Origin of the sequence: Sodalis sp. RH21, assembly GCF_047324175.1 — a bacterium.
Taxonomy (GTDB): domain Bacteria; phylum Pseudomonadota; class Gammaproteobacteria; order Enterobacterales; family Enterobacteriaceae; genus Acerihabitans.
Window position 1 is genome coordinate 173,015 of the sequence record NZ_CP178732.1, and the last position, 57,020, is coordinate 230,034.

General features: G+C 57.2%; 53 protein-coding genes and 1 pseudogene (1 of these 54 cut by a window edge). 32 read left to right on the forward strand and 22 right to left on the reverse strand.

Annotated elements, in window-relative coordinates; all coding sequences use genetic code 11:
* The 3 genes in view from ACL2XP_RS00760 to mdcH are tightly spaced (at most 15 nt apart) and all read left to right on the forward strand, a layout consistent with a single transcriptional unit that may run on beyond the window.
* On the forward strand, positions 1-421 hold the final stretch of the coding sequence (locus tag ACL2XP_RS00760; protein WP_413736714.1) for an AEC family transporter. The gene continues 539 nt to the left of window position 1, outside the view; the window shows 421 of its 960 coding nt (coding positions 540-960); its start codon lies off the left edge, out of view; the stop codon is at positions 419-421.
* A gap of 15 nt (positions 422-436) precedes the next feature.
* Positions 437-1,123 (forward strand): malonate decarboxylase holo-ACP synthase, encoded by a 687-nt coding sequence (locus ACL2XP_RS00765; protein ID WP_413736715.1) that lies wholly within the window; start codon positions 437-439, stop codon positions 1,121-1,123.
* A complete protein-coding gene (gene mdcH / locus ACL2XP_RS00770) occupies positions 1,120-2,049 on the forward strand; it encodes a malonate decarboxylase subunit epsilon (RefSeq protein WP_413736716.1) in 930 nt (309 codons plus the stop codon). Before ACL2XP_RS00765 ends, mdcH begins: the two co-directional genes overlap by 4 nt.
* Here the strand turns inward: mdcH and ACL2XP_RS00775 are convergent.
* The 6 genes from ACL2XP_RS00775 to ACL2XP_RS00800 all read right to left on the reverse strand — a co-directional run bounded on the left by ACL2XP_RS00775 (position 2,015) and on the right by ACL2XP_RS00800 (position 10,771).
* Positions 2,015-2,995, reverse strand: a complete 981-nt coding sequence (locus ACL2XP_RS00775; RefSeq protein WP_413736717.1) for a LysR family transcriptional regulator — start codon at positions 2,993-2,995, stop codon at positions 2,015-2,017. The two genes, mdcH and ACL2XP_RS00775, sit on opposite strands and share 35 nt — an antisense overlap.
* 99 nt (positions 2,996-3,094) lie before the next feature.
* Positions 3,095-4,780 carry an alpha-amylase family glycosyl hydrolase gene (locus ACL2XP_RS00780; protein WP_413739039.1) on the reverse strand — a complete coding sequence of 562 codons (1,686 nt, stop codon included), beginning with the start codon at positions 4,778-4,780 and terminating at the stop codon, positions 3,095-3,097.
* 246 nt (positions 4,781-5,026) lie between these two features.
* A complete protein-coding gene (locus ACL2XP_RS00785) occupies positions 5,027-5,275 on the reverse strand; it encodes a FeoC-like transcriptional regulator (protein ID WP_413736718.1) in 249 nt (82 codons plus the stop codon).
* Positions 5,276-5,286: 11 nt separating this feature from the next.
* Positions 5,287-7,590 carry a Fe(2+) transporter permease subunit FeoB gene (gene feoB, locus ACL2XP_RS00790; protein WP_413736719.1) on the reverse strand — a complete coding sequence of 768 codons (2,304 nt, stop codon included), beginning with the start codon at positions 7,588-7,590 and terminating at the stop codon, positions 5,287-5,289.
* 88 nt (positions 7,591-7,678) lie between these two features.
* Complete coding sequence (gene feoA, locus ACL2XP_RS00795; protein ID WP_413736720.1) at positions 7,679-7,903, reverse strand: ferrous iron transporter A; 225 nt, start codon at positions 7,901-7,903, stop codon at positions 7,679-7,681.
* A 543-nt stretch (positions 7,904-8,446) separates the two neighbouring features.
* Positions 8,447-10,771, reverse strand: a complete 2,325-nt coding sequence (locus tag ACL2XP_RS00800; RefSeq protein ID WP_413739040.1) for a Tex family protein — start codon at positions 10,769-10,771, stop codon at positions 8,447-8,449.
* 237 nt (positions 10,772-11,008) lie between these two features.
* Here ACL2XP_RS00800 and greB point away from each other — a divergent pair, with 237 nt between their 5' ends.
* The 3 genes from greB to envZ all read left to right on the forward strand — a co-directional run bounded on the left by greB (position 11,009) and on the right by envZ (position 13,867).
* Positions 11,009-11,494 carry a transcription elongation factor GreB gene (gene greB / locus ACL2XP_RS00805; RefSeq protein WP_413736721.1) on the forward strand — a complete coding sequence of 162 codons (486 nt, stop codon included), beginning with the start codon at positions 11,009-11,011 and terminating at the stop codon, positions 11,492-11,494.
* A 289-nt stretch (positions 11,495-11,783) separates the two neighbouring features.
* Positions 11,784-12,503 carry a two-component system response regulator OmpR gene (gene ompR / locus ACL2XP_RS00810; protein WP_003853014.1) on the forward strand — a complete coding sequence of 240 codons (720 nt, stop codon included), beginning with the start codon at positions 11,784-11,786 and terminating at the stop codon, positions 12,501-12,503.
* Positions 12,500-13,867 carry a two-component system sensor histidine kinase EnvZ gene (gene envZ, locus ACL2XP_RS00815; RefSeq protein WP_413736722.1) on the forward strand — a complete coding sequence of 456 codons (1,368 nt, stop codon included), beginning with the start codon at positions 12,500-12,502 and terminating at the stop codon, positions 13,865-13,867. The genes ompR and envZ overlap by 4 nt, the downstream gene beginning before the upstream one ends.
* A gap of 120 nt (positions 13,868-13,987) precedes the next feature.
* Here envZ and pckA read toward each other — a convergent pair whose 3' ends face one another.
* The 5 genes from pckA to ACL2XP_RS00840 form a co-directional block, all read right to left on the reverse strand.
* On the reverse strand, positions 13,988-15,607 hold the full coding sequence (pckA, locus tag ACL2XP_RS00820; protein ID WP_413736723.1) for a phosphoenolpyruvate carboxykinase (ATP): 1,620 nt from the start codon (positions 15,605-15,607) through the stop codon (positions 13,988-13,990).
* 190 nt (positions 15,608-15,797) lie between these two features.
* The gene (hslO, locus tag ACL2XP_RS00825; protein WP_413736724.1) at positions 15,798-16,676 is read right to left on the reverse strand and encodes an Hsp33 family molecular chaperone HslO; all 879 of its coding nucleotides are present in this window, start codon (positions 16,674-16,676) and stop codon (positions 15,798-15,800) included.
* Positions 16,677-16,708: 32 nt separating this feature from the next.
* The gene (hslR, locus tag ACL2XP_RS00830) at positions 16,709-17,125 is read right to left on the reverse strand and encodes a ribosome-associated heat shock protein Hsp15 (RefSeq protein ID WP_413736725.1); all 417 of its coding nucleotides are present in this window, start codon (positions 17,123-17,125) and stop codon (positions 16,709-16,711) included.
* Positions 17,126-17,137: 12 nt separating this feature from the next.
* Positions 17,138-17,827: a GMP/IMP nucleotidase gene (gene yrfG, locus ACL2XP_RS00835; RefSeq protein WP_413736726.1), complete on the reverse strand. Its 690-nt coding sequence runs from the start codon at positions 17,825-17,827 to the stop codon at positions 17,138-17,140.
* Between the two features lie 27 nt (positions 17,828-17,854).
* Complete coding sequence (locus ACL2XP_RS00840) at positions 17,855-19,990, reverse strand: IgaA/UmoB family intracellular growth attenuator (RefSeq protein ID WP_413736727.1); 2,136 nt, start codon at positions 19,988-19,990, stop codon at positions 17,855-17,857.
* 458 nt (positions 19,991-20,448) lie between these two features.
* Between ACL2XP_RS00840 and nudE the strand changes: the two genes are divergently transcribed.
* Positions 20,449-21,000 carry an ADP compounds hydrolase NudE gene (gene nudE, locus ACL2XP_RS00845; protein WP_413736728.1) on the forward strand — a complete coding sequence of 184 codons (552 nt, stop codon included), beginning with the start codon at positions 20,449-20,451 and terminating at the stop codon, positions 20,998-21,000.
* Positions 21,001-21,050: 50 nt separating this feature from the next.
* Here nudE and mrcA read toward each other — a convergent pair whose 3' ends face one another.
* Entirely contained in the window at positions 21,051-23,609 is a 2,559-nt protein-coding gene (mrcA, locus tag ACL2XP_RS00850) for a peptidoglycan glycosyltransferase/peptidoglycan DD-transpeptidase MrcA (protein WP_413736729.1), read from the reverse strand.
* Positions 23,610-23,728: 119 nt separating this feature from the next.
* On the opposite strand from mrcA, the gene ACL2XP_RS00855 reads away from it, so the two are divergent.
* The 12 genes and pseudogenes from ACL2XP_RS00855 to ACL2XP_RS00910 all read left to right on the forward strand — a co-directional run bounded on the left by ACL2XP_RS00855 (position 23,729) and on the right by ACL2XP_RS00910 (position 35,419).
* Positions 23,729-24,574, forward strand: a complete 846-nt coding sequence (locus ACL2XP_RS00855) for a pilus assembly protein HofM (RefSeq protein ID WP_413736730.1) — start codon at positions 23,729-23,731, stop codon at positions 24,572-24,574.
* Positions 24,574-25,140: a PilN domain-containing protein gene (locus ACL2XP_RS00860; RefSeq protein WP_413736731.1), complete on the forward strand. Its 567-nt coding sequence runs from the start codon at positions 24,574-24,576 to the stop codon at positions 25,138-25,140. The genes ACL2XP_RS00855 and ACL2XP_RS00860 overlap by 1 nt, the downstream gene beginning before the upstream one ends.
* Complete coding sequence (locus ACL2XP_RS00865; protein ID WP_413736732.1) at positions 25,133-25,672, forward strand: hypothetical protein; 540 nt, start codon at positions 25,133-25,135, stop codon at positions 25,670-25,672. Before ACL2XP_RS00860 ends, ACL2XP_RS00865 begins: the two co-directional genes overlap by 8 nt.
* Positions 25,673-26,005: 333 nt before the next feature.
* Positions 26,006-27,250 (forward strand): DNA uptake porin HofQ, encoded by a 1,245-nt coding sequence (gene hofQ, locus ACL2XP_RS00870; protein WP_413736733.1) that lies wholly within the window; start codon positions 26,006-26,008, stop codon positions 27,248-27,250.
* A 335-nt stretch (positions 27,251-27,585) separates the two neighbouring features.
* Complete coding sequence (gene aroK, locus ACL2XP_RS00875; RefSeq protein ID WP_131866394.1) at positions 27,586-28,107, forward strand: shikimate kinase AroK; 522 nt, start codon at positions 27,586-27,588, stop codon at positions 28,105-28,107.
* 42 nt (positions 28,108-28,149) lie between these two features.
* The gene (gene aroB, locus ACL2XP_RS00880) at positions 28,150-29,235 is read left to right on the forward strand and encodes a 3-dehydroquinate synthase (RefSeq protein ID WP_413736734.1); all 1,086 of its coding nucleotides are present in this window, start codon (positions 28,150-28,152) and stop codon (positions 29,233-29,235) included.
* A gap of 117 nt (positions 29,236-29,352) precedes the next feature.
* Positions 29,353-30,507, forward strand: a complete 1,155-nt coding sequence (locus tag ACL2XP_RS00885; protein ID WP_413736735.1) for an SPOR domain-containing protein — start codon at positions 29,353-29,355, stop codon at positions 30,505-30,507.
* An 82-nt stretch (positions 30,508-30,589) separates the two neighbouring features.
* Positions 30,590-31,453, forward strand: a complete 864-nt coding sequence (dam, locus tag ACL2XP_RS00890) for an adenine-specific DNA-methyltransferase (protein WP_413736736.1) — start codon at positions 30,590-30,592, stop codon at positions 31,451-31,453.
* 22 nt (positions 31,454-31,475) lie between these two features.
* Positions 31,476-32,135, forward strand: a pseudogene (gene rpe / locus ACL2XP_RS00895) (ribulose-phosphate 3-epimerase); the annotation flags it as partial.
* A gap of 82 nt (positions 32,136-32,217) precedes the next feature.
* Complete coding sequence (locus tag ACL2XP_RS00900) at positions 32,218-32,916, forward strand: phosphoglycolate phosphatase (RefSeq protein WP_413739041.1); 699 nt, start codon at positions 32,218-32,220, stop codon at positions 32,914-32,916.
* 1 nt (position 32,917) lies between these two features.
* Positions 32,918-33,922 (forward strand): tryptophan--tRNA ligase, encoded by a 1,005-nt coding sequence (trpS, locus tag ACL2XP_RS00905; RefSeq protein WP_413736737.1) that lies wholly within the window; start codon positions 32,918-32,920, stop codon positions 33,920-33,922.
* 228 nt (positions 33,923-34,150) lie between these two features.
* Positions 34,151-35,419: a cytosine deaminase gene (locus ACL2XP_RS00910; protein ID WP_413739042.1), complete on the forward strand. Its 1,269-nt coding sequence runs from the start codon at positions 34,151-34,153 to the stop codon at positions 35,417-35,419.
* Here the strand turns inward: ACL2XP_RS00910 and ACL2XP_RS00915 are convergent.
* Positions 35,416-36,840: a PLP-dependent aminotransferase family protein gene (locus ACL2XP_RS00915; RefSeq protein ID WP_413736738.1), complete on the reverse strand. Its 1,425-nt coding sequence runs from the start codon at positions 36,838-36,840 to the stop codon at positions 35,416-35,418. The two genes, ACL2XP_RS00910 and ACL2XP_RS00915, sit on opposite strands and share 4 nt — an antisense overlap.
* A 176-nt stretch (positions 36,841-37,016) precedes the next feature.
* On the opposite strand from ACL2XP_RS00915, the gene ACL2XP_RS00920 reads away from it, so the two are divergent.
* Together ACL2XP_RS00920 and ACL2XP_RS00925 are read left to right on the forward strand one after the other, a co-directional pair.
* Complete coding sequence (locus tag ACL2XP_RS00920) at positions 37,017-37,265, forward strand: DUF1127 domain-containing protein (RefSeq protein ID WP_413736739.1); 249 nt, start codon at positions 37,017-37,019, stop codon at positions 37,263-37,265.
* A 241-nt stretch (positions 37,266-37,506) separates the two neighbouring features.
* On the forward strand, positions 37,507-38,004 hold the full coding sequence (locus ACL2XP_RS00925; RefSeq protein WP_413736740.1) for a LysE family translocator: 498 nt from the start codon (positions 37,507-37,509) through the stop codon (positions 38,002-38,004).
* Here ACL2XP_RS00925 and tsgA read toward each other — a convergent pair.
* Positions 37,955-39,193, reverse strand: coding sequence for an MFS transporter TsgA (gene tsgA, locus ACL2XP_RS00930; protein WP_413736741.1), 1,239 nt, complete (start codon positions 39,191-39,193; stop codon positions 37,955-37,957). The genes ACL2XP_RS00925 and tsgA overlap by 50 nt on opposite strands.
* Before the next feature lie 312 nt (positions 39,194-39,505).
* Here tsgA and ppiA point away from each other — a divergent pair, with 312 nt between their 5' ends.
* From ppiA to ACL2XP_RS00945, 3 genes are all read left to right on the forward strand, one after another.
* A complete protein-coding gene (gene ppiA / locus ACL2XP_RS00935) occupies positions 39,506-40,078 on the forward strand; it encodes a peptidylprolyl isomerase A (RefSeq protein ID WP_413736742.1) in 573 nt (190 codons plus the stop codon).
* A gap of 195 nt (positions 40,079-40,273) precedes the next feature.
* Positions 40,274-40,441: a YhfG family protein gene (locus ACL2XP_RS00940; protein WP_413736743.1), complete on the forward strand. Its 168-nt coding sequence runs from the start codon at positions 40,274-40,276 to the stop codon at positions 40,439-40,441.
* Complete coding sequence (locus tag ACL2XP_RS00945) at positions 40,431-41,033, forward strand: putative adenosine monophosphate-protein transferase Fic (protein ID WP_413736744.1); 603 nt, start codon at positions 40,431-40,433, stop codon at positions 41,031-41,033. The genes ACL2XP_RS00940 and ACL2XP_RS00945 overlap by 11 nt, the downstream gene beginning before the upstream one ends.
* Positions 41,034-41,052: 19 nt before the next feature.
* On the opposite strand, the gene ACL2XP_RS00950 is transcribed toward ACL2XP_RS00945, so the two are convergent.
* Positions 41,053-41,433 carry a DUF427 domain-containing protein gene (locus ACL2XP_RS00950; protein WP_413736745.1) on the reverse strand — a complete coding sequence of 127 codons (381 nt, stop codon included), beginning with the start codon at positions 41,431-41,433 and terminating at the stop codon, positions 41,053-41,055.
* Between the two features lie 114 nt (positions 41,434-41,547).
* Positions 41,548-43,329: an ABCB family ABC transporter ATP-binding protein/permease gene (locus ACL2XP_RS00955; protein WP_413736746.1), complete on the reverse strand. Its 1,782-nt coding sequence runs from the start codon at positions 43,327-43,329 to the stop codon at positions 41,548-41,550.
* A 256-nt stretch (positions 43,330-43,585) separates the two neighbouring features.
* On the opposite strand from ACL2XP_RS00955, the gene ACL2XP_RS00960 reads away from it, so the two are divergent.
* Together ACL2XP_RS00960 and argD are read left to right on the forward strand one after the other, a co-directional pair.
* Positions 43,586-44,191 (forward strand): aminodeoxychorismate synthase component II, encoded by a 606-nt coding sequence (locus ACL2XP_RS00960; RefSeq protein WP_413736747.1) that lies wholly within the window; start codon positions 43,586-43,588, stop codon positions 44,189-44,191.
* Between the two features lie 145 nt (positions 44,192-44,336).
* Positions 44,337-45,563 carry a bifunctional acetylornithine/succinyldiaminopimelate transaminase gene (gene argD, locus ACL2XP_RS00965; protein WP_413736748.1) on the forward strand — a complete coding sequence of 409 codons (1,227 nt, stop codon included), beginning with the start codon at positions 44,337-44,339 and terminating at the stop codon, positions 45,561-45,563.
* 14 nt (positions 45,564-45,577) lie between these two features.
* On the opposite strand, the gene ACL2XP_RS00970 is transcribed toward argD, so the two are convergent.
* Positions 45,578-47,659: a YccS/YhfK family putative transporter gene (locus ACL2XP_RS00970; protein WP_413739043.1), complete on the reverse strand. Its 2,082-nt coding sequence runs from the start codon at positions 47,657-47,659 to the stop codon at positions 45,578-45,580.
* 72 nt (positions 47,660-47,731) lie between these two features.
* Positions 47,732-48,364: a cAMP-activated global transcriptional regulator CRP gene (gene crp / locus ACL2XP_RS00975; RefSeq protein WP_034895576.1), complete on the reverse strand. Its 633-nt coding sequence runs from the start codon at positions 48,362-48,364 to the stop codon at positions 47,732-47,734.
* A 314-nt stretch (positions 48,365-48,678) separates the two neighbouring features.
* Between crp and ACL2XP_RS00980 the strand changes: the two genes are divergently transcribed.
* Positions 48,679-49,101 (forward strand): OsmC family protein, encoded by a 423-nt coding sequence (locus ACL2XP_RS00980; protein ID WP_413736749.1) that lies wholly within the window; start codon positions 48,679-48,681, stop codon positions 49,099-49,101.
* Between the two features lie 50 nt (positions 49,102-49,151).
* Here ACL2XP_RS00980 and ACL2XP_RS00985 read toward each other — a convergent pair whose 3' ends face one another.
* Positions 49,152-50,021 (reverse strand): phosphoribulokinase, encoded by an 870-nt coding sequence (locus ACL2XP_RS00985; protein ID WP_413736750.1) that lies wholly within the window; start codon positions 50,019-50,021, stop codon positions 49,152-49,154.
* Positions 50,022-50,123: 102 nt separating this feature from the next.
* Positions 50,124-50,369, reverse strand: coding sequence for a YheU family protein (locus ACL2XP_RS00990; RefSeq protein ID WP_413736751.1), 246 nt, complete (start codon positions 50,367-50,369; stop codon positions 50,124-50,126).
* A gap of 160 nt (positions 50,370-50,529) precedes the next feature.
* Between ACL2XP_RS00990 and ACL2XP_RS00995 the strand changes: the two genes are divergently transcribed.
* The gene (locus ACL2XP_RS00995; RefSeq protein WP_413739044.1) at positions 50,530-51,108 is read left to right on the forward strand and encodes a LysE family translocator; all 579 of its coding nucleotides are present in this window, start codon (positions 50,530-50,532) and stop codon (positions 51,106-51,108) included.
* Positions 51,109-51,151: 43 nt separating this feature from the next.
* On the opposite strand, the gene ACL2XP_RS01000 is transcribed toward ACL2XP_RS00995, so the two are convergent.
* Entirely contained in the window at positions 51,152-53,071 is a 1,920-nt protein-coding gene (locus ACL2XP_RS01000; RefSeq protein WP_413736752.1) for an ABC transporter ATP-binding protein, read from the reverse strand.
* A 133-nt stretch (positions 53,072-53,204) separates the two neighbouring features.
* Between ACL2XP_RS01000 and kefG the strand changes: the two genes are divergently transcribed.
* The 4 genes from kefG (at position 53,205) to slyD (ending at position 56,468) form a co-directional block, all read left to right on the forward strand.
* Complete coding sequence (gene kefG / locus ACL2XP_RS01005; RefSeq protein WP_413739045.1) at positions 53,205-53,768, forward strand: glutathione-regulated potassium-efflux system ancillary protein KefG; 564 nt, start codon at positions 53,205-53,207, stop codon at positions 53,766-53,768.
* Complete coding sequence (gene kefB, locus ACL2XP_RS01010; protein ID WP_413736753.1) at positions 53,758-55,599, forward strand: glutathione-regulated potassium-efflux system protein KefB; 1,842 nt, start codon at positions 53,758-53,760, stop codon at positions 55,597-55,599. Before kefG ends, kefB begins: the two co-directional genes overlap by 11 nt.
* Positions 55,583-55,786, forward strand: coding sequence for a YheV family putative zinc ribbon protein (locus tag ACL2XP_RS01015; RefSeq protein WP_413736754.1), 204 nt, complete (start codon positions 55,583-55,585; stop codon positions 55,784-55,786). The genes kefB and ACL2XP_RS01015 overlap by 17 nt, the downstream gene beginning before the upstream one ends.
* Positions 55,787-55,880: 94 nt before the next feature.
* Entirely contained in the window at positions 55,881-56,468 is a 588-nt protein-coding gene (gene slyD, locus ACL2XP_RS01020) for a peptidylprolyl isomerase (RefSeq protein WP_413736755.1), read from the forward strand.
* A gap of 66 nt (positions 56,469-56,534) precedes the next feature.
* Here the strand turns inward: slyD and ACL2XP_RS01025 are convergent, their stop codons facing one another.
* Entirely contained in the window at positions 56,535-56,753 is a 219-nt protein-coding gene (locus ACL2XP_RS01025) for a protein SlyX (RefSeq protein WP_413736756.1), read from the reverse strand.
* Between the last annotated feature and the right edge of the window lie 267 nt (positions 56,754-57,020).

The window sequence follows — 57,020 nt, forward strand, 5'->3', positions numbered from 1 at the left end:
TATCGTCTGGGGACCGCTGCTCGGCGTGCTGCTATCGGCCATCGGCCTGAAAATGCCGGAAATCGTGCTGGCCTCAATTAAGCCCCTGGGCTTGTCCGCCACCGCCTCGGCGCTATTTCTGACCGGCGTGATCCTTTCAGCCCGTAAATTGAAAATCAACGCGCCCGTGCTGGTTTCCTGCATAACCAAGAATCTGATCCAGCCCTTTATCACCTGGGGATTACTGGTGGCGTTCGGCATTACCGGTCCGCTGGCCGTGACCGCGGTGCTGATGGTGGCCCTGTCGGCGGGTTTCTTCGGTATCGTGTTCGGTAATCGTTTTGGCGTACAGTCGCCCGACGCCGAGGCTACGCTGTTGATCAGTTCAATCCTGTGTATCCTGACCTTACCGCTGTTTATCTCTTTGACCGCCGGTTTGTAGCCGGCAGGAGCGATCATGGTATCCATCCGAGCGCATGATTTGCTGTGGATCGGCCACCCCGGCCAGCTGCGCTGGCAGCAGCCCGCGCCATCGTGGGTTGATGCCCACTGGTGCGCCGGATTGCCGCTGGTAGCGCGCCGGGATGTCGGCCGGCCGGATTTGCTGCCGGTGGGTATCCGGGGCGGGGAGCGCTCGCAGCGCGCGGCGGCCTGGGTAGCGCCCACGGCGGTGATTTATCGGGTCAGTCCCGAGGCGCTGGTCGCCGGTCTTGTTGCCGGCGGCCCGCGGGCTGAATGGCAGCAAATACCGGGCCGGCCGGTGGCCGATTTACCTCCCGAGGCGCGGGAGTTGCCGGTGATGCGGGCATTGCTCGCTTTGGCCGCCACGCGGTGGCCCTGGCGCTGGGGAGTCACCGGCAGCTGCGGTTATATGCTGGCCACCGGTTTAACCGTCAGCACGGCGGACAGCGATCTTGACCTGCTGATCCGTTGCCCGGACCCGCGGGCCAGGGAAGATTTCGCCCCGTTGCTGGCGGCCATCGCCGCTTTGCCGTGCCGGGTGGATATTCAACTCGATACCCCGATGGGAGGCATGGCGCTGCTGGAATGGCTGCGCGGCGCCAGCGTAATGATAAAAACCGACCGCGGCCCCGTGATAACCCGCGATCCCTGGGATGTTTCCACGGACCAGAGAAGCTTATGAAAATTCTGCTGACATTTCCCGGCCAGGGACCGCAGGTTCCCGGCATGCTCCACGATCTCCCGGATACCGATGATGCCCGCGACCTGTTAAGCCGGGCCACGTCGGTCCTGGCCGAACCGGTTTTGCAACTGGACAGCCCCGACGCGCTGCGCTCCACCCGCGCCGTGCAGCTATGCCTGTTTATCACCGGCGTGGCCTATGCGCGGCAGGTATTGCACACCGGCATCGGGGTTGATTTTACCAGCGGGCTATCCATCGGCGCGTTTGCGGCGGCGGTGAGCGCCGGCGCGCTATCCTATGAGGACGGCCTGCGGCTGGTGGCGCTCAGGGGGGAATTGATGGAACAGGCTTATCCGCGGGGATATGGCCTGTCGGCGATCGCGGGGCTGCCGCAATCGCAAATAGAACGCATCATTGCGCAGGTACACGGCGCGGACCTGCCGGTGTATCTTGCCAATCTCAACGCCGACGATCAGTTCGTCATCGCCGGCAGCGAAGCGGCCATGAGCCGGGTCTGCGAGCTGGCCCGCGGACAAGGCGCCAGCCGCACCCGGCGTCTGGCGGTAAGCGTACCGTCCCACTGCGAACTGCTGAACGAGCCGGCGCATAAATTAGCGGACGCCATGGCGGGGGCGGTGTTGCAACGGCCCGGCATCGCGTATCTAAGCGGCAGCACCGGGCGCGTATTATGGCAGCCGCAACGCATCGCCGAGGATCTGGCGCTGAATATGGCGCGGCCGGTGCATTGGCGGGATGCCATGGTCAGCGCCTATCAGCGCGATGTGCGCCTGGCGATCGAAATGCCGCCGGGGGCGGTGTTGACCGGCCTGACCAAACGGGTAATGGAACAGGGCGAGGCGCTGGCCCTCAGCCAGAACCCACTGTCGTTAATCAAGACGCTGGCCGGACGGTTGACGGGACGGTAACGGCTTTTTCGGCGGCCGGAGCGTCGCCGGCATCACGGCGGCTGAGCGCATACATCCTGCCTTCGGCCACCAGCGCCAGCATCTCGGGATCGCGCTCGCGGTTGCGGGCGAAGACCAGCGCAATGGTCTGGCGCATCTGGTAAGGCGCCGCCAGCGTCAGCAGGCGTACCGAATGCTCGTAAATCCGCTTCATCCGCCCGGGCAGCAGGGTATGGCCGACCCCTGCCTGCACCAGATTAATCATGGAAAAAATATCGTTAACCCGGGTGACGATCTGCGGTTCGAATCCCGCCACGTGAAACGCTTCCTGAAAGCCGTGATAGGTAGCGAAACCTTCGGTCAAAGAGACAAATTTTTCGTGCCGGAAATCGCGCAGATCCGCCGGCCCGGCCATAACGGCGGATGACGATGACGGCGACGCCAGGTAGATATCATCCTTGAATAGCGGCAGGGTTTCGAAGCGGGCCGGGTCTATTTGTGTGTCGCTGATCGAAATCAGGATGGCATCCAGCTGCTGATCTTCAAGCTTGACCAGCAGATCCTGATTTGATCCCATCAGCAACTCCAGCTCCAGGGCGGGCCGCCGCAATTTTAACCCCATGATCAACTGCGGAATAGTATCTAGCGTCAGGGAATACATGGTGCCTAATTTCAGCCGGCCCTGGCCGATGCCGCCGCATTTGCGGGTTTCTTCGATGCCGCGGCGCATCAAATCCGAGACTTCACGCGCATATTCCGCCAGGGTTTCCGCGGCGGGCAGGGGGGTAAGGTTTCGCCCCTGGTGGACAAACAAAGGACAGCGCACGCCTTCTTCCAGCGTATGCAGCGCGCGATGAACGCTTACCGTGCTTAAACCCAGCTGTTCGGCGGTGCGGCTGATATTACGTTTATCCATGAACGCCAGAAAGATTTGCAGCTTGCGAAAGGTGATATCGTTATCAATCATACGGCAGCGTCCATCCCGACGGATTCATTTTAGACCGGCGCCCGGCAAGCCTGAGCGGCATTTCCCGCAGCTACGGCGGCGGGAAATGCGCAGGCGCGATCACTGGGCGTATTCGAGCCAAAAGAATTGATAAGGTTCGAGGCTCAGGGGCGCGCCTCCCGTAAAGTCCCGATAACTTATCACATCATGGTAATGCCCGTCAGGCAGGGGGCAGGTAATGGTCTTGGCGCTTAAATTAAACAGGCACAGCAGGTCCTGCCTTTTGCCCCGGCGATGAAAGGCGAACAGCGCATTATCCCACGCCATGACCTCCATCGGGGCATCCGGATGAAACGCCGGTTGTTGCCGGCGCCGTTGAATCAGATCGCTTAGGTGATGGAATACCCGCGCACGCAGGGACGTCTCGTCCTGCAACGCCGACTCGATGGCTTTCAACGGATATTTTTCACGATTGACCGCCCGGTTATGGCCGGCGGCTTTAACCCCTTCATAATCATTGCGCGAGCCGAGAATGCTTTGAATATAAACGGCGGGCACGCCGGGGAATGCCAGTAAAATGGCATGCGCCAGCAAAAATCGTTGTAACCGCGTGTCGTCGGAATCCTGGCGGCGGTTCAGGGCATCCATAAACGTCACATTGATTTCATAAGGGCTGGTGGTCCCGTCGGTATTTTGTTTATACGACACCAGCGCGCCTTCCGCTTCCAGATCCCTCACCAGGCTATTGATTTCAATCTCCGGCAGGATACCCCGCAGCGGGTTCATGCCGATGCCGTCATGGGAGGCCAGGAAATTGAAAAACGTGACGGTGCCGCCGCCGGTATCCAGCGAGGCCGCCCATTGGCGCAATGCGCGGCTATTGCCGTTGTGGATGGCATGCAGCACCAGGGGCGGCAGCGGGAACTGGTACACCATCTGCGCTTCGTCGCGGCCATTGCCGAAATAGCTGATGTTATCTTTATGGGGTACGTTGGTTTCGGTGATAATCACGGTGCCTGGCGCCACTTCATTAACGATGGCGCGCATCAATTTCACCAGCAGGTGGGTCTTGGGCAGATGAATGCAGCGGGTGCCGATCTCTTTCCACAAATAGCCTACCGCATCCAGGCGGATATAATCCGCGCCCTGGGTCAGATAATGTAATAACACCCCGATGATCCCGATCAGCACATGGGGATCGGCAAAATTAAGATCGACCTGATCGGCGCTGAATGTCGTCCATAGGTAGCGGGTTTCTTCATTTTTCATCACAAAGGGCGTCAGCAGCGGCGAGGTGCGCGGACGGGTCACGGTGCTCAGATCGGTTGCCGGCGGGACGGCGATAAAAAAATTCTCAAAATCCATTTGCCGTTCGAGATAGCTTGCCAGCCATTTGCTGTGCGCGGAGATATGATTGCAGACAAAATCGAACATGAGGCGGGTGGATTGATTAAGCCGGCTGATATGTTGCCAACTACCCACGATGGGATTGACCTGGTGATAATCAATGACGGAAAAACCATCGTCCGACGAGTAAGGATAAAACGGTAACAGATGAACCAGGTTGAAGGTCGTTTGCAGCCGTTGTTCAAAAAAAGAGGTGAGAGTCACAAGCGTTGGCTGTTCCGCTTCCATAAACTGATCGGCATAAGTGATCAGCACCACGTCCTGCTCATCCCAATGTAATTTGCGCTGCTGCTGCTGGGTCGATTTGGCGAAGATGATTTTACTTTTTATGGTATCCAACTGCGCCTGGGTAAGCGATGAGGCATAAATCTCTTCAAGTAAATGGGTAATGGCTTCCATCATTGCACCTTGTAGGAGTGACGACGTCCTGAACAGCATGACCACAGCATTGACGCCATGTTGTCAATGTAGCCATTAGAAATAAAAGCGCAAACCTTCTTACCATTCCGGATAAGGCGAAAATTGGCCGCCTGGGAGACCAGATGTTTATAAAATCATCAATTAACAATCAGTTATACCAATAAGGATTTTGTTGGTCCGTTCAGGAGAATCTTGATTTGCGGAGCAGTCCTAAATCCCCGCCCCCTATGCCCCAGGCGGGCGGAGCCGGTAATAAGGGCCGTGGCAGACGCTGCCCTGGGGGCAATGCCGGCAACTTCCCTGGGGTTGGGCTGTCGGCTCCTGGCCGACGCGCTCGGCTTTACCCATGATCACCAGGCGTTCAAGCATCGCTTCGGCCATGGCGGCGGACAAATGGAGGCGGCTGCTTAATTGCCTGGCGCTGGCCTGGCCGCTCAGGGCCAGGGCATCATGTAACTGCAGGAGATCGGCCAAGGTCAGGTTCCTTAATGGCAGCTTTCAGTGGTCGATACGGGACGCGGCGCGTTTTCCCGATCCGGCGACACATTGCCGAAACGATGGCGCATCAGGCGCAGCGTCAGCACAAACAGCACGTTAACCAACAACACCAGGGCGATGCAGATAGCGCTGTTTACCGGATGTGCGGCAAAGGTCGCCGCCTGGTAGAACAGGGTCGCCATGGAGTAGGCCACGTTAACCCCCCAAATGATGGACAAGGTCATCCATCCACGGCTGCTTTCCCGGGCGATGGCGCCCATTACGGAAACGCAGGGTACGTAAAGCAGTACAAAAATCAGATAACTGTAGGCGGCGATGGCGGTGCCGAATTTACTGCTCATGACCCCCATGGAGCGTCCGTTCATCTCACCGTCGCCTTTACTGGCCTCGATGGGATTGGCGAGCACGCTCAGGCTGAAGATATCCTTGAGATTTTGCCAGGTTTCAGCCGCCGCGCCGGTTAACTGCGCCGCTAGATCAAACCGATCCGGGTCAAAAGGCGCCTGGGTAATATGCTCGGCGGTGTAAAGGGTATTCAGGGTGCCGACCACCACCTCTTTGGCCATCGCGCCGGTAACCAGCCCCACGGTGGCTTGCCAATTGTCCCCGTGCACCCCCATTGGCGCCAGCAGCGGCGTCAGAACCTGGCTCACCGATGCCAGCGCCGAGTCGTTAATATCCTCGACCGCTACGCCGCGCAGTGAAAAGCTGTTGAGCGCGCCGATAACGATACTGGCGGTGATAATGACTTTGCCCGCGCGCAGGACAAATCCTTTTAAGCGCTGCCAGGTTTGCAGCAGCAGGGTCTTGACATGCGGGACGTGGTACACCGGCAATTCCATGATAAAGGGCATGGCGTCGCCGCGCATGATGGTGTACTTCAGCATCAGTCCGGTCAGCACCGCCACGATAATACCGAGCAGATAAAGCGAAAACACCACCGAGGCGCCTTGTTGGCCAAAAAACGCCGCGGCGAATACGGCGAAAATCGCCAGCCGCGCGCCGCAGGACATAAAGGGGGCCATCATGATGGTTATCAGGCGTTCGCGCGGGGCGTCCAGCGTCCTGGCCCCCATCACCGAAGGAACGTTGCAACCGAAGCCGACGATCAGCGGCACGAAGGATTTGCCCGGCAGTCCCAGCGCCTGCATCATCCGATCCATGACGAACGCCGCGCGGGCCATATAACCCGAATCCTCCAAAAATGAGAGAAACAGGTACATCATGCCGATTTGCGGAATAAGCGGCAGCACCGTATTGATACCGCCGCCGATGCCCTGGGCCAGGAATACCGTCAGCCAGCGCGGGAAATTCAGCACATGTCCGATCCACTGGGTACCGTCGATAAACAGCGCCGCCGACCCGATTTCGAACATGGGTTGCAGCGCGCCGCCGACATTGATTGCCAGCAAAAACATCAGGTACATGACAAAAAAGAAAATGGGCACGCCCAGCCACCGGTTGAGCACCAGGGCATCGAGCCTGCCGGTCATGGCGTTCGCCAGCGTCAGGTGGCCGTTGCTTACCGCCTCGCACACCGCGGTTATTTTGCGATAACGGGCATCGGCGATGATCAGCGCCAGGTCCTCGTTGCAGACCGTTTTAATCTGCTCTAAATGCTCAAACGCGCGCGCGAAGCGGGGGCGGCCATAAATATCCCCTTCCAGCATTTGCAGCGCCAGCCAGCGGCGCTGCGGGTCGGGCAGCGCCGGCGGGATGAACGGCATTAATTGCCCGATGGCGCCGGTTATCGCTGCCGGATAATCGATGGGCAGCGGAACCGCGGCGGCGGCGCCTTGTTCTATTGCCCGCTTCAACGCGTCGATCCCCTGAGCGCGCGTGGAAACCAGCGGCACCACAGGGCAGCCAAGCTGCAGGGACAGTGCGGCCAGGTCGATCTTCACATGCTGGCGCCGGGCGATATCCAGCATATTTAGCGCCACGATGCAGGGCACCCCCAGCTCCAGCAACTGCATGGTCAAATAGAGATTGCGCTCCAGGTTCGAAGCATCCACCACGTTGATCAGTAAATCCGCTTCCCGGTCGAGGATAAAACGGCAGGCGATCTGCTCGTCCAGCGAAGCCTGCTGGGAAATGGTGGTCAATGAATAGGTGCCAGGTAAATCAACGACCTGTATCTGATGACCGGTAGTGGAGAAAAAACCCTCCTTGCGTTCAACCGTGACGCCGGCCCAATTGCCGACCCGCTGATGGGTGCCCGTCAGCTGATTGAAGAGTGTCGTTTTCCCGGCGTTGGGATTGCCGATTAAACCTATGGTGAGTTTTTTCATATTCAGCGGATATCCATAAAATAACTGAATGCTAGTGGTCAGCGAACCAGGGCCGGCGTGATAAACCTCAGGGGTGCGGTACGGCGGGTTAGGTTATGCTCGCCAGCAGCAACTGGGAAAGGTCCTTTCGGCGCAAGGCCAATTGCATCCTGCGCGTTTCGATTTGAATCGGGTCGCCGAGGGGCGCTACGCGAATGACCTGAAAAGACGATCCCGGCAGCATGCCCAAGGACAATAGCTTTTGGCGGTATACGGGGCTTATTCCCTGGCCGTAACCGAGGATTTTATAATGATGATGCGGCAATAGATGCATATAACCTTCTTAATTACCAAGGCAATAACTAAGATGCTATGGCGGTGTTTAATGAAGCTGCTGTAAATAAGTCAAATCATCCGGCCGGGCATTGGCTCAATTGCAACGGGGCGGCTGATAGCCCGCAATGAACTGAAGCCGCCGCTGGTATAAGCTATTAGGAAAAAATAATTGCCAAAGCCATTGATTTAATAACGCAGTTTTAACACCAATGGCTCCTTTTAGCAAATGAAAATTATTCGTATATGTATTTCGGTAAAATATTCTAACCGAATCGCCCAAATTAATTATGAAGGTAAATAATATAGCTGGCACAATGATATTGTTGGTTTTATTAATAAATTAATTCAATCTTAATAGTTAAGAAAAAAAATATGTCTGCGGCAACGTAATTACGCGTGAAATGTTAAAAACTCTATTTCAATATTAATAAAAGGTATTCAACGTTTCACATTGGTTAGCGCATATTTCTCCGGCGGTCCGAATAAAAAAGGCGGAAGGGTTAATTTCCCCTCGCGCCTTTTATTCATCAACCGCCGTTAATCAGCGTTTTTTACCCAGCGCCGCGGCCAGCGCGTCGCCCAATACGCTATTACCGGCGCTGGCGGCGGGACCCGCGGAGCGGGGTTTGGCCGCCGGGCGCGCGGAGGCATCCCGCCGCTTATCATTGCCCTCACGCCGGCTCAGCGTTTCGCCCGGCTGCTCGTCCAGGCGCATGGTCAGGGCGATACGCTTACGCGGCAAATCCACATCCATGACCTTGACTTTGACGATATCTCCGGCCTTGACCACTTTATGCGGGTCGTCCACAAAGTTGGCCGACAGCGACGAAATATGCACCAGGCCGTCCTGGTGTACGCCGATATCCACAAAGGCGCCAAAGTTGGTGACATTGGTTACGGTGCCTTCCAGAATCATGCCCAGGGTCAGATCTTGCAATGTTTCAACGCCGTCCGCAAAGGTCGCGGTCTTGAATTCCGGCCGCGGATCGCGCCCCGGTTTTTCCAGCTCGCGGATAATATCGGTCACGGTGGGCAGTCCGACGCGTTCATCGATAAAGCGGACCGGGTCGAGGGCGCGCAGCGCGCCGGCATTGCCCATCAGGGTGCTGAGCGAAAGCTCCGTCGCCTTGAGAATGCGCTCCACCACCGGATAGCTTTCCGGATGCACCGTGGATGCATCCAGCGGATTATCCCCATGATTGATGCGCAGGAATCCGGCGCATTGTTCAAAGGCTTTCGGTCCGAGCCTGCCCACTTTCAGCAATTGATTACGATCGCGGAACCGGCCGTTTTCATCCCGCCAGTTAACGATATTCTGGGCCATCATGCGGGTCAGCCCCGCGACGCGGGTCAGCAGCGGCACCGAGGCGGTGTTCAGATCCACGCCGACGGCGTTCACGCAGTCCTCCACCACCGTATCCAGCTTTTTCGCCAGCAGGCTCTGGCTGACATCGTGCTGGTATTGGCCGACGCCAATGGCTTTGGGGTCGATTTTCACCAGCTCCGCCAGGGGGTCTTGCAACCGGCGGGCGATGGACACCGCGCCGCGCAGGGAGACATCCAGGTCCGGGAACTCCAGCGCCGCCAGCTCCGAGGCCGAATAGACCGACGCCCCCGCTTCGCTCACGATCACCTTCTGCGCCGCGACCTTGGGAAATTGTTCTTTCACCAGGGCGAAAAACCGCTCGGTTTCCCGCGATGCGGTGCCGTTGCCGATGGCCACCAGCTCCACCTGATGTTTAATGCACAGGGCCGCCACCGCCGCCACCGCTTTCGCCGTCTGGCCGGTATGGGGATAAATGGTATCGGTGGCCACCAGCTTGCCGGTGGCGTCCACCACGGCAACCTTCACGCCGGTGCGCAGGCCCGGATCCAGGCCCATGGTCGGGCGCAGGCCCGCCGGCGCGGCCATCATCAAATCGTGCATATTGCGGGCAAAAACCTGAATGGCTTCTTCTTCGGCTTTTTCCCGGATACTGCCCATCAGTTCCGTTTCCAGATGCAGCAGGATCTTGATGCGCCACGTCCAGCTGACCACCGCTTTGCGCCAGGCATCCGCCGGCGCCTGGTTAAAGCGGACCTGCAAATGGTCGATAATCATCTGCTCGCAATAACTTTCGCGCGGCGGTTCGTCGGCGTGCGGATCGGCATTAAGGGAAATCTGCAATATGCCTTCGTTGCGGCCGCGGAACATGGCCAGCGCGCGATGGGAGGGCACCTGCGCCAGCGGTTCATGGTGCGCGAAATAATCGCGGAACTTGGCGCCGGCTTCCTCTTTGCCGGCAATAACCGTGGACACCAGATGGGCGTTTTTCCATAGGTAATGGCGTATTTTCGCCAGCAGCGCGGCGTCTTCCGCAAATTGCTCCATCAGGATATAACGCGCCCCGTCCAGCGCCGCCTTGGTATCCGCCACACCCTTCTCGGCATTCACATATTCCACCGCCGCCTCTTCCGGCTGCTGGTCGGGATGTTGCCACAGGGTTTGCGCCAGCGGCTCCAGGCCGGCTTCGATGGCGATTTGTCCGCGGGTGCGCCGTTTGAGTTTGTAGGGCAGGTACAGGTCTTCCAGCTCGGTTTTGCTCAGCGTGGCGTTAATGGCGCCCGCCAGCTGCTCGGTCAGTTTGCCCTGATCGTCAATGGCTTTCAGAATAGTCTGGCGCCGTTCTTCCAGCTCGCGCAGGTAACCGAGCCGGGTTTCCAGCTGGCGCAGCTGGGTATCGTCCAGGCCGCCGGTCACTTCTTTACGGTAGCGGGAGATAAAAGGGACGGTATTTCCTTCATCCAGCAGGCGGATCGCGGCGTCGACCTGCTCGGGACGGGCTTTTAGCTCAGCGGCAATTAGGCGATTCAAAGGATCATTCATCATGCTTTTTTTAGTCGTCATCATGTTTAAGGTAACTTATGCAGTGGACAGTTATACGTATTGCGCCGCCAAAATGCCAGTCGTCTGACCGTTGCATTGCGAGTTTGGCGCAGAGTTGCGGCCTGGACGCGGCGCATGGCCAGGGGGATGCCCCGCATTGCGCGCCGGGCAAATCAGCGGGCCCGGGCTATGGTATATTTGCCCGATGCGGCTTTAACTATTGGCAAAATGGTCCCGATGAAAACCAACCTTATTACCCGTAAAGGCTATCAGGAACTCCAGGCGGAGTTAGATCATCTCTGGAAACGCTATCGTCCCGAAATCACTGAAAAAGTCTCTTGGGCGGCCAGTTTGGGCGATCGCAGCGAAAACGCCGATTATCACTACAACAAAAAAATCCTGCGGGAAATCGATCGGCGGGTACGCTACTTGCGCAAGGTATTAAAAGAGGCGCGGGTGGTGGATTATTCGCCGCAACAAGAGGGCAAAGTGTTTTTCGGCGCCTGGGTGGAGGTGGAAAACGAGCAGGGCGAGCATATGCGCTTTCGTATCGTTGGGCCGGATGAGATTTTCAAACACAAATCCTATATTTCCATTGATTCGCCCATGGCCCGGGCGTTAATTAAAAAAGCGGTGGATGACGAAGCGGTGGTAGCGACCCCCACCGGGCCGAAAACCTGGTATGTGGCGGCTATTGTTTATCAGGAACCCGAGGACCTATAAGCGAAAATCATGAAATATAAGCCGGCTAAGGTTTACTTTGCCGGGGGTAAAGGGAACAATCATCCTGAGCGGGTTTTTGGAGCGCCGTACCGGCAATTGTGGATAAATCCCGCCAACGGCCGGCAATAATCTTAATAAAGAGCCTATTTTTGCCGAATGTGTGGATAACTACGTATTTCCATATGCTTTGTAACAATTTTGCTTAGAATATACACCTGAAACCGCTGTCAGTGCCTTACGGGTTTCTGAACAATACGCTTACGGGCGTATCGCCTTTGGGAGAGAGAGAATGCAAGAGAATTACAAAATTCTGGTTGTGGACGACGACATGCGTTTACGGGCACTGCTGGAACGGTATTTGACCGAACAGGGTTTCCAGGTGCGCAGCGTCGCCAATGCCGAACAAATGGATCGTTTGTTGACCCGCGAGTCGTTTCACCTGATGGTGCTCGACCTGATGTTGCCCGGCGAAGACGGTTTGTCCATTTGCCGCCGGCTGCGTAGCCAGAGCAACCCGATGCCGATTATTATGGTGACGGCCAAAGGCGAGGAAGTGGATCGGATTGTCGGCCTGGAAATCGGCGCGGATGATTATATTCCCAAGCCGTTTAATCCGCGCGAGCTATTGGCGCGCATCCGCGCCGTTTTGCGCCGCCAGGCCAATGAGCTGCCCGGCGCGCCGTCGCAGGAAGAGGCCATTATCGCCTTCGGCAAATTCAAACTTAACCTGGGCACCCGCGAGATGTTTCGCGAAGATGAACCCATGCCGCTGACCAGCGGAGAGTTTGCGGTGCTCAAAGCGCTGGTAAGCCATCCCCGTGAACCGCTGTCGCGCGACAAGCTGATGAATCTGGCCCGCGGGCGAGAATACAGCGCCATGGAACGCTCCATCGACGTGCAAATTTCCCGCCTGCGCCGCATGGTCGAGGAAGACCCCGCTCATCCGCGCTATATTCAGACCGTCTGGGGTTTGGGTTACGTATTCGTTCCGGACGGCAGTAAAGCATGAAGCGATGGCGCTTCTCTCCGCGCAGTTCGTTTGCACGGAGTTTACTGTTAATCGTTACCTTGCTGTTTGTCAGCCTGGTGACGACCTATCTGGTAGTGCTGAATTTCGCGATATTACCCAGTTTGCAACAATTCAATAAAGTGCTGGCGTACGAAGTCAGAATGCTGATGACCGACCGCCTGCAGCTTGAAGACGGCACCCTGCTGGAAGTGCCGCCGGCATTTCGCCGTGAAATATACCGCGAATTGGGTATTTCCCTTTATACCAACGCGGCCGCGGAAGAGAGCGGGCTACGTTGGGCGCAACATTATCAATTTCTCAGCCAGCAGATGGCCCAGCAACTGGGCGGCCCAACCGACGTGCGGGTCGAAGTCACCAAAAATTCGCCGGTGGTCTGGCTCAAAACCTGGCTATCGCCGGATATCTGGGTGCGCATTCCGCTAACCGAAATCCATCAAGGGGATTTTTCGCCCCTGTTCCGCTATACCCTGGCCATCATGCTGCTGGCGATTGGCGGCGCCTGGCTGTTTATCAGGATGCAGAACCGGCCATTGGTGGATTTGGAACATGCCGCTCTCCAGGTGGGCAAAGGTATTATTCCGCCGCCGCTGCGGGAATATGGCGCCTCCGAGGTGCGTTCCGTGACGCGGGCGTTTAACCAGATGACGTCCGGCGTCAAAATGCTGGCTGACGACCGTACGCTGCTGATGGCCGGCGTCAGCCATGATTTGCGCACGCCGTTGACGCGCATCCGCCTGGCGACCGAAATGATGAGCACCGAGGACGGCTATTTATCGGAATCGATCAACAAGGATATTGAAGAGTGCAACGCCATCATCGAGCAGTTTATCGATTATCTGCGCACCGGCCAGGAAATGCAGACCGAGATGGCGGACCTCAACGGTATTCTGGCGGAAGTAGTCGCCGCTGAAAGCGGTTATGAGCGCATTATCGAAACCGGAATGTGCGATGAGGAACTGATCGTCAACGTTAACCCGCTATCCATTAAGCGGGCGGCGGTGAATATGGTGGTCAATGCCGCCCGTTACGGCAATGGCTGGATTAGGGTCAATAGCGGGCAGGAAGCGCATCGGGTCTGGTTTGAAGTGGAAGATGACGGGCCGGGCATCGAGCCTTCGCAGCTTAAATACCTGTTCCAGCCCTTTGTGCGCGGCGATAGCGCCCGCAGCACCAGCGGCACCGGCCTGGGCCTGGCCATTGTCCAGCGCATCATTGATGCCCATGACGGCACCCTGGATATAGGCAGCAGCGAGCGCGGCGGATTGCGCATCCGCGCTTATTTGCCGCTGCCCGTCCAATCCCTAGACGCCCCGGCGGGCCATGCCCAGCGCAAGGCCGGTTAAACGGGCTGGCCGTATCGATGGCAAAGAAATGCCCCATACCCTCCGGGAGAATGTGGTTTCTCCCGCAAGGTATGGGGCAGGGTCAGGCGGTATTACATCCTCATGATGTCAACGGTATGGCTACAACTTCGGGCCGGCTTTAATTAACGCCTTGCCTGCCGGCGTATCGGTATATTTGTCAAAGTTGGTAATAAAACGCTGGGCCAGATCGTCGGCTTTTTCCTGCCATTGCCGCGGGTCGGAATACGTCCGGCGCGGGTCGAGAATATGGTCGTCCACGCCGGTTAAATGCAGCGGCACCGCCAGATTGAACACCGGCAGAGTGATGGTTTCGGCCTCGTCGATTTCACCGCTCAGGATAGCGTTGATAATGGTTCTGGTGTCCTTGATGGAAATACGCTTGCCGGTGCCATTCCAACCGGTATTCACCAAATAAGCTTTAGCGCCGGAGGCGTTCATGCGTTTGGCCAGCACTTCGGCATATTGGGTCGGGTGCAGCGATAAAAAGGCCGCGCCAAAGCAGGCCGAGAAGGTTGGGGTCGGCGCGGTGATGCCGCGTTCGGTACCGGCCAGTTTGGCGGTAAACCCGGACAGGAAATGGTATTGGGCCTGTTCCACCGTCAGGCGCGCCACGGGCGGCAACACGCCAAAGGCATCGGCGGTAAGGAATATGACCTTTGACGCGTGGCCGGCCTTTGACACCGGTTTAACGATATTTTCGATATGATAAATCGGATAGGAAACCCGGGTATTCTCGGTTTTGCTGGCGTCGTCGAAATCCACGCTGCCGTCGGCCCTGACCACCACGTTTTCCAGCAGGGCATCGCGGCGAATGGCGTGGTAAATTTCCGGTTCGGCTTCTTCGGACAGATGGATGGTCTTGGCATAACACCCGCCTTCGAAGTTAAACACCCCGTCGTCATCCCAGCCATGTTCATCATCGCCGATCAGCCGGCGGTGCGGGTCGGTGGAGAGCGTGGTTTTGCCGGTGCCCGACAAGCCAAAGAAAATGGCCACATCATCGTCGGCGCCGACATTGGCGGAGCAGTGCATCGAGGCGATGCCTTGCAGCGGCAGCAGGTAGTTCATTATGGAGAACATGCCCTTCTTCATTTCGCCGCCGTACCAGGTGCCGCCGATGAGCTGCATTTTTTCCGTCAGGTTAAAGGCGATAAAGTTTTCCGAATGCAGCCCCTGTTTTTGCCAGTCGGGATTGGTGCATTTGGCGCCGTTCATCACCACGAAATCCGGCGTAAAGCCCACCAGTTCTTCTTTGGTGGGGCGGATAAACATATTAACCACGAAATGCGCCTGCCAGGCGACTTCGGTAATAAAGCGGACTTTTAACCGGCTGTTTTCATTAGCGCCGCAAAAGGCGTCAACCACAAACAGGCGTTTGCCCGAGAGCTGGTTACCGACTAATTGTTTTAGCTGGCTCCAGGTTTCCTGGCTGAGGGGATGATTGTCGTTATTGCCTTTACCTTGATCCGACCACCAGACGGTATCGCGGGTGACGTCATCGCGGACCAGATATTTGTCTTTCGGCGAGCGGCCGGTGAAAATACCGGTATCCACGGCTACGGCTCCGGATTGGGTAACCGTGCCGCGTTCGAATCCCTCCAGCGAATCGGCGGTTTCTTCCTGGAACAACAATGCAAAGCCGGGATTGTAAATAACCTCGCTACTATCCGAAATACCATAGCCGGCTAGGTCTTGTGCGGTTATACCATGACTTGCCATCTGATGACTCCTTAGCTTTCAATTATTACCTGTAACGATTGTAGGGAATGCACAGGGGCTCACTGAGAGGTGAGTCATGAATTAACTTAAGTCAGCAAGATTTACGCCAATTTGGGAGCTGACGCATAAAAAATGCGTCAGCATGCGCTAACATTGGCAAGTGAGTCTGTCCGGAATTTGGCGGTGAATATTAATGCAATTGGTCGTTAGCGCCGGTCCTGCCTAGCTTTATAGCCTCGATGTCCGCCCCGTTGAAGACATAATGACTACCGCAAAAATCACAATGCATGTCGATGGTTTCGTCCTGATCCAACATCTCTTCCAGCTCATGCCCAGGCAGCGTCAGCAGCGCGTCAGCACAGCGTTGGCGCGAACAGGTACAAAGAAAACGCACGTCCTGCGGGGGATAGAGCGAAACTTCATCCTGATGGTAGAGGCGATATAACACTTCGTCGGCCGGCAGGTTAAACAACTCTTCCGCCTTGACCGTGGACGTCAGCTTGGCCAAATGATCAAAATCGTCGGGGTTGGCGTCCTGCGCCGGCAGCACCTGCAACAGCATGCCGGCGGCGGCAACCTGTCCGCCGACCGCACCGGTGCGGATAAACAGCCGGGTGAGCAGCTGCTCGGATTGCAGAAAGTAGTTCTCCAGGCAGTCGGCCAGATGTTCGCCTTCCAGCCCGACAACTCCCTGATAACGCTCGCCTTCATCCGGGGTCAGCGTTATGACCAGATAGCCATTGCCGACCATCTGTTTCAGGGAACTATCATCGGCGATGTCACCGTCGATACGCGCCACCCCACGCATGTTTTGCCGGTCGTCGCCGTTAATCACCGCCAGGCGCAGCGGTCCGTCCCCCTGTAATTGCACGGTGATTTCGCCGCTGAACTTCAGCGTGGCCGTCAGCAGGCTGGTGGCCACCAGCATTTCGCCCAGCAGATTTTTGACGCTTTGCGGGTAGTCATGCTGGCCAAGGACTTGCCGGTAGGTATCATGCAATGAAACCAGTTCACCCCGCACGGCATAATTTTCAAACAGATAACGGTGTAGCTGGTCATGGATTGCCATAATAATCTCGCTTACCGGTGGAGGAGGGCGGTTTACTCTCCCGACTCACCATATTTAAATTTAATAAGATTGCGGCGTTCTTTTTTATCCGGACGCCGGTCCGGATGAGATACGTTCTGCGCATTGATCTTGCGCGCCGCGGCCAATTTTTCCCGTTTGGCCACGCTGGCGGGCGTTTCTTGGTAAAACTGCTGGGCTTCACTGGCGGGACGCCGCTGTACCGTTAGCGTCAGCGCCACCACGGTGCGTTCATCGTCGCCCTGGCGCAGCGTGATTTCCGCTCCGCTCTCCATAATCTTGCCCGGTTTGGTGCGCTGCCCGTTGTAATGCACCTTGCCGCCTTCCACCATTTCCCTGGCAATGGCGCGGGTTTTATAAAACCGGGCCGCCCACAGCCATTTATCAAGCCGGACGGCTTCATCCCGTTCGTCGTTATCCGCATGTTTCATATTGCCTCCAGACTACGCCGTGCCGGCAAACGTCCGCATCAGTTCGGGTATCAAGCTTCGATAATCATCCAGCGAGGCATGGCGTTGATAAACCTGCGCGCCCAGGCCGGAGTCCGGATGGGTTACGCCCAGGCAGTAGCGAATGCCAAAGTCATCGGCCGCATCGAGTATGGTTTCCCCATCATCGATAAACAGGGTGCGCGCCGGCGTAAAGCCGGCATGGCGCTGCACCTGCTGCCATAACCGCCGATCTTCCTTGGGATAACCAAATATGTGGGTGGAAAGTAATAAATCAAGGTGCTGATTCAAACCCGTATGCGCCATCTTGACCGCCAGCCCCTGTGGATGGGCGTTGGTGAGTAAAATCGTGCGCAGGCCGCATTGCTTTAACGCCGTGAGCAACGGCAGCGTATCGTCGCGCAGGCGCACCGTATGCCCCAGTTCGGTGGTCATGCGGTGAATATCCAAATCCAGCCGCTGGCTCCAGTAATCGAAACAGTACCAGTCAAGGGTATGCCGTACCGCCAGATACTCTTCCAGGATGAGCGCCCTGGCCTGTTCCAGGGTAATTCCCCGGCGCTGGCTAAGGCATGCGGGCACATGCTGTAGCCAGAAATGGTTGTCGAAAGCGAGATCCAGCAGGGTGCCATCCATATCCAGGATCACCGTATCCACATGGCGCCAATCGATAGCAGGTGACATAGCGTTATCTCCAGACGAATGCGACAGCTAGCGTAGCGCCTTTACCGCGGCATCCGGCATCGAGGGGTTAAAACAGCTTTCATAATAGCGCTGTATATCCTGGGCGCGGTGGCGGCTTTTACCCAGGCGGATAATCAGCAGGACGACGTTCACCAGCGCACTGACGATTACCACCAGCAGCAGCAGGGTAGTGCCGAGATAGCGCCAGACGGTAATGACATCCGGCTCGCTGTGCAGCGAGATATGGCGGGTGCCGTTGGCATCAACGCTAAGATTGGTAATGACGCCCTGCGCCCGGAATGGGGTATGCAATAGCATGGAGGAGAGATGCTGCAATCCGCGCCACTGATCCAGACCGCTGGAATTATATAACGAACTGGTCGGCAGCGGGTGATCGACCAATAATTTACCTTCGTCGCTTTGGATCAAAAATCCCCCGGGGGAGGGGCTATTGAGCGCATTGATCGCCAGACGGGTTTCACTGGTGAAAAACGAGGAAGTCGCGGTGGCAACCAGATTTTGCAGCGTTTCCGCGCTTACCGGCCGCAGCAGGACATTCACCCCTTTGAGCGCGCCGTTGCGCGCCCGTTTCACCAGCGTCGGCCAGTCGCGGGCGTTGGCCAGATTCACCAGCGCGGTTTTCAGCCGCAGGCAGGCGCCGTCCTCATGGCAAAGATCCTGGGTTTTCAACACAATATCCGCAAAGTCATCCAGCAGGATCATCCCCGATTTTTGGATCGCGCTCGCCAGCCCCGGATTGATTTTGGGATCATTGTCCAATTCGGGATGCAATTGGGTGTTGACGGTATTGAGCAATACCATGGCTTTATCCACCGCTTCCGACTCCGGCAGCGGCAGCGGTTCGGCGTTATTCCAATAAATACTGGCGCAGTCGAAAGGGATAAACGGGTCTTTCGCGCCGGACGTGAGGGTCGTATCCACATAGCACATGCCGGAACCCTGCGCGTGCAGCGTATCGCCGATGCGTAGCTGCGCGTTCTGCAGCGTATTGACATCCAGCGCCTGGATATCCTGCGCCCCTTTCAGCCACGCCATGCTGAGCGTCAGCGGCAACGTGAGCGGGACATAGGTCAGCAGCAGGCACAGTATCAACAAGGAACTGCCGAACAGCACGCCGTTTTTGCCCCAGCGCTGGAGCGGGAAGTGCACCATCTCGTCATGGAGGGACAGATATTTGCCCTGGCGCACCACCTGGCGGTTGACGTAGATATCAACGTTGGTTTTTTTACCCATGTCATGGTTGATAAACGGCAGCCAGTGGGCGGGGTAGGTTAAATCAATAATGCCCAGCGAGATCGTATTGATGCGGTTTTGATCGGACTCGCCGAACAGGCCCCAGCGCTTGGGGGTGCCGCGCAGGCAATGCACATCCTGCCGGGCTCGCTCGGATGGCCGCCGGAACAAACGCCAGCCGCCCCAAATAATCAGCAGCGCCGCGGTAGCCACCAGCCAGGGTACCGCCAGCACCGGGGCCAGCAGGCTCACGAACAGCAGCAGCAGGGACAAGCTCAAAATGGCGGCTTCACGTATCCCGGACGGGCGATTTACCGCATATTCCTGCACGGTTTCCTTACGGATATCGATCAGCTCGACCTGCTCGGTTTCCTGCTCGCGCATGGACGAATTCGGTACTACCTGGGGCGGGGTGCTGGCCGGCGGTGCGGCATACATATAATCCACCAGCGAGTGGCCGTTAAGCGCAATAACCAGCGGGATACTGGCGGTTTTTATCAGCTCGACGTGATTATCTTCCGCGATATATTGCTCCCATAACGGCGGCAGATGCACTTCGGTGCTATCAAGGTAATAACGCCATTTATGCGGGGCATCGGTGGCCAGGCCATAGCGGGTGATGGCATGGGTAACCGCGTAGACATTTTCGCTTTGCGTCGTCAGCGCCAGGAGTTCGAAGCCCTGAGTTGGCGGCGCGGCGAGCGGGGAGCTGAATTGCAAATGTTTATTAAGCTGGAAATATTGCTCCACCGCCTCGCGTTCCGCGGCGTTCATTTTGCGCGGCACCGGGTGAAGCGTCGGCAGGCGTTTAATAGAGGCGGGGATAAGGCGTTGGCGGTACAACCGGTAAGCGATGAACGCGATCGCGCAGGTTAACAGTACGGCCAATACAATTGCTATTGTGCTCATGCCATCCCCATCGACCTACGAACCCAAAAAATTACGATACATCAAGAAGATGCTACGTACCCGGCAACCGGCGTTTTGCCGCGGTCGTCATCACTCGCGCCATTTCGGACAAATGACGCGCGCATTGGTTTACTTGACCAGACCTGCAGGATAAGGCAAAACAATTATCCATGTTGAAATAGGGTAGCAATCCAAGCTCGTGTGATATATCGGTATTTTCCTATTTTAATCTTAATTCTTTTTTTTTCTTGCCTTGGGATAGCATTTGATTACGGTCTGCAGTGCAGATTCTCATTTATGTGCTATGCAATCAAGTTCATTAGTCTTCATCGCCATCTCGGCGGCGGCGTAGCGGCGGTATCATGGGATAATGGCAGCGGCGTTTGTTGCCTGAACCTGTTGTTTCTGCCAATAGGCGGTTATGCTGTTACGTGTATTTTGTCAGCCCCGGGACATCTATGGACAAGCACCTGCAAAAACCAAAAATACATAAAATCGAGACCGTCGCCCGTTCCCGACTGTTCAACGTTGAATCCGTCGATCTTGAATTCAGCAACGGGGCGCGGCGGATCTATGAAAGAATGCAGCCTTCGGATCGCGAAGCGGTGATGATTGTGCCGATCATCGACGAGCATTTAGTGTTAATCCGCGAATATGCCGTCGGTATCGAGGACTATGAGCTGGGTTTTCCCAAAGGCCTGATCGACCCCGGAGAAGATATCCTGGAAGCGGCGAATAGGGAATTAATGGAGGAGGTCGGCTTCGGCGCCCGGCGCATGGAAATTTTAACCAAGCTCACCATGGCGCCTTCCTACTTCTCCAGCAAAATGAATATCGTCGTGGCCCAGGATCTTTATCCGCAGCAGCGCCAGGGGGACGAACCGGAACCTCTGCCCCAGGTCCTCTGGCCCATCGCCACCATGATGGACTTACTCAATGAACCGGATTTCAGGGAAGCGCGCAATGTCAGCGCACTGTTCCTGGCCCATGCCTGGCTGATGCAAAAATAAAAAAAAGCGGATGTCCATGACATCCGCTTTTTGCGGGAGGAAAGGCTGGCTCAGAATAATTCGTGCGATTCGCCGTTATCCATCATCGTGGTGCCCACCTCATGAACCACCCTGTCTTTTGGCTGCGTACCATCGATAAAGTATTCTTCGCGGCTATTGCCGCTGCCATCGGATAGCTTGCCGCTGCTCTTGTCGATGCTCACGGTCACGATCCCCGGGGGCGGGGTGGTTTTTTGCTCCGGCAAGCCTTCCAGCGCCACCTTCATAAAATCGTCCCATGCCGGCTGGGCGCTCTTCGCCCCGCCTTCGCCGCCGGAAATCTGATCGGCGATGGCGCCGGATGCCGAGGCCCGTCCCAGATTGCGGCGATGGTCGTCGAAACCAATCCAGACCGAGGTGACGGTTTGCGGACCGTAACCGGAGAACCAGGCGTCTTTCGAGTCATTGGTGGTACCGGTTTTGCCGCCGATATCATGCCGCTTGAGATCTTTACCCGCCCGCCAGCCGGTGCCCATCCAGCCCGGTTCGCCGAAAATATTGCTGTTGAGCGCGTCGTGAATCAAAAACGCCAGCGGCGTGCTTATCACATGGGGCGCATACAGTTGGCCGCCATCCGCCGCCGCCTGGGCCGGGGAGACGGTTTCCAGGCGCGGCATCGGGACGCTGGCGTTATTGTCGGGCTGGCGCGATATGGCCACGTTTTCCATGCTGTCGTCGGACAACACGGCGGACTTATTGGTATCGCCGTAGATAACCGGCAAATTGCAGGTATCGCATACCACTTTCGGCTTGGCTTCGAACAGGGCATTACCCGCTTCGTCCTCGATTTTGGTAATCAGGTAGGGATCGACCAGGTAGCCGCCATTGGACAGCACCGCATAGCCGCGCACCAGTTGCAGCGGCGTAAATGACGCGGAGCCCAGCGCCAGCGATTCGGTATGCACGATATTCTGCGCGGGGAACCCGAAGCGCAGCAGATATTCGGCGGCGTAATCCACTCCCATGGCGCGCATGGCGCGTACCATCATCACGTTTTTCGACTGCCCCAGCCCCTGACGCAGGCGAATCGGCCCGTCATAGGTGGGCGGCGAGTTCTTGGGCCGCCAGTCGGAGCCGGCGCCCGCATCCCAGCGGGAAATCGGCACGTCGTTGAGGATGGTGGCCAGGGTGAGGCCCTTGTCCATGGCGGCGGTGTACAGGAAGGGTTTGATATTGGAACCCACCTGGCGCAGCGACTGGGTCACGCGGTTGAATTTGCTCTGATTGAAATCGAAGCCGCCCACCAGCGCTTTAACCGCGCCGTTGGCGGGATCGATGGATACCAGGGCGGAGTTGACGTCCGGCACCTGCGCCAGCCACCAGACGTCGTCCACCTTGCGCACCCAGATTTGCTGGCCGGGTTGCACGACATCGGTGACCTTCTTCGGCGACGGTCCTTGCAGCGTGTCGGTTTTAAATAACCGCGCCCAGCGCATGCCGGCCATGGGCAGGGAGACGTTGCTGCCGTCCGCCATGGCCGCGGTGGCGTGATCCGGGGCGGTTTCAATGACCACCGCCGGGAACAGCGGACCATATACCGGCAGCGTTTTCAGCGTATCGACGATATGTTTCTGGTCCCAGGCCATTTCGCCCACTTTCCACAGCACGTTGCTCGGGCCGCGGTAGCCATGGCGCATATCATAATCAATCACGTTGTTGCGTACGGCGTCCTGCGCCGCCAGCTGGAGCTTTTTGGTGATGGTTGTATAGACCTTGTAACCGTCGGTATAGGCGTTTTCCCCGTAGCGTTTCATCATGTCCTGGCGCACCATTTCAGACACATAGGGCGCCGAAAAACCAATCTGCGGGACATGATAGTTGGCTACCAGCTCGCTGTTGCGGGCCTGCTCGTACTGGTCGCGGGTGATGTAGTTTTCATCCAGCATCCGGGACAGGACGAAATTGCGCCGCGACAGCGCGCGATCGTGGGAAAACAGCGGATTGAAAGTGGACGGGGCTTTCGGCAGGCCGGCGATCACCGCCATCTCGCTTAGGGTGAGCTGGCCGACATCCTTACCGAAATAGACCTGCGCGGCCGCGCCGACGCCGTAGGCGCGGTAGCCGAGATAAATTTTGTTCAGGTACAGCTCGATAATTTCATCTTTCGTCAGCATCTGCTCGATACGAATCGCCAGGAAGGCTTCTTTGATCTTGCGGATCAAGGTGCGTTCCGGGCTGAGAAAGAAGTTGCGCGCCAACTGCTGCGTAATGGTGCTGGCCCCTTGGGAAGCATGGCCGGACATCAGCGCAATGGACGCGGCGCGCATGATGCCCACCGGGTCGACGCCATGATGCTCATAGAAGCGGCTGTCTTCCGTGGCCACGAACGCGTGGACCAGATCGGGCGGTATCTGGCCAAGTTTCAAGGGGATGCGGCGCTTCTCGCCGAACTGCGCTATCAGCTCGCCGTCCGCGCTAAAGACCTGCATCGGCGTCTGCAGCTTGATGTCTTTCAGGGTCGCGACGTCAGGCAGCTGCGGCTCGATGTATTTGTACATGCCAAATATCGAGGCGGCTCCCAGCACAATGCAACACACTGCAAAGATTAAAAAATATTTTACGACCTTCACCTGAGATTTCCCATTTCATGTCATTTGGGCAGTTTATAAACAACCGCGCGCTAGTATAAAGGGAAGCCTGCATGTTGGATACGTACTTTTAATCACGGACGATAGGGAGGTCGGCAAAAATGGCATTTCGCCCCTGGCAGGTGGGTTTAGCGATCGAAAACGGCGCCTTGCGCGCGCTGGCGCTGCAACGCAGACGTCACGGCTGGCAGCTTCGCCACTGGTGGCAATACGCGCTGCCCGGCGAGCCGCCAACCGACGAAGCGGGCCCGCCGGCCGGCCTGGCGCAGGTGCTTTCGGCCTGGCGCAGGCAGCTTCCCGGTGGTATTTCATTACGCGTTTGTTTACCGGCCCATCTGGTCACTCAACGGCGCATGGCGGCGCCGGACCGGCGCTTATGCGAGCCGGAGCGGGGCTGGTTTATCGCCGCGCACGCCCGGCGCCATTTCCCCTGCGGCAGTGAAAATCTGATGCTTGATTACCGGCGCGATCCCCACCGGCCGGATACGCTGGTGGTCACTGCCGCCAGGCAAAAAATCGTGGCGCAATGGTTATCCTGCCTGTCCGAGGCGGGGCTGACGCCGCAGGTCCTGGACATTTTGCCCTGCGCCCTGCGCTACATGGCCTGTGAGGCCGGGCTAGCCCGGGACCGGCTGCTGGTGCATGCTTCTCCCCGCGGCTGGTTTTGGGTTTCGCCGCCCGCGCATGCCCTGGAGTCCGGGTTTATCGCCGCGGACGAAGCGCCGGATTTCCCAACGGTGCGCCAGCTGATCGCCGGGCGCTGCCCGGGCATCGATGAAACGCAAACCGCGTTATATTTCAGCAGCGAAACGCGGCTGGCACCGCCGGATCATACCCTGGCGTGGTCGCCTTTTGCCGCCTTGTGGCAGGCGCATCCTCCCATGCCGGCATGGCCGGCGGCCTTTGTTTTCGCCGGCGGCCTGGCCGTGCGCCGAGGGGACGCGTGATGTATCAGGTCAATTTGCTGGCATGGCGGCGGCGACGTTCGCACCGGCGCGCAGCCATATTCATGCTCGCATTGGCGCTGGAACTGCTATTGGCCGGCGGCGTCGCGGGATTGCTGACGGCGCGCTGGCGTAACGAGCAGGCCGCTCTCGCCGCGCGGCTGGCCCAGCGGCAGCGGCAGGAACAGCAGGCGGCTGAAGAGCAGCGTTGGTTTTTACAGCGCAGGGAGCAGCATCAGCGGCTGGCGCGCACCCTGCGGGCGTATCGACGGGCCGCGGCCGATAACCGCCGTTATAGCCATCTGTTGGAACAGTTGCCGTCGCTTTTGCCGCCGGGGGTATGGCTCACCCGGCTGCGCCAGCGGGACGGGCAATTGCTCGTGAGCGGTTGCTGCGAGCGCCACGGGGATATCGGCTCGCTGAGCCGCCGGCTGTCGCGGCACCCGCTGTTTACCCAAATGCGCTGGCAGGAGATCGGGCAGGGGGAGAACGGCCATTTCCTGTTTCATTTTCAAGCGGCCTGGACGCCGCGGACGGCCGGGGGCCAGGCTGCGGATCAAGTTGAATAACGCCTGGGTGTGGCGCTGGCTGGCCCGTCCATGGTGGGTACTGGCGGCGGCCCAGGCAGCGGTCGTGACCCTGCCCATGGCGGCGATCCTGCGTCATGGGCAGGGCCAGGTGGCGCAGCTGCGCGGCGAAATCGAACGTAGTGAAAATGTGCTACGCCAGCACCGGCGGGCACAGGCCGCCTTCCCGGACGCCCAGCGCCTTGATGGGGATATTGCCCGGATGACCCGGCAATTAGCGGCCTACGACACATTGCGGCGGGACCCGGGCGCCCTTATCGCCGCCATCCGTCCCGGCGATGGCGGGAAAATAGCCTGGCATGCCGCGCCCGACGGTCAGCATCCCGCTCCATGCCATTGGTCGGTGGTGGTGGTCACGGATTACCGCGGTTTATGCCGGACGCTGCAAAATCTGGCCGCGCTGGGCGGCGGGCGGACGCTGCGCTCTTTGGACGTCACGCCCCGGGAGGGCCGCCTGCGGGTGGAATTCACCCTGGCCTTGACCGCGCAACAGGAAACGAACGGCAATGAATAACCGCCGGTTGATGATAGCCCTTTTCTGCGCGCTCACTTGGTTGGCGCCGGCCAGGGCACCCGGCGCCGTTTCGCGGGACCCGTTCCAGCCGGCCGCCGGCGGATCGGGGTCATCCCGGAAAATTAAAGGGAAGGTGGGCGACGGTGAGCGCTGGCAGTTGTGGACTACCGACGAGCGGGGGCGCTGGTGTCATCTCGACCCGGGGGCGGCCGACGGGACGCCGAACCCGCCGATGGCTGGCGCAGCCGGCGGCGCGGATGGGGAATCAGGCGCCGTTCGCCAATCAGGCGCCGTGGACAAGGATGATGCAGCAACGTACAAGGACGAATAGAAATGATGCAAGGTTATGCAACAATAATGGCCCTCTCCCTGGTTTTATGGCAATTCCCGGCCCATGCCGCCAGGCAGGCAACCCCTGACGTAAAACCGGTGACGCTGGTATTCGATGATGCGCCGGTACAGCAGGTGCTGCGGGCCCTGGCGGAGCACCAGCGCCTGAATCTGGTGGTGGCTCCCGGCATTAAGGGCAACATCAGCGTCAACCTCAATGACGTCCCCTGGCAACAGGCGGTGGACCTGATTGTGCGTACCGGCCGCCTGCACCTGGAACGCCAGGGGGACGTGATGATGGTCTTCGCCCGGGATCACGACGCGCGGACCTCGCTTGCGCAACAAGATGAAGCGCTGCCGCTATGCAACCGCCTGGTTACGCTCCAGCACGCCGACGCCGCCGAGGTGGCCAAAAATATCGCGGCCATGCGCAAAACCCTCATGTCGCCCCGTGGCAGCGTAATGTTGGATAAACGTACCAATTCCTTGGTGTTAAGGGATACCGAGGCGGCATTGTCCACGCTGGCCGGCTGGATAGATATTTGGGATTTGCCGCTGGAGCAAGTGCTGATAACCGCCCATATCGTCACCATCAGCCGGGATAACCTGCGGGAAATCGGCGTGGACTGGCGGCACGCCGCCGGCACTAAAAACCGCTCCGCCGCCCTGTCGATGGATTTGCCCCTGGACAAGCATTACGCCAGCATGGGGTTTCGGCTGGCGCGCCTGAGCGGCCGCCTGCTGGAGCTGGAGCTGACCGCCCTGGAGCAGGAAAACAAAGTGGATATTCTGGCCAGCCCGCGCCTGTACACCGCCCATCAGCAAACCGCCAGCATCAAACAGGGCACCGAAATACCTTATCAGGTATCGAATGGCAAAAATAAATCTCCCTCAGTGCAGTTCAAGGAGGCGGTGTTGAGCATGGAAGTGACGCCAAAAGTGCTGCGCAATGGCAAAGTCACCTTAAATTTACGTTTGAGCCAGAACGTGCCGGGCCGGGTACTCAAACAGGGTGAAAATGAGAGCGTTTCTATCGATATGGAGGAAATCAAGACCCAGGTGACCATCGCCGACGGTGAAACTATTGTTTTGGGTGGCATTTTCCAGCATCAAAAACATCAGACCAAGGACAAAGTGCCGGTTTTATCTGAAATTCCGGTGCTTGGACATCTGTTTAAACGGCAGCGTGCGAACTATAAACAGCGTGAATTGGTTATTTTTATTACACCGACCCGAATATCGGGGTAAACTCGACTCACTCAATTTGAGCAAAATTGCGGTTTTAGCAACAAATTATGCGTTTTTTTCGCGATCGATTTGACGCTGTGCCCGATTTCGCTTACAAGGGTAACCCATTGAGCATCGCTGTTTTTGCGTCACCTGTAATTACGATAGAGATGTCGGAATTCCTCCTTGCGGTGTGAGCATCGATTTAATCGGTTGCCAAACTACCCCGAGTGTTGAGATAATTTTTCGTCTGATTCTCGCACTATCGCTCATGAGGTTTCAGTTTAGGTCCCGCCGCTAATTTGATTGGCGGGGCGGGTTGTCATTAACGAATAATCTTAGTAATACCGAAAAACATGGCAGAGAAACGCAATATCTTTCTGGTTGGGCCTATGGGTGCCGGCAAAAGCACTATTGGGCGTCAGTTGGCTCAACAACTTAATATGGAGTTTTTCGATTCTGATCAAGAGATTGAGCGGCGCACCGGAGCCGATGTAGGCTGGGTATTCGACGTGGAAGGCGAAGACGGATTCCGCGATCGTGAAGAAAAGGTCATTAACGAGCTTACTGAAAAACAGGGTATCGTATTGGCTACAGGCGGTGGATCAGTAAAATCGCGTGAAACACGTAACCGCCTTTCTGCCCGTGGTGTGGTCGTTTATCTTGAAACCACCATTGAAAAACAGCTGGCCAGAACCCAGCGTGATAAAAAACGACCCTTGCTACAGGTTGAAGCCCCGCCGCGCGAAGTGCTGGAAGCGCTGGCCAGGGAACGCAATCCTTTGTATGAAGAAATTGCGGATGTTACCATTCGTACCGACGAACAAAGTGCTAAGGTTGTTGCCAACCAGATTATCAATATGCTGGAAAGCAACTGATTTAGTGTGTAACGAGATGCCGAAAAGGTCATTAAGCACCCCATGGAGAGGATTACCGTAACACTAGGGGAGCGCAGCTACCCGATCACGATCGCAGCCGGGTTATTCAACGACCCGGCTTCTTTCATGCCGCTTAAAAACGGCGATCATGTGATGGTGGTGACCAACGACACGTTGGCGCCGCTTTATCTGAATTCAATCCGGGCGGTTCTTGAACGCGCCGGAATAGTCGTCGATCACGTTATCCTGCCCGACGGTGAGCAATATAAATCACTGAGCGTGCTCGATCAGGTGTTCACGGCGCTGCTGAAAAAACCTCATGGCCGCGACACTACCCTTATCGCTCTTGGCGGCGGGGTAATCGGCGATATGACCGGTTTTGCCGCCGCCAGTTATCAGCGCGGCGTCCGTTTTATCCAGGTCCCTACTACGCTGCTCTCCCAGGTTGATTCTTCGGTCGGTGGTAAAACGGCGGTTAATCATCCCCTCGGTAAAAATATGATCGGCGCGTTTTATCAGCCGGCATCGGTGGTGATCGATCTCGACTGTCTTAGTACCTTGCCGCCGCGCGAATTATCCTCCGGACTGGCGGAAGTCATTAAAAACGGCATTATTTTAGACTATGCTTTTTTTATCTGGCTTGAAAAACACCTGGATGAAGTGCGTGCGCTGGACGCCGGCGCGCTGTCTTACTGCATCCGCCGCTGTTGTGAACTGAAAGCCGAGGTGGTTGCCGCCGATGAACGTGAAAATGGGCAGCGGGCTTTGCTGAATTTAGGCCATACTTACGGGCATGCCATTGAAACCCATATGGGTTACGGAAACTGGCTGCACGGTGAAGCGGTTTCGGCGGGCATCATGATGGCCATCCGCGCGGCGCATCGTTTAGGCCAGTTCCACGCCGATGACATACAGCGCGTTAACGCGTTGCTGATCCGCGCCGGCCTGCCGGTCACCGGACCGGAAGAAATGCAGCCGGAGGATTATCTGCCGCATATGATGCGTGACAAGAAAGTCATTTCCGGCCGGTTACGGCTAGTGCTGCCGCGGGGCCTGGGCCAGGCGGAAGTGCGCGCCGATGTATCAAATGATATCGTATTGGCATCTATCGCCGATTGCCAGGCTTGAGTCAGGGCCGTTGCCTTTGTCCCCATTGGGGACAAAGGGGATGAAATTGATTTATTCGCATTAACCCTTCCCGCGTCCCTGGACGTGTGGAAATATCTCTCGGTTGGAGAGTTCTAGATGGATGAGTTCAAGTCGGAAGACGAACTGAGACCCGATAGCAGCGATCGCCGCCCACCCCGTCAGCGGAAGGGCCCTTCAGTTCCCAAAGTGGCCATGTCCAAGCAACATCTGATGATTGGCATCGGTATTCTGGTATTGCTGCTGCTGGTCATTGCCATTGGCTCGGCGTTAAAAGCCCCAACCCAGTCCGATGCCAACCAGCAAAACCCTAATGTAGCTGAAAAGAGCATCGATCTGCCCGGCGCCGCCAACACGGCAAACAATAACGGCACGCCCGTGCCCGACGCCGCCAATCCCGACGTGAACAGCCCCGGCAGTACCGGCACCACCAACGGCGCCATCCCTGCTGGCACCGTCAATGGCAGCAACGGTACCGCCGCGCAGCCGCAAACCCTGAACGCGCCGCCGGTAGCCGCGACGCCGACCCAGGCCCCGCCGGTTACCGCGCCCGGAACCCAGCATCGTATCGATCTGCCGGGTAATATGGCCGATGCGTTATCCCAGCAAGGGGATAGGGTCAACGGCATGGCCCAGCAAATGAACAACGACCAGCCTGCGTCGACGCTGCCCACCGCGCCGGCTACGGTTGCACCGGCAGGCAAGGAACCGGCTCATAAGGCCGCCGCCGCCACCAGCCGTCCCGCGGCCGCCCATAAAGCGCCCAAGCCGGTTGAGAAGGCGCCCCGCGTTGTCAGCCCGGCGCCGGCCCGCACCGTCAAGGCCCCCGCGGCGCAGCAGGTTGCTCCTTCTACCCCGGCGGGTTCAGCCCAGCACACGATGGTGATCCCGCCGAGCCATCCGACGGCCGCTGCCCAGCATGCTCCGGCCCCCGCGGCGGCAACCCAGCATGCCCCGGTGCCCGCCGCCGCAGCCGGGTCGATTCAAAGCGCCCCGGCTGGTTATTACACCGTGCAGATAAGCAGCGCTTCGCAGGCCACTACGCTCAATGCCTATGCCAAAAAGCAGCAGCTGAGCCAGTACTGGGTATATGAAACCCGGCGCGACGGCAAACCTTGGTATGTCCTGGTGAGCGGCGTCTATCCGTCTTCGGCCCAGGCCAAAAGCGCGGTGGCCCAATTACCGGCCGATATCCAGGCTAAAAAGCCGTGGGCCAGGGAAATAGGGCAGGTCAAACAGGATCAGAATAAATAGTTCCTGAATTTAGCGCTGCTGTATGGGTCTAAACAGAGTACAATCCGCGGCTCTTGAGAGTGTGTGAGTAACAATCGACGGCATGAAGAAGAACCGCGCGTTTTTAAAATGGGCAGGCGGGAAATATCCGCTAATTGAAGATATCCGCCGCCATTTACCCGCGGGGGATTGCCTGATCGAACCCTTCGTCGGCGCGGGGTCGGTGTTTCTTAACACCGACTACGAGAAGTACATCCTTGCTGATATCAACAGCGATCTAATCAACCTCTATAATATTGTCAAAGAGCGTACCGTCGAGTTCATTGGCGACGCTCGTTTACTGTTTGATGAAGACGCCAACACTTCGCTGATTTACTATCAATTACGTAGTGAATTTAACCTTTGCACCGATGCTTATCGGCGCGCGATACTTTTTCTTTATCTCAATCGTCATTGTTATAACGGCCTGTGTCGTTATAACCTAAGCGGCGAGTTCAATGTGCCGTTCGGCCGCTATAAAAAACCGTATTTCCCGGAAAACGAGCTGCACTGGTTTGCTGAAAAATCGCAAAAAGCTATTTTTGTATGCGAGCATTACCAGCAGACGCTGGAAAAAGCCGCGCAGGGATCGGTGGTATATTGCGATCCGCCTTATGTGCCGTTGTCCACTACGGCAAATTTTATGGCTTATCATACCAACAGCTTCAATAACCTTGAGCAGCAAAACCTGGCGCGGATCGCCTATCGGCTGGCCAGCGAAGAGCAGGTTCCGGTGTTGATCTCAAACCACGATACCGTGCTGACCCGGGAATGGTATTGTGACGCGGCGCTGCACGTGGTGAAAGGCCGGCGCACTATCAGCCGCAATATCCTCGGGCGCAGCAAAGTGGATGAACTGCTGGCGTTATATTATTACGCGGACCAGCCCCGCGCCGCGGATAGCGCCGATAAACAAGCCATTGACTGACCATTAATGATTGGAGACGCGGATGAAAAAATTTTTAATCGCCCCATCCATCCTGTCGGCGGATTTCGCCCGCCTGGGTGAAGATACTGCCCGAGTATTGGCGGCCGGGGCCGATGTGGTGCATTTTGATGTGATGGATAATCACTATGTACCCAACCTCACGATGGGACCGATGGTGCTCAAGGCCCTGCGCAATTACGGCATTACCGCCCCTATCGATGTGCATTTGATGGTCAAGCCGGTCGATCGTATCATTCCCGATTTTGCCGCCGCCGGGGCCAGCTATATCACCTTTCATCCCGAAGGTTCGGAGCATGTGCACCGCTCGCTGCAACTGATAAAAGATCACGGTTGTAAAGCCGGTCTGGTGTTCAACCCCGCGACGCCCCTGAGCTACCTCGATTACGTCATGGATCAACTGGATGTCATTTTGCTGATGTCGGTGAATCCCGGTTTTGGCGGACAGTCGTTTATTCCCGGTACGCTGGATAAACTGCGCCAGGTGCGCCGGCTCATTGACGATAGCGGCCGCGATATTCGCCTGGAAGTGGACGGCGGGGTCAAAATCGATAATATCGGCGCCATCGGCGCGGCCGGGGCGGATATGTTCGTCGCAGGGTCGGCGATCTTCGGCCATTCCGATTATCAATCGATCATCGAGTCCATGCGCCGCGAGTTAACGGTGAGCAGCCTTGAACCGGGCAGCAGTCTTGAGCCGGGTAGCAGCCATGAGCCGGGTAGCAGCCATGAGCCGGGTAATAGCCATGAGTAATCTGGCGAAAATCCGCGGCCTGGCCTTCGACCTCGACGGCACCCTCACCGATACCGCCCCGGGCCTGAGCAGCGCCCTCGACCAGGCCCTGCAGGCGCAGGGGCTTGCCCCGGCGGGGCAGGCATTGGTCTCCACCTGGATCGGCAACGGCGCCGACAAACTGGTCGAGCGCGCCCTGATTTGGGCGGGCGCCCAGCCTGAAGCGGCGTTATGTCGCGAAACCCGGGTGCTGTTCGACCAGTTTTATGCCCGCACCGTGGAGCAGGGCAGCCGGCTGTTCCCGCAGGTGAAAGAGACCCTGGCCCTGTTGGCCGCCCAAGGCTGGCCCATGGCGGTTGTCACCAACAAGCCTACGCCGTTTGTGGCCCCCTTGCTGGCTTCGCTGGGCATCGACAGCTATTTCTCGCTGATTATCGGCGGCGATGACGTGGCGGCGAAAAAACCCCATCCGGCGCCCATCTATCTGGTGCTGGGCAAGCTGGGACTGTATGTGGACGAACTGCTGTTTGTCGGTGATTCACGCAACGACATCGTGGCGGCCAAGGCGGCCGGCTGTCCTTGCGTCGGCATGACCTATGGTTACAACTACGGCGAAGCGATCACCCTGAGCCATCCGGATTACATCCTGGATCGTTTTGCCGATCTTCTGCCCATTCTTGGGTTGTCATCTTTAGATAATCAGGAAGCGTAAAATGAGTAAGCCCATAGTATTTAGCGGCGCGCAGCCGTCAGGCGAACTGACCATCGGCAACTATATGGGTGCGCTGCGTCAGTGGGTAAATATGCAAGACGAGTACGACTGTATTTACTGCATTGTCGACCTGCATGCCATTACCGCGCGGCAAGATGCGCAGAAATTACGCCACGCCACGCTGGATCTGCTGGCGTTGTATCTGGCCTGCGGCATCGACCCGAATAAAAGCACCATTTTTGTCCAGTCCCACGTGCCGCAGCATACGCAACTGAGCTGGCTGCTGAACTGCTATACCTATTTCGGCGAGCTGAGCCGCATGACGCAGTTCAAGGATAAATCCGCCCGTTATGCCGACAATATCAACGCCGGGCTGTTTGATTACCCGGTGCTGATGGCGGCGGATATTCTGCTCTATCAGAGTAACCAGGTGCCGGTGGGCGAGGACCAGAAACAGCATCTGGAGCTGAGCCGCGATATCGCCCAGCGTTTTAATGCGCTTTACGGCGATATTTTTACCCAGCCCGAACCCTTTATCCCCAAATCCGGCGCACGCGTGATGTCCCTGCTGGACCCGACCAAAAAAATGTCCAAGTCCGATGACAACCGCAATAATGTGATCACGCTGCTTGAAGACCCGAAATCGGTGGTGAAAAAACTCAAGCGCGCCATGACCGACTCCGACGAGCCGCCGGTGGTGCGTTACGATCCCAAGGCCAAACCGGGCGTGTCGAACCTGCTGGATATTCTCAGCGGCGTCACCGGTAAACCCATCGCCGAACTGGAGCGGGAGTTTGACGGTAAAATGTACGGCCACCTCAAAGGCGCGGTGGCGGACGCCGTATCCGGCATGTTGATCGACTTGCAGGAACGTTTTCACCATTATCGCGCCAACGATGACCTGCTCAACCAGATTATGCGCGACGGCGCGGCTAAAGCCAGCGCGCGCGCGCAGCAAACGCTGGATAAGGTTTACCAGGCCGTGGGTTTCGTACCCCGTCCGTAAGGCGATTTTTCCCGCCGGGCCGGTTGGTCCGTCCCGGCGCCGGTGTCCCACCTCAATCCGGCTATCAATTGCGCTATTCGTCGCCCCATCAATCGTCCTCTTCGACCCGCCGGCGAATATGCCGGCGGGCGGCGCTTTTCATGTAAATTGGCCGCCGGGTGCGCTAAGCTTTGCTTAATAACCGTCCCTCCCCGCCGCGTAATGAGGTGAACCGTGTCAAAGCCGTCGCTGCAAATAATCAATAATGTCCGATTGCCCCAGCGTGAAGGTCTATGGCTGATAGAAATAGATCGGGAGCGCATAGGGCGAATACGCGCCGCGCAAGCGCGGCCGGATACCTCCCCGGACGTGCTGGATGCTCAGGGCGGACTGGCGATACCGCCGTTTGTCGAACCGCATATCCATTTGGATACCACGCAAACCGCCGGCGATCCGCATTGGAACCAGTCCGGCACCCTGTTCGAGGGAATAGAACGTTGGGCGGAACGTAAGGCGCTGCTGTCCCATGAGGATGTTAAACAGCGCGCCTGGCAGACGCTGAAATGGCAAATCGCCAACGGCATTCAGCATGTGCGCAGTCATGTGGACGTATCCGACCCCACCCTGACGGCGCTCAAGGCCATGCTGGAGATTAAGGCGGAGGTGGCGCCATGGGTGGATTTGCAACTGGTGGCCTTCCCGCAGGAAGGTATTTTGTCATATCCGCAGGGCGAAGCCCTGTTGGAGGAGGCGCTGCGTTTGGGCGCCGATGTGGTGGGCGCCATCCCGCATTTTGAATTTACCCGCGAGTATGGGGTAGAGTCGCTGCACAAAGCCTTTGGCCTGGCGCAGAAATACGATCGCCTGGTGGATGTGCACTGCGATGAGATCGACGATGAGCAGTCGCGTTTTGTGGAAACCGTCGCGGCGCTGGCGCACCGCGACGGCATGGGCGCGCGGGTCACCGCCAGCCACACCACCGCGATGCACTCCTACAACGGCGCCTATACCGCGCGCCTGTTCCGGCTGCTGAAATTATCCGGCATCAATTTCGTGGCCAATCCCCTGGTGAATATCCATTTGCAGGGCCGCTTCGACGATTATCCCAAGCGCCGGGGAGTGACGCGGGTCAAGGAACTGATGGCGGCGGGCATCAACGTCTGCTTTGGCCATGACGATGTGTTTGACCCCTGGTATCCGCTGGGTACCGGCAATATGTTGCAAGTTCTGCACATGGGGCTGCACGTTTGCCAGCTAATGGGCTATGAGCAAATCAACCAGGGCCTGGATCTGATTACGGTCAACAGCGCCAAAACCCTGCATTTGACCGACTATGGTATCGCGTCGGGCAACAGCGCCAACGTGGTGATCCTGCCGGCGGAAAATGGTTTTGACGCCGTACGGCGGCAGACCCCGCCGCGCTACGTTATCCGTCGGGGACGGATAATTGCCGAAACGCGGCCCGCGCAAACCACGCTGTTTCTGGATACAGCGGAAAACGTCGATTTTAAACGCTAAGGATTCACCTCGTTTAGCTGCTGCTTGATGGTATCGCCTATGGTTTTCACCGCCGCCTCGATGTCATCGGTAAGCTGGATGGCAAAACTCAGGCGCAGGCAGTGGCGATATTTGCCGGAGGCGGAAAATACCGGGCCAACGGCAATCTGGATCGACAGTTTTTCCAAGTGGCGGTTGAGGCGCAGGGAATCGAAATGCGCGGGCAATTCTATCCACATCAAAAATCCCCCCTGCGGCCGGCTGACCCGCGTTTGCGGCGGGAAATACGCCTTGACCCAGTTGGTCATAATGTCGCAGTTGAGCTGATAGCGGGCGCGCATGCGCCGCAGATGCTTGAGGTAATATCCGCCCCGGACAAATTCGGCTACCGCCAGCTGGGGTTGCAGGGCAGTGGCGCCGGTGCCGATGTACTTCATATGAATCACTTTTTCCATGTAGCGACCGGGAACAATCCAGCCGACCCGCAGCCCCGGCGCCAGGGTTTTGGAAAATGAACTGCACAACAGCACCCGTCCGTCTTCGTCGAAGGATTTTATCGTATGCGGGCGGGGATAGCGGTAGGCGAGATCGCCATAAACATCATCTTCGATAATCGGCGTATCGTAGCGCTGCGCCAGGCATAGCAGCGCCTGCTTGTGGGTATCGGGCATAATATAACCCAGCGGATTATTACAGTTCGGCGTGACCTGGATGGCCTTGATCGGCCATTGTTCCAGCGCCAGCTCCAACGCTTCCAGGCTAATGCCGGTTACCGGATCGGTGGGGATTTCCAACGCTTTGATGCCAAAGGCCTTCAGGGTTTGCGTGACGCCGTGGAAACTGGGCGAGTCCACCGCCACGATATCCCCTGCCTGGCACAAGGCATGGATGGCAATCGACAACGCTTCATGGCAACCGGTGGTGATCATGATATCTTCCGGCAACAGCAGGCTGCCGCTGTCCACCAGCAGGCGGGCAATCTGCTCGCGCAACGTCGGGGCGCCGGCGATATCGCCATAGTTCATACCGCGCAAATCGGAATGCAGGGCGGAGCGGCTGAGCAGTTTCATCAGCGGCCTGAGGGTTGGGGAAGTAATATCCGGCATACCAGGACCCAGATGCACCATCCCGTCATTCGGGTCCGATCGCAGCAGCTTAAGCACCAGATCCCACTGGGAAATCTCCACCGGCCGCTGGGCCGGGCGGCACATGGCGGGCAGGGCGGCCAGCTCATGCTTTTGGCTGACAAAATAGCCGGACTTGGGCCGCGCCTCGATCAACCGCCGATCTTCCAATACCCGGTACGCCTGCTGCACGGTGCTGATGCTCACCGCATGTTCCAGGCTCAGCGCCCGTACCGACGGCAACCGCTGCCCGCAGGTATATAACCCTTGTTCAATACGTTCGCCGATGATACCGGCCAGATTATCGTAACGCGTCATGGCAGCCTCATACAGATTGTTTTTTTATGGCATCGAGCAATACAGATCGGATGAAATCATAGCATGACAGCGCGGGTTTTCTCTTTTTGTATGGTAAAAAAAATTAATTTCTGAATCTGTACGGTCTGCGGCGGCTACTGCATGCTAGTTACTCCACCGGACATCGAGGAGCAACTATGAGAAACCCGCCAAATGTGAACCGATCTATTGCCGCGCAGTGCGATCCGCGCCAAACAATCGCGGGCGACCACCCCTTTGGGAAGGAGCACTCGGTCACGCATTACCTGGCCAGGCAATACCTGGCGCTGAAAAGCTGGTATGAGCGCCGGCGCAACCGCCGCATCCTGCTGGCGCTGAGCGACGATCAGCTAAAGGATATCGGCATCTCCCGCAGCGACGTGTTGGATTATGACGATAAATCTTAATGCCTGTCGCCGGGCGACGGCCGTATCATCCGCCGCCCGGCGCCCCCTATTTCCGGCGCCCGCCTTTTCCCCGCGGACGTCGGGCGTCGAGTTTTCCGCACGATGGCCCCATAGGGATTGAATACCCCATGAACCTTGCCGAGTTAACCGCCTTGTTGCTTTATGCTTTTGTCACCTCCATTACTCCCGGGCCAAATAACGCCATGTTGGCCAGTTCCGGCGTAAATTTCGGGTTTGTACCGTGCCGCATATTTTGGGGGTCAGCTGCGGCCTTTGCCTGATGATCCTGGCGATCGGCCTGGGTCTGGCGGGGATATTCCAGCACTTTCCCCTGCTGTTTCCCCTGGTGAAAACCGCCGGCGCCTGCTATCTGATTTATCTGGCCTGGCGGATCGCCAATACGGCGCCGGCGTCAGGGACAACCGGCCGCGCCATTGCCCCGTTGGGCTACTGGGGCGCGGTATTGTTCCAATGGTTGAATCCCAAAACCTGGCTGATGGCCATTGGCGCCGTCACCGCCTATGCCCCCGAACGGCATCATTTCGGGGACCATTATTTCGGGGACATCGTGCCGATCGCGCTGGTATTTACCCTGATTAATGCCCCCTGCGTCAGCGCCTGGGCGGCCTTCGGCAGTTTGCTGAAAAGCAAACTTGGCCATGCCGGCCGGCTGCGCCTGTTTAACCGTCTTATGGCCGTGGCGTTGGTGTTGTCGCTTTATCCGGTACTGATCCGCTAGCGGCATGGCCGTGCAGCCGGTGGCGGGTGACAAAACCCAACAACAGGCACAGGACAAACACGGCCAAATACAGCGCATTCGACGTGGTCAGGGCGGCTTTCACGCCGTGGTTGGCCACGATGGGTCCGGTGACCACAAACGTCAGCATGGTGCCGATGGTGCCGCAGGTGAGGATAAAATTAACCAGCTTCGGCGACGTAACCCGGGTCTGTTGTGAACCCAGGGTGATGAGGGTGGTATAAATGGCGCTGGAAATAAACCCGAGCCCGAATAAATAGTAGTGCAGGTGTTCGGGCCGCTCGGCGGCGATAAATAAATACATCATGACGGCGGACAGGCCGGCGAGCAGCGTAACGATGCGTTGCAGATCCGCAAAGCGCAGCAGGGCGCTGAATACCCACATGCCGATCATATAGGCCGTCCAGAAATTACCCACCAGGCCGCCGGCCTCTTCAATGCCCATCCCGAAGTTGCGGGTGGCGTATTCCGGCACCCAGGAAATAAACCCCAATTGCCCGAGGATATAGCACAGGGCGGCGGCCGAAAGCAGCAGGACGCCGACGCCCCATTTCTCTTTTACCGGTGCCGACACGGGCTGGCCCGCGGCGGCCTGGCCGCGTTTGCCCAGCATCGGGAAATCCGACAGCAGCGTCAGCACGAAAATCGCCACATAGACCACGCCGATACAGGCATAAACCCAGTACCAGGCGATATGGCGCGCCAGCAGCACGCCCGCCAGCATGGGAAACAATGCGCCGGCCATGCTGAAAAAAGAATCGGTAAACAGCAACCGCGAACCCCGTTGCCGGCCTGCGTAAAGATAGGTTATCAAATAGGTGCCGATGGACATGGTGATACCGCTCACCACGCCCAGGACAAACATCGACAGCGAAAAAACCGTCAGGTTATGCCCGCTCATTAATCCCAGCACGGCCAGCACCATCAGCACAAAACCAAATATCAGCTGCCGTTTCAGGGGAATAATTTCCATTAACCAGGCATTAAGGAAAATAGCCATTAAAATGCCGGAATTTAAAAAGGTGAAGGTAGTGCTCATTGCGGAAACGGGAACGTGAAAATATTCGGCGATATTACCTAATACCACGCCGGTGACAATCACCAGGGCGCCGGTCAATCCATAGGAAAAAAAACTAATCCACGTTAGCCGCAGACGATTATGGTTATTCATGATAAGCCTGTTTAAATGAATCCTGTGACCGGCGTAGCGCCAGCCAGCGTAACGGTTGCTTTACTGTTGCCGATAAGTGACAAATACTATCATGGCAATTTATACGATGGGTATAAAAGTCGCCCGCAAGGGATATTTCGGCGAAATATGCAACATCGGTTCGGTAAACCCGTTTTTCGGCCCCGGGAAAGCGGTAATCCCGGCCCCGTTATAAAGCTGTTACGTAAAAAAAGGTAAATGGGTAGCGTTACTGCGGTCCGCTCTTTAGAATCAAAGCCCTTCCTATTGCCCAAGTATTAACAAGGAACCCTCATGTTGAAACGAAACCTGGCCACCGCCGCACTCTTTTTTTCCCTGGCGGTCATATCTTCCCCAGTCCTTGCCGCACAGCAAGATGCCCACGTGCTGCTGACCACTTCCGCGGGTAACATCGAACTGGAACTGGATAATCAAAAAGCGCCAGTAGCGGTTAAGAACTTCGTCGACTATATCAACAGCGGTTTTTACAACAACACCATTTTTCACCGCGTGATCCCGGGCTTTATGGTGCAAGGCGGCGGCTTTGACCAGGACCTGACGCAAAAACCCACCCAGCCGCCGATAAAAAATGAAGCGAACAACGGTCTGCGCAATTTACGCGGCACCGTCGCCATGGCGCGCACCGACCAAGTCGACAGCGCCACCAGCCAGTTCTTTATCAACGTTGCCGATAATGCTTTCCTCGATCATGGGCAACGGGATTTCGGGTATGCGGTATTCGGCAAAGTCATCAAGGGCATGGATGTTGCCGATAAAATTGCCCAGGTGCCCACCAAAAACGTCGGGCCTTACCAGAATGTCCCGGTGAAACCGGTCGTTATCCTGTCGGCGAAAGTTTTACCGTAGCGCTCTTTCGCCACCTGTAGCGGGAAAGGCCGCCCCGGCCTTTCCCACGCTTTTTTCCGTGCCTGTCTCCGCCCCCTTTCCCGTTCATATCGCTGCGCTCCCGGCGAACCTGCCAATGCTGGTTATACTTTATTGATTGGCTACGCTCGTTTCATTACGCCGGTGCTCCGGCGGGTCGCAAATAAGGAATGCCTTATGAAAAAAATGACTGACAAACAAAAAACGCGGTTGTTTCAACAGCGGCGCAATGAAAATTTCCAGGCCAGCAACCGCCTGGAAGGCTTTGATACCGAACTGGTAACCCTGTCGGCGGAAGAGGCCTTGCAGCGCATCAGCGAACTCAGGAGCCATTATGAACGATAAATTCGGCGATGGGCGCGATCCCTATTTTTACCCCGGTATCCAGGTGCTGCGCAACAAGCTCGATATCCATGAATCCGCGGGCCTGCGCGAGGCCGAGCTTGCCCTGACGCCGCTGCGGGCAGCCACCGTGGAACTGGGCGCGCCCAATATGGGATTGCCGTGGTTATGCGCCATCCACCGGACGCTGTTCCAGGATATTTATGAATGGGCTGGACAATTGCGCACCGTGGATATCTACCAAAATGAAACCCGCTATTGCCACTTCTCCTATTTGGAAAAAGAGGGCAATGCGGTGATGCAGCGCTTGGAGGATGAAGACTATTTGCGCGGTCTTGCCCTGGATGAAATCTGTCCCCGCCTCGGTCATTATTATGCGGACATCAATATGTTGCATCCGTTTCGGGAAGGCAATGGGCGGGCTCAGAGGATCTTTTTTGAACAGCTGATCATCCATGCGGGTTTTGATGCCCGCTGGGAACCCATCGAACGGGAAGAGTGGATTAACGCCAACGAGGCCGGCGCATTCGGCGATTCGGCCCCGCTGGCGGCTATTTTTGCCCGGGTGGTCAGCGAACCGGGGGAACAGCCATAACGCCGGATCAACACCGCTGTCAGGCGGGGTTGAGTTCGATGTTATCGACGCGATCCGGATAGAAGGCCATATAATCCTTGATGGCGGCGACGGACTCATAAGGTTTTTCATAGCTCCATATGGCGTTCACCGACTGCGGTCCGCCCGCGGTAATGCTGTAATAAGAGCATTCTCCCTTGTAGGGGCAATAGGTGCTGTGGCCGGTCTTTTCCAGCAGCGACCAAGCGATATCTCCGCGCGGGATATAGTGAACCGGCGGATAATCAGCTTCGCGCAGGGTTAGCGCCGCGCGGGTATCGGCTACGATCTGGCCCGCGACGGACACGACGATATGCCCGGGGTAAGCTTCGAGGGTAATGGGGTGATCGGGGCCGGGAATTTTTACAGGCTTAGCGGTCATGATGGCGGTTCCTCTCTGGATTAGCGGATTATTGCCCGTTTTTTTAGCCTACGCGTTTGCCCGCCGGATGCGTTACCCGGCGTGCCTTCCGGCTATCCGCTATCGGCGCCTCGATCAGGCCGGCGGCGTAGCCGGCGCGCGCACTTCGCGGCGCTGCTGCTGCCACATGGCCGCATACCGGCCGTCCGCCGCCAGCAGCGCCTGGTGGCGTCCGCGCTCGACAATGACGCCCGCTTCCAGCACGATGATTTCATCGGCATCAATGATCGTCGACAGGCGATGGGCGATAATCAAAGTGGTGTGGTTGCGGCTCACTTCACGCATCTGGGCCTGGATTTCCCGTTCGGTATGGGTATCCAGGGCGCTGGTCGCTTCGTCGAAGATCAATATCTCCGGGTCTTTGAGCACCGTGCGGGCAATGGCCACCCGCTGCTTTTCGCCCCCGGACAGCTTCAGCCCCCGTTCACCCACCCGCGTATCATATCCATCCGGCAGGCCGGTAATAAAATCATGGATATATGCCATTTTGGCTGCCCGCTCGATCTCTTCGTGGGTGGCGCCGGTATTGCCATAACCAATGTTGTAACGCAGCGTGTCGTTAAACAGTACCGTATCCTGCGGGACGATGCCGATGGCCTGGTGCAGGCTTGCCTGGGTCACGTCGCGGATATCCTGCCCGTCCAGGCATATCGCCCCAGCGGTCACATCGTAAAAGCGGAACAGCAGCCTGGCGAGGGTGGATTTGCCCGCCCCCGACGTCCCGACGATGGCGACGGTTTTACCGGCCGGAATGGTGAAACTGACCTGGTCCAGGATCGGGCGCCGCGCGTCGTAACCAAAGCTGACCCCGGAAAACACCACCTCTCCCCGGGTTAACCGCAGGGCCGCGGCGCCGGGGCGGTCTTCGATTTCCCGTTTTAACGACAGCAGGTCGAACATGTTATCCATATCAATAAGCGCCTGGCGTATCTCCGAGTAGATAAAACCGAAGAAATTCAGCGGTTGATACAGCTGTAACAAATAGGCGTTCACCAGCACGAAATCCCCCAGCGTCATATGCCCTTGCGCCATCCCCCGCGCCGCCATGGCCATCATCACCACCAGACCGACGGAAATAATGACCGTCTGGCCGATACTGAGCAGCGTGAAGCTGATCTGGTTTCTGATCGCCGCGTACTCGTAATGCCGCCGCGACATATCAAAGCGCCGCGCCTCGAACTCCTCGTTGCCGAAATATTTAACGGTCTCGTAATTGAGCAGGCTGTCGAGGGACTTATTATTGGCATCGGCGTTAGCCTGGTTTAATTCGCGCCGAAAACGCGTGCGCCACCCCACCGCGGTAATGGTAAACAGAAGATAGGCGCCGACGGTGGTTAATACGGCCACCGCGAACCAGATATTCAGCAGCCGCCACAAAATAACGGTCACCAGACTGATTTCAAACAGGATCGGCAGGATGGAAAACAGTACGCGGGAAAGTACGGTCGACACCGCCTGGGTTCCACGCTCTATCGACAACGATAGTCCGCCGGTCTGGCGCTCCAGATGAAAGCGCAAGCTCAGGTTATGCAGTTGCCGGAATACCCTCAGTCCCAGCAGCCTGGTGGCGTTTTGGCTTACATGCACGAACATGACGTTGCGCAGCTCTTCAAAGACGGATGCGCTGACGCGGGCCAGCCCATAGCTGGCAATCAGGCCCAGGGGAATGGCCAGCAGCCTGGCGTTTTCGCCATTAAGGTTATCGATAATGGCTTTGTAGGCCAGCGGCACCAGGGAAGTGCTGATCTTGGCCACCACCATGAACAGCAGCGCGGCGATCAGGTAATAACGTAACTTCGGCTCCGTCCTGGGCCAAAGATAGGGAGTAAGTATTTTCAAATGGCGAAAACGGTACATAGGCTTATTTTATCTGTCCCAAAGAGATTGGCTCAATTAGAGTAAGCCATTATGGCCTGGGTCGCGCGGGGCAGGTAAGCGTTGCGCAGGCGGGCATAGCGAAATATCACACACCCTTAAGCGGCATGTCCAGGCAAAGCATCTCCCATCCCCGCCGCCTGACCGTTATACTGGGCGGTGCCTTATCCCTGGCGCACGACGCGGCGGAAACGCCACCAGACGCATAATATTTAAATATCAATCCATTAGGCTGTCCATGCTGCTGATTATCGATAATTACGATTCATTTACCTACAACCTTTATCAGTATTTTAGCGAGCTTGGCGCGCAGGTAGAGGTATGGCGGCATGATAAATTGGAGCTTGCCGATATTGAGCGTTTGGCTCCCGATCGCCTGGTGATCTCCCCCGGCCCGGGCACACCTGACGATGCCGGCATCTCCCTGGCGGCTATCCGGCATTTCGCCGGCAAGGTACCGATTCTCGGCGTCTGCCTGGGACACCAGGCCATTGCCCAGGCCTTCGGCGCCCGCATCGAGCGCGCCCGGCAGGTCATGCATGGCAAAACATCCGCCATTACCCACGACGGGCGGGGCGTATTCGCCGGTCTGGCCGCGCCCCTGACGGTGACCCGTTATCATTCGCTCCTGGTCGCCGCGGACAGCCTGCCGCCATGCCTTGAGGCGACCGCCTGGAGCATGCGCGCGGGGGAGCGGGATGAAATCATGGGCATCCGCCATCGGACCTTACCGCTCGAAGGTGTACAGTTTCATCCTGAAAGTATTCTCAGCCAACAGGGCCATCAGCTGCTGGAAAACTTTCTCCGCCAGTCTTTTTCCGGCGCCGGCGTTGTGAGAAGCTGAAAAACCATCGTCAGGCGAGGACCGGCGGCCAGAATATTTTTTTACCATTGAACAGCGATAAAAGATTGCATCGAACTGATTTTTTATTCATATTTTATGACTATAATTTCAGTTATCCTTTTGCTACGGACCGAGTAAACAGCTTATGAAAAAAGATGATAGCGCAGTAACGCGGGCAACCTTCGATCGGGTTATTTTGCCGGTTTATGCACCGGCGCAGTTTATTCCGGTCAAAGGAAAAGGCAGCCGGGTGTGGGATCAGGACGGCAAAGAATATGTGGATTTCTCCGGCGGTATCGCGGTTACCGCGCTGGGGCATTGCCATCCGGCGCTGGTGGCGGCGCTGAAACAGCAGGGCGAAACCCTGTGGCACACCAGCAATGTCTTTACCAACGAACCGTCCCTGCGCCTGGCCAGCAAGCTGATCGACGCCACCTTTGCCGACCGGGTGTTTTTCGCCAATTCAGGCGGCGAAGCCAACGAAGCGGCGTTTAAATTGGCCCGCCATTATGCCATCACCCGCCACAGTCCCTACAAAACCAAAATCATTGCTTTCCATAACGCTTTCCATGGCCGCACGCTGTTTACCGTTTCGGTGGGCGGGCAGCCTAAATATTCCGATGGGTTCGGCCCAAAACCGGCCGATATCATCCATGTGCCGTTCAATGACCTGGCTGCGGTAAAAGCGGTTATGGACGATCATACCTGCGCCATCGTGGTAGAACCCATTCAGGGGGAGGGCGGCATCATGCCGGCCACGCCGGAATTCCTGCAAGGCCTGCGCGATCTGTGCGACCAATACCAGGCGCTGCTGGTGATGGATGAAGTACAGTGCGGCATGGGCCGTACCGGCCAGCTGTTTACCTATATGCATTACGGCGTATCGCCGGATATCCTGACCACCGCCAAAGCGCTGGGCGGCGGTTTCCCGATCAGCGCCATGCTGACCACCGAAGATATCGCCTCGGTGATGGCGGTGGGCACCCACGGCACCACTTACGGCGGCAACCCGCTGGCCTGCGCGGTGGCGGAGGCGGCCCTGGATGTGATTAATACGCCAGAGGTGCTGGCGGGCATCAACGAGCGGCACGATCGGTTTATCCGTGCGCTGGAGGCGATAAACGACAAATATCATTTGTTTGCGGAAGTCCGCGGCATGGGGCTGCTATTGGGCGCGGTATTGCAGCCGCAGTTCCACGGCCGCGCGCGGGAATTCCTGCATGCCAGCGCCGCCCAGGGCCTGATGATCCTGGTGGCCGGTCCGGACGTGGTGCGGTTTGCGCCATCGCTGGTAGTGGAGTTCGAGGATATCGAGCTGGGCATGGCGCGGTTTGAAAAAGCGGTGGCCCAGGTGCTTGGCGCCGACGCCTGATAACCCGCCCGGGACTAGCCCCGGGGTTCGCTTAACCGGCGCGCCAGCCAGCGGCCGTGCTGCGGCCGCTGGCGCCAGGCCACCGAGGAAATGGTATGCATCACGCCCAAATGGAACAAAATACGCTGTAAATGGCGCTCCATCAGGGTGGTCGAGTGGGTCTGGGTCTCGGCGGCGGCTTCCGCTACCGGGCTTTCACCGCTCGGCCCGTCGTATTCAAGCCGCTGCTGGCAGCGCTGCAGGGCCACTTCGCAGGCCGCCAGGTATTTCTGGGCCAGCGCCGGCGTCAGCATATAATGATCCCGCGCCAGGATGGTCATGGCGTTGATGTGTTCAACGATAAACTGGCTGTGCGTCACCCATAAACGCATATCGGACAGGTAGCGGGAGTTGAAAGCCGGCTCCCGCATCGCCTGGCTGAGCGAGGTAAACAGCGCGTTATGGCCCTGGTTGACCCGCATGCGCGCATAGGCCAGCGCCGCCGGTTCCGCCACCGGCTGCAACAGCAGGCGCAGCGCTTCCTGATCCCGCTCCAGCGCCAGATGCGCATTTTTACGCAACAGCCCGCTCTGCCACTGCGGCCACAGCCACAACATGCCGCCAAACGCCAGCATACAGCCAAGCAGCGTGTCCACCAGCCGCGGCACCAGGAAATGCGCGCCGTTAAGCGACAGCAGTTGCAGCGTATAGACGGCGGTCACGGTCATGCCAGTCATCGCCAGGCCATAGTTTTTGCGCAGCACCAGATAGGCCGCCAGGGTCAGGACCAGCATGCACAGCAAGATCGTACCGTCGCCCAGTTCCAGCCGCAGGGTGCCGGCGGCGATAAACAACCCCGCCAGCGTCCCCAGCGCCCGGTGCTGGATGCGGACCCGGGTGGCGTTATAACCGTTCTGGCTGACGAACATCACCGTCATTAAAATCCAGTACGGTTTGGGCAGGTTAAACATCAATCCGAAACTGCTGCCGATCGCCAGTATCACCCCTAAACGGGCGGCGTTGCGCAGGGCCATGGACTTCAGGGAACAGTAGCTTATCAGCGCGTGCCAGAACGAAAGCCGCTGCTGATTGTCGGCCATCACGTCGCGGCGGTATAGGGGACGCTGGGTGCGCAGCAGGCGCGCGATGCGGCTGAAGTGATAATAACAAAAATGGCCGACTGGATTGTCGGGGTTGCGTTCGGCGATTTTTTCCAGCGCCGAGAGTGCGCTGGCCATGGTAAAGCGCCCCGGCGGCCGGTGGTACAGGATATCGTCGGCCAGCACCCGCAGCCGCGCCGCAATCACCCGCGCGTTATAGCGGATGACCGCCTCCGCGTGGCTTTGTTCCACCAGCTTTTGCACTTCGTCGGGCTGATGCAGGCTGACGGCGATATGTTCCTGTAAATCCAGCGCGACCTGGAAGGCGCGCAGCAGGCGTTTATATTGCTGTTGATGAGTGGCGGAGAGCATATGCAATTGCTGATAAACCTGCGCTATCAGGTCAATCACCGTTTGCTGGCGGGCAAACAGCGGCGGCAAAGCGGTCTCCGGGTCGGTATGCTGCGTCAGCAGGCTATATTTCGCCTCGATATAATCCGCCAGTTCCCGGTACAGCAGGCTGAGGGTTTCCCGCATCGGCTGCTCTTTCCACAGCCAGAACCACAGGCCGTTGAATAATCCGTACCAGGCGGTACCGGCAATATATAACAGCGGCGGCACGCCAAAAGGCACATTGCCGGCCAGGCCGAGGGTAAAGATGGCGGCGATAAGGGCGGCGGGCAATAAGCGCCCGTGCAGCGGGCTTATCTCGCCGGTCACGCCGAACAGCAGCGCCAGGCCGAACATAATCACGGGCAGCGGCACCGCCAGATGCAGCAACACTTGGATAAGCGTACTGCTAAGGGCGAACAGCAGGCCGCCGATGGCCAGGCGTTTAAAAAAACGTTTATGCAGGGTATCCAGGCCGGCGATATTGCAACAGGCGGGCACCAAAGAGAACAGCAGGCCGTTTTGCAGGCTGCCGAATAGCAGGCCTACCGCCACGGGCAGGCATAATACGATTGTTTGCCGTAAGGCGTAGTTAACTTCGGGGTGATAAATCAGCCTGCGCCACATAGGATCTATGGGCAAACCGTCGGCCGGCGGAAAAAGCGTGGCACAGAGCACCACGCCTGTCTTAAAACGCTATCAGCGCGTACCGTAAACGACAATGGTTTTACCGTGTGCGGAGATAAGGTTCTGATCTTCCAACATTTTAAGGATACGGCCTACTGTTTCACGCGAGCAGCCGACAATCTGACCGATTTCCTGACGGGTAATCTTGATTTGCATGCCGTCGGGATGCGTCATGGCGTCGGGTTGCTTCGCCAAATTCAGCAAAGTCTGGGCAATGCGCCCGGTAACGTCGAGAAACGCCAGGTTACCGACTTTTTCCGAGGTCACCTGCAAACGGCTGGCCATTTGCGCGGATAAACGCATGAGGATATCGGGATTGACCTGTATGAGCTGCCGGAATTTTTTATAAGAAATCTCGGCCACCTCACAGGCGGTTTTAGCCCGTACCCAGGCGCTGCGTTCCTGGCCTTCCTCGAATAAGCCTAATTCACCGATGAAATCCCCCTGGTTGAGATAGGAGAGGATCATCTCTTTGCCTTCTTCATCTTTAATCAGCACCGCGACGGCGCCCTTGACGATGTAGTAAAGCGTTTCTGCTTTTTCGCCCTGATGTATAAGCGTACTCTTCGATGGATACTTATGAATATGGCAATGAGACAGGAACCATTCGAGAGTAGGGTCTGTTTGCGGTTTGCCGAGAACCATTCGCTGTTATCCTCTTTTGTCATCGCTGTCCCTGAGTCAGGACATCGTATTCCCTGTTACGGCGCGGTATTTTTCTCTTACTCCGCGTTAACGGAGCGACGTAAGGGAACTTATTAGGGTCTGGTATTTTATGATGTTCCGATCGAGCTCTTGCCCTTTCAATATCAATGAGGCCGATCCAGCCTTGTTTTTAGCATAGGTTTGAAGCAGTGTCTTCTGTTGTCTTGCATCAGCATGAAGTATGTTCGGTAACATTGCCACTTTTCCAGCAAAAATGTAGTCTGCTGGAAAGCTTTTTATCTGGAGTCATCATAATGCAGGCACGAGTAAAATGGGTAGAAGGGTTATCTTTTATAGGCGAATCATCCTCCGGCCATCAGATTTTAATGGATGGCAATGCCGGGGAGAAGGCGCCCAGCCCCATGGAAATGGTATTGATGTCGGTCGGCGGCTGTAGCGCCATCGATGTTGTCTCGATTTTACAAAAGGGGCGGCAGGACGTGCGGGACTGCGAGGTGAAACTCACCTCCGAGCGCCGTGAAGAGGCGCCCAGGCTGTTTACCCATATCAATCTGCATTTTATCGTGACCGGCGCCGGCCTGACCGATAAGGCGGTTGAACGGGCGGTCGCGCTGTCGGCGGAAAAATATTGTTCCGTTTCCCTGATGCTCGGCGCGTCGGTCAATGTGACCCACAGCTTTGAAGTGCGCGCCGAACGCCACGCTCCCGCCGCATAACCGACCCACGCGCGCCGCGCTTAGTCGCGGCGTATCAATAGCTCCCGCGCTTACTTGATTTCTTTCCCTTCCAGCAATTGCTGCACCAGCGGCCCCACGATCAGCTCCATGGCCAGGCCCATTTTGCCGCCGGGAACCACCAGGGTATTGATATTGGAAATAAACGAACCCTGCAACATGGCCAGCAGGTAAGGAAAATCAATATGATTCAAACTGCGGAAATGAATAACGACAAAGCTTTCATCAAGCGAAGGAATCGCCTTGGCGGCGAAAGGATTTGACGTATCAACGGTGGGAACCCGCTGGAAATTGATATGGGTACGGGAAAATTGCGGCGTGATGTAATTAATGTAATCTTCCATCGACCGCACCACCGAATCCATCACCGCCTCGCGGGAATGCCCACGCTCGCCGGTATCGCGCACCAGTTTCTGAATCCATTCAAGATTAACGATGGGCACCACCCCCACCAGCAGATCCACATGCTGCGCCACATCATGGCGATCGGTGACCACGCCGCCGTGCAGCCCTTCGTAAAACAGCACGTCGGTCGGCTCCGGCAGCGGCTGCCAGGGGGTAAACGTGCCGGGAACCTGATTGTACGGCACGGCTTCATCGTAGGTATGCAGATACTTGCGCGACTCGCCCTGTCCGGACAGCCCGTATTGCTGGAGCGTACGCTCCAGTAAACCGAAATCATTGGCTTCCGGTCCGAAATAGCTGATATGGCGGCCAAGATCGCGGGCTTTGCGGATCGCCATATCCATTTCCGGCCGGGTGAAATGATGAAAGCTATCCCCTTCCAGCTCCGCGGCGTTGATTTTCAGCTGTTGGAAAATTTTACGAAACGCCAGGCTGGTGGTGGTGGTGCCCGCCCCGCTGGAGCCGGTAACGGCAATAATTGGGTGTTTTGTCGACATGGTAACCCTATGCTCGGTTGAAACGCTGCGTGATTAACATATGCCAGGCACTCAAGCCCAGGATAATTGTTATCATGTTTAGCGACGCCGGGCCAGCGCGCTTTATTCTTCGCGCGCCGGATCGTCAGGCTGGGCGTTGAATTGGCTGCGGGGCATGATATTAATATTTTCATGGAGTTCCGACCACACCACCACCGCTTCCCCGCGCTTGAGCTGGCGTTTGACATCCTCGACTTTTTGCGCCAGGGTCTTTTCCCGTTCGCCGTAATCGGTGCCCTCGCGCAGCACAAAGGATTCGATCAGGTTATACAGCGTTTCCGGATCGATTTGTTCCCATGGAATGATCACGTTATTATGTCCCGATAGTCAATAAATCAACATGTTGACGAAATTTCACCTGTTAAGGCTTGTGCAGCTTCAGCGGCGCTGTTAGCTTCATAAATATAATTATAGTGGGGGCAGTTGTACCGTGGAACCAAGTCTTTATGAACCAAGTCTTTTCTTGTCGATGCTGGGTTTTTTATGGGTGGCCGCCATTACCCCCGGGCCCAACAACATGTTGCTGACTGCCTCCGGCGCCAATTTCGGTTTCTGGCGTTCCACGCCGCTGATGCTGGGCATCATGCTCGGCATGCAATGCATACTGCTGCTGGTCGCCTTTGGCGTCGGCAGCCTGATCGCCATTTACCCTTCGCTGCATTTTACGCTGAAAGTGGCGGGCAGCCTTTATCTGTTGTGGTTATCCTGGAAGATTGCCACCGCCGCCTATGAACAATTGGATACCGACAGCAAGCCGGCCCGGCCTATTCCGTTTTATCAGGGCGGGCTGCTGCAGTTCCTCAATCCCAAGGCCTGGCTCATGGCATTGGGCGCCGTGGCCAGCTTCAGCCTGAGCGGCAACGGCTATATGACTTCCGTCGGGGCTATCAGTATCGGCATTATTACCGTCAACGTGGTGTCCGGCGTTATCTGGCTGGGGTTTGGCACGATGATCGGCAGGCTGTTGCGCAGCAAGCGCGCCTGGACGGTATTTAACGTCGCCATGGGCCTGCTGACCGCCGCCTGCGTGTTACTTATCTGGCGCTGAATCCGGGCCGGCGCGGCCCGCCAGTCTGCCGCGCCGTAACCGGTTACTCGGCTGCGAAAGCCCGGGTCAGGGCTTCCAACTGTTCCTGCGCGTCCAGCCAGGCCATTTCCGCCTCTTCCAACTGCGCTTTGACCTTGGCCTGCCGTTGCAGGCAGAGGGTCAGATCGGCCTTGCGGCTGATATCGTATAATGACGAATCCGCCAGTTCGGCTTCGATTTCCGCCAGTTCGGCGCCGAGCTGGTCCATCTGCTGCTCATGGCGGGTAATGGCCTTGCGCAGCGGCTGCGTCTGGTTGCGGAAATCCGCTTCGCGCCGCTTCTGGTCTTTGCGGGTCTGGGCGGTATTCACCGCCGCGGGGTTTTCCGTATCGCCGTCATCCTGCCCGGCCTGGCGCTGCTGTTCTACCAGCCACTGCTGGTAATCCTCCACGTCCCCGTCGAAGGACTCCACCCGGCCGTCGTGGACCAGGTAGAATTCATCGGTGGTGGAGCGCAGCAAATGCCGGTCATGGGAAACCACTACCAGCGCGCCGTCAAAATCAATCAGCGCCTCGGTCAGCGCCTGGCGCATATCCAGATCCAGATGGTTGGTCGGTTCATCGAGCAGCAACAGGTTGGGGCGCTGCCAAACAATCAGCGCCAGCACCAGCCGGGCTTTCTCCCCGCCGGAAAACCGCGCGGTGGGGTCGGTGACCTTGTCGCCCTGGAAACCGAAGCCGCCGAGGAAATCGCGCAGCGCCTGTTCATATTCCTGGGGGGCCAGGCGGCTCATATGCTGCAGGGGAGACTCGTCGGCGCGCAGGAACTCCAGCTGGTGCTGGGCGAAGTAGCCCAGCTTGATGCCTTTGGCCAGGCCGATGGCGCCGGATTGGGGCGCCAGGGTGCCGGCCAGCAGTTTAATCAAGGTCGATTTACCGGCCCCGTTGCGTCCGAGCAGGCCGATGCGCGAGCCGGGGACCAGATTAAGCTTGATGGAGTTGAGGATGGTGTGATCGCCATAGCCGGCGCTGACTTTTTCCATACTCAGCAGCGGCGTGGGCAAACTTTCCGGCGCGCGGAATTTGAATTGGAATGGGTTATCCACATGCGCCGGGGCGATCAGTTCCATCCGTTCGAGCATTTTAATCCGGCTTTGCGCCTGTTTGGCTTTGGTGGCCTGGGCGCGAAAACGGTCGATATAATGTTGCAGATGGGCGACTTTTTCCTGCTGGTGCTGATAAAGCGACTGCTGTTGCGCCAGTTTTGTCACACGCTGTAGCTCAAATGATGAATAATTGCCGGTATATTCATTTAATGCCTGCTGTTCAATATGCAGGATTTTATTTACGATAGGGTCCAGGAAATCCCGGTCATGGGAAATCAAAATAAGCGTACCACTGTAATTTTTCAGCCATTTTTCCAGCCAGATTACCGCGTCCAAATCCAGATGGTTGGTCGGTTCATCCAATAGCAGCAAATCAGAGCGGCAAATCAACGCCTGCGCCAGATTGAGGCGCATGCGCCAGCCGCCGGAAAAATCGCGTACCGGCTGCTCCAGCCGATCCTGGCTAAAACCCAGTCCGTGCAGCAGGCTCGACGCGCGCGGACGGATGGTCCAGGCTTCGATAACGTCCAGCTTGCCATGCACCGTGGCAATGGCGTGACCGTCATTTTTATCGTTGGCGAGCTGTAATTCGGATTCCAGCTGACGATATTCCCGATCGCCGTCGATAACATACTCTATTGCCGGGACGTCCAGGGCGGGGGTTTCCTGATTGACCCAGGCCATGGACCAGTTGGCGGGAAAGGTGACATTGCCGGCATCGGCGCTGAGCTCGTGTTTCAACAACGCCAGTAGCGTTGATTTGCCACAGCCGTTTTTACCGACCAGCCCGACTTTTTGCCCCGGGTTAACCGTGGCTGTCGCATTATCCAGGAGTACCTGGGTACCGCGACGAATTTGCAGTGAAGAGAAGACAATCATAAAGCGCCATAGTTTAAGAGTATGTTAAATTGACATCATTGAATGCTATCCAGGATAACATAGCCTGGTTTCTGACTTCGCGAAGCATGGTAGCGGAAAACCCGCGCCCTGACGACGCTTTGGAGGGGAATTGATCGCACAGCCGCCCAAAGTTTTGTTGCTGTATGCCCACCCGGAATCACAGGATTCCGTTGCCAATCGCATGTTGCTACAGGCGGCGGCGTCCTTGGAACATGTCACCGTACATGATCTTTACGGGATTTATCCGGATTTTTTTATCGATATCCACTACGAACAGCAATTACTGCGCGAACATCAGGTCATCGTATTCCAGCATCCGCTTTATACCTACAGCTGCCCGGCGTTATTAAAAGAGTGGCTTGACCGGGTGCTGGCGCGGGGATTCGCCAGCGGCATCGGCGGCGATGCCCTGGCCGGAAAATACTGGCGGTCGGTCATTACCACCGGAGAGCCGGAGGGCGCTTACCAGCGCCGGGGGTACAACCGCTACAGTATGGATGACATCTTGCGTCCGTTTGAACTGACCGCCACCATGTGCCGCATGCAATGGGTGCCGCCCATGGTGATTTATTGGGCCCGGCGGCAACATCCGGATGTGCTGGCGCACCATGCCGGCGAGTACGCGCAGTGGCTGAACGATCCGTTAATACCAAGAGGGCAACGCATTGGGAAGTAGTCCGTCGTTTTTAACCGCCGTGGTGTTATTTTTATTTGCCGCCGTGGTCGCGGTACCCATCGCCCAGCGCCTGGGGATCGGCGCGGTTATCGGCTACCTGGTCGCGGGTATTGCCATCGGACCCTGGGGCTTGGGTTTTATCCGGGATGTGGATGAAATTCTGCATTTCTCCGAGCTGGGCGTGGTGTTCCTGATGTTTATTATCGGCCTGGAATTGAATCCCGCGAAATTATGGGAACTTCGGCGCTCGATATTCGGCGTCGGCGCCGCGCAGCTTATTTTTACCGCCTTGCTGTTGGGCGGGGCACTCTACTTGACCCATGCGTCATGGCAATCGGCGCTGATCGGCGGCATTGGCCTTGCCATGTCCTCCACCGCCATCGCCCTGCAATTGATGCGCGATAAGGGCATGAATCGCAATGAGGGCGGCCAGCTCGGATTTTCCGTACTGCTGTTCCAGGATATGGCGGTGATCCCGGCGCTGTCTTTGATTCCCATATTGGCCGGGGGCGGCGGCGAACCCAGCGATTGGATGAAGATCGCCATGAAAGTGGCGGCGTTCTTTATCATGCTGGTGGGGGGGCGTTACCTGCTGCGCCCGCTGTTTCGTTATATCGCCATGGCCAATGTGCGGGAAATCTTCACCGCCGCCGCTTTATTGCTGGTGCTCGGCGCGGCGTTGTTTATGGATATGCTCGGATTATCCATGGCGCTCGGCACTTTTATCGCCGGCGTGCTGTTGGCTGAGAGCGAGTATCGCCACGAACTTGAAATCGCCATCGAACCGTTCAAGGGCTTGCTGCTAGGCTTGTTTTTTATCTCGGTGGGCATGGCGCTCAATTTGGGCATCCTGTATGTCCATCTGCTAACGGTACTGGCGGGATTGGCGGTGCTGGTGCTGGTCAAAGGAACGGTACTGTATATTCTGGCGCGGGTGTTCGGCCTGCGCCGATCGGTGCGCCTGCAATTTTCCGGGGTATTGAGCCAGGGGGGCGAATTCGCCTTTGTGCTGTTTTCCGCGGCGGCGGCCCAGAAGATCCTCTCCCCCGATCAATTGGCTTTGCTGCTGGTAACGGTAACCTTGTCGATGATTACCACGCCGTTATTAATGAAATTAATCGATAATATCCTGGTCAGACGTTATAACGCCAAGGACGACCACGATGAGAAACCCTTTGTGGAGGACGACGAGCCGCAGGTGATTATCGTGGGTTTCGGCCGCTACGGCCAGGTTATCGGACGGCTGCTGATGGCCAATAAGATGCGGATTACCGTCCTTGAGCGCGATATCAGTGCGGTAAGCCTGATGCGCAGCTATGGTTATAAAGTGTATTACGGCGATGCTACCGAACTTGAGCTGCTGCGCGCCGCCGGTGCGGAAAAAGCCAAAGCCATCGTGGTCGCCGCCAATACGCCGGAAGATAATATGACCATCGTGCATCTTTGCCAGCAACATTTTCCCCATCTGAAAATACTGGCGCGGGCGCGGGGGCGCGTGGAGGCCCATGAGCTGCTGCTGGCCGGGGTCACCCAGTTTTCCCGCGAAACCTTCTCCAGCGCGCTCGACCTGGGGCGCAAGGCCCTATTGGAGTTGGGCATGCATCCGCACCAGGCCTACCGGGCGCAGCAGCATTTCCGCCGGCTCGATACCCGGATGCTGAGGGAACTGATGCCGCAAACCCAGGGCGATCTGGCGCAAATCTCCCGCGTCAAGGAATCACGGCGCGAACTGGAAGATATTTTCCAGCGCGAGATGCAGCAGGAACGCAGGCAGTTAAACGGTTGGGAAGATAACGATCAAGGAGATAAATTCCATGACGGCAAAGCGTAAACGTTTTATTGCCGGCGCGGTATGCCCCGAGTGCCGCAGCACGGATACCTTGGCGGTATGGCGGGAAAATAATGTGGAAAGCGTAAGCTGCGTAAAGTGCGGTTTCACTCAGCGCCAAACCGACCAGCCGCCTGCGGATAAACGACCCGATCCGGAGAAAATCATTGGTATTTTTCATCCGGAGTAGCGTTATTGCGTATGTTTTTTTAAGCTGAAGGATACATGCGCGCAAATTTTAGATAGAATCTGCGCCAATTTAGTTTCCAACGGTAGGAGATATCATGAAAGTAGCAAAAGACCTGGTGGTCAGCTTGGCTTATCAGGTACGGACAGAAGATGGCGTGTTGGTCGATGAGTCTCCGGTGAGCGCGCCGTTGGACTATCTGCATGGCCACGGCTCGCTGATTTCGGGCCTGGAAAATGCGCTGGACGGCCACGCCGTCGGCGACCATTTTGACCTGCATATCGTTGCCGATGACGCTTACGGCCAGTACGACGACAACCTGGTGCAACGTGTCCCGAAAGACGTGTTTATGGGCGTGGAAGAGCTGGAAGTCGGCATGCGTTTCCTGGCTGAAACCGATCAAGGCCCGGTGCCGGTTGAAATCACCGAAGTCGACGGCGATCATGTCGTGGTGGACGGCAATCATATGCTGGCTGGCCAGAACCTGAACTTTAACGTCGAAGTGCTGGCCATTCGTGAAGCCACGGCTGAAGAGCTGGAGCATGGCCATGTCCACGGCGAGCACGATCACGACCATGAAGGCCACGATCACGATCACGGCGATGAATGCTGCGGCGGCCACGGCCACGATCACTCGCATCAAGGCGGCGGTTGCGGCGGCAAGGGCGGTTGCGGTTGCCACTAAAGCGCTGAACAAACGGGGCGCATCAACCCGCCCCGTTTGCCTTTAACCCGGTCGCCTCAAATTGCATCAGTAGTGGGGCGGGGGCGTTTCTTCCGACTGCGAAGCAATGATCGAGGATTGCTGCGTCTGGAGTTTTTCGGACAATAAGCGCAATTGCTCCTGCAACCGGCCGATATCCCGCTGATGCGCGACCACGGTTTGGTTCAGTTCATCTATGGTGACTTCCTGGAAAGCCAGGCGACCTTCCAGCACATCCAATCGTTGTTCGAATTGCGATAATTCCATAATATGTTCCTCCTGTACCGGTAATGAAGAAAAAGGGGCGCTTGTTATCCCTGCCGGTGTCCATTTCCACGCTGATTTCACCCATGACCCTGTGCCCATTGTAGCGATAAAACGCACCAATTGCCCGCCGTAAGCCGATCATCCTCCGGCCAGGCTTAACCAGGGTTCAATCAATCCCCTGCGAGGGGCGAAAGTCCTTTTTATTCCGGGTTGATTCAGGGCTTATCCCCCATTGCCGGAAATAAAAGGCTGGCAGATTATGTTATC

What these genes read in the sequence shown, in the direction of transcription:
- ACL2XP_RS00765 (WP_413736715.1), top strand. Translation starts at nt 437, where the DNA reads ATGGTATCCATCCGAGCGCATGATTTGCTGTGGATCGGCCACCCCGGC.
- mdcH (WP_413736716.1), top strand. Translation starts at nt 1,120, where the DNA reads ATGAAAATTCTGCTGACATTTCCCGGCCAGGGACCGCAGGTTCCCGGC.
- ACL2XP_RS00775 (WP_413736717.1), bottom strand. Translation starts at nt 2,995, where the DNA reads ATGATTGATAACGATATCACCTTTCGCAAGCTGCAAATCTTTCTGGCG.
- ACL2XP_RS00780 (WP_413739039.1), bottom strand. Translation starts at nt 4,780, where the DNA reads ATGGAAGCCATTACCCATTTACTTGAAGAGATTTATGCCTCATCGCTT.
- feoB (WP_413736719.1), bottom strand. Translation starts at nt 7,590, where the DNA reads ATGAAAAAACTCACCATAGGTTTAATCGGCAATCCCAACGCCGGGAAA.
- feoA (WP_413736720.1), bottom strand. Translation starts at nt 7,903, where the DNA reads ATGCATCTATTGCCGCATCATCATTATAAAATCCTCGGTTACGGCCAG.
- ACL2XP_RS00800 (WP_413739040.1), bottom strand. Translation starts at nt 10,771, where the DNA reads ATGAATGATCCTTTGAATCGCCTAATTGCCGCTGAGCTAAAAGCCCGT.
- greB (WP_413736721.1), top strand. Translation starts at nt 11,009, where the DNA reads ATGAAAACCAACCTTATTACCCGTAAAGGCTATCAGGAACTCCAGGCG.
- ompR (WP_003853014.1), top strand. Translation starts at nt 11,784, where the DNA reads ATGCAAGAGAATTACAAAATTCTGGTTGTGGACGACGACATGCGTTTA.
- envZ (WP_413736722.1), top strand. Translation starts at nt 12,500, where the DNA reads ATGAAGCGATGGCGCTTCTCTCCGCGCAGTTCGTTTGCACGGAGTTTA.
- pckA (WP_413736723.1), bottom strand. Translation starts at nt 15,607, where the DNA reads ATGGCAAGTCATGGTATAACCGCACAAGACCTAGCCGGCTATGGTATT.
- hslO (WP_413736724.1), bottom strand. Translation starts at nt 16,676, where the DNA reads ATGGCAATCCATGACCAGCTACACCGTTATCTGTTTGAAAATTATGCC.
- hslR (WP_413736725.1), bottom strand. Translation starts at nt 17,125, where the DNA reads ATGAAACATGCGGATAACGACGAACGGGATGAAGCCGTCCGGCTTGAT.
- yrfG (WP_413736726.1), bottom strand. Translation starts at nt 17,827, where the DNA reads ATGTCACCTGCTATCGATTGGCGCCATGTGGATACGGTGATCCTGGAT.
- ACL2XP_RS00840 (WP_413736727.1), bottom strand. Translation starts at nt 19,990, where the DNA reads ATGAGCACAATAGCAATTGTATTGGCCGTACTGTTAACCTGCGCGATC.
- nudE (WP_413736728.1), top strand. Translation starts at nt 20,449, where the DNA reads ATGGACAAGCACCTGCAAAAACCAAAAATACATAAAATCGAGACCGTC.
- ACL2XP_RS00855 (WP_413736730.1), top strand. Translation starts at nt 23,729, where the DNA reads ATGGCATTTCGCCCCTGGCAGGTGGGTTTAGCGATCGAAAACGGCGCC.
- ACL2XP_RS00860 (WP_413736731.1), top strand. Translation starts at nt 24,574, where the DNA reads ATGTATCAGGTCAATTTGCTGGCATGGCGGCGGCGACGTTCGCACCGG.
- hofQ (WP_413736733.1), top strand. Translation starts at nt 26,006, where the DNA reads ATGATGCAAGGTTATGCAACAATAATGGCCCTCTCCCTGGTTTTATGG.
- aroK (WP_131866394.1), top strand. Translation starts at nt 27,586, where the DNA reads ATGGCAGAGAAACGCAATATCTTTCTGGTTGGGCCTATGGGTGCCGGC.
- aroB (WP_413736734.1), top strand. Translation starts at nt 28,150, where the DNA reads ATGGAGAGGATTACCGTAACACTAGGGGAGCGCAGCTACCCGATCACG.
- ACL2XP_RS00885 (WP_413736735.1), top strand. Translation starts at nt 29,353, where the DNA reads ATGGATGAGTTCAAGTCGGAAGACGAACTGAGACCCGATAGCAGCGAT.
- dam (WP_413736736.1), top strand. Translation starts at nt 30,590, where the DNA reads ATGAAGAAGAACCGCGCGTTTTTAAAATGGGCAGGCGGGAAATATCCG.
- ACL2XP_RS00900 (WP_413739041.1), top strand. Translation starts at nt 32,218, where the DNA reads ATGAGTAATCTGGCGAAAATCCGCGGCCTGGCCTTCGACCTCGACGGC.
- trpS (WP_413736737.1), top strand. Translation starts at nt 32,918, where the DNA reads ATGAGTAAGCCCATAGTATTTAGCGGCGCGCAGCCGTCAGGCGAACTG.
- ACL2XP_RS00915 (WP_413736738.1), bottom strand. Translation starts at nt 36,840, where the DNA reads ATGACGCGTTACGATAATCTGGCCGGTATCATCGGCGAACGTATTGAA.
- ACL2XP_RS00920 (WP_413736739.1), top strand. Translation starts at nt 37,017, where the DNA reads ATGAGAAACCCGCCAAATGTGAACCGATCTATTGCCGCGCAGTGCGAT.
- tsgA (WP_413736741.1), bottom strand. Translation starts at nt 39,193, where the DNA reads ATGAATAACCATAATCGTCTGCGGCTAACGTGGATTAGTTTTTTTTCC.
- ppiA (WP_413736742.1), top strand. Translation starts at nt 39,506, where the DNA reads ATGTTGAAACGAAACCTGGCCACCGCCGCACTCTTTTTTTCCCTGGCG.
- ACL2XP_RS00940 (WP_413736743.1), top strand. Translation starts at nt 40,274, where the DNA reads ATGAAAAAAATGACTGACAAACAAAAAACGCGGTTGTTTCAACAGCGG.
- ACL2XP_RS00945 (WP_413736744.1), top strand. Translation starts at nt 40,431, where the DNA reads ATGAACGATAAATTCGGCGATGGGCGCGATCCCTATTTTTACCCCGGT.
- ACL2XP_RS00950 (WP_413736745.1), bottom strand. Translation starts at nt 41,433, where the DNA reads ATGACCGCTAAGCCTGTAAAAATTCCCGGCCCCGATCACCCCATTACC.
- ACL2XP_RS00955 (WP_413736746.1), bottom strand. Translation starts at nt 43,329, where the DNA reads ATGTACCGTTTTCGCCATTTGAAAATACTTACTCCCTATCTTTGGCCC.
- ACL2XP_RS00960 (WP_413736747.1), top strand. Translation starts at nt 43,586, where the DNA reads ATGCTGCTGATTATCGATAATTACGATTCATTTACCTACAACCTTTAT.
- argD (WP_413736748.1), top strand. Translation starts at nt 44,337, where the DNA reads ATGAAAAAAGATGATAGCGCAGTAACGCGGGCAACCTTCGATCGGGTT.
- ACL2XP_RS00970 (WP_413739043.1), bottom strand. Translation starts at nt 47,659, where the DNA reads ATGTGGCGCAGGCTGATTTATCACCCCGAAGTTAACTACGCCTTACGG.
- crp (WP_034895576.1), bottom strand. Translation starts at nt 48,364, where the DNA reads ATGGTTCTCGGCAAACCGCAAACAGACCCTACTCTCGAATGGTTCCTG.
- ACL2XP_RS00980 (WP_413736749.1), top strand. Translation starts at nt 48,679, where the DNA reads ATGCAGGCACGAGTAAAATGGGTAGAAGGGTTATCTTTTATAGGCGAA.
- ACL2XP_RS00985 (WP_413736750.1), bottom strand. Translation starts at nt 50,021, where the DNA reads ATGTCGACAAAACACCCAATTATTGCCGTTACCGGCTCCAGCGGGGCG.
- ACL2XP_RS00995 (WP_413739044.1), top strand. Translation starts at nt 50,530, where the DNA reads ATGCTGGGTTTTTTATGGGTGGCCGCCATTACCCCCGGGCCCAACAAC.
- ACL2XP_RS01000 (WP_413736752.1), bottom strand. Translation starts at nt 53,071, where the DNA reads ATGATTGTCTTCTCTTCACTGCAAATTCGTCGCGGTACCCAGGTACTC.
- ACL2XP_RS01015 (WP_413736754.1), top strand. Translation starts at nt 55,583, where the DNA reads ATGACGGCAAAGCGTAAACGTTTTATTGCCGGCGCGGTATGCCCCGAG.
- slyD (WP_413736755.1), top strand. Translation starts at nt 55,881, where the DNA reads ATGAAAGTAGCAAAAGACCTGGTGGTCAGCTTGGCTTATCAGGTACGG.
- ACL2XP_RS01025 (WP_413736756.1), bottom strand. Translation starts at nt 56,753, where the DNA reads ATGGAATTATCGCAATTCGAACAACGATTGGATGTGCTGGAAGGTCGC.